The organism is Vibrio sp. 10N.222.49.C12 (genome assembly GCF_041475025.1).
GTDB lineage: Bacteria > Pseudomonadota > Gammaproteobacteria > Enterobacterales > Vibrionaceae > Vibrio > Vibrio crassostreae_C.
Window position 1 is genome coordinate 1 of record NZ_JBFRVF010000060.1, and the last position, 57,671, is coordinate 57,671.

Genomic DNA, 57,671 nt, shown 5'->3' on the forward strand with positions numbered 1-57,671 from the left:
TTCTTCTTACCTCTTTTAAGAGTTAAGAGAACAACCTGATTGATGGGCTTATGGGAAAACATCAATTTAGGCTTACTTTGTGAAAAGTAAGACACACCCTGGAGGGGTTCCCGAGTGGCCAAAGGGAGCAGACTGTAAATCTGCCGGCACTGCCTTCGATGGTTCGAATCCGTCTCCCTCCACCATATTCTTCTTAATTGGAAAATCGAAAAGCCAACTCATTGAGTTGGCTTTTTTCGTTTCTGAGCTTTATCTCTTACTAAACGTGTCTTCTAAAACAACCCTCAACTTCCTAAACACTAACCCGCTCCTACAAATAACTAAGCGATCTAGCCCATTCAAACATCAGTGATCCCATACTTCTGCATGACGCTCACAAGCCAGATAAGCAGCGCAGCCTAAACAATGGGTCGATATATGTTCTTCGCATTCGTTCGCAATTATCTGTTTCTGCTGCAAAGTAACCTCAGGCTCCAATACGGGTTAAAAGAACTTTGTCATTACTCATTACATCCAAATAAAATCAGTTAGTTAGTCTCAGGTTAATCCAATCTTTAACTAAGATACATATCATTAGACGCAAAAAAGCCCCTGCTGATTTCTCAGCAGGGGCTTTCTATTATTTGGTGTTATTCCGAATAACTACATCCTATTGATGTTGAGTTAAATCCTGGAATTAACCTTGAATACCAACAATTAACCATGGTGCATTGTTAGTTGTTAGGTCACGCTCTAGATGCCAGATATCAGTGATATCTTCTTCAACGCCATCCGCTGTGTCACGGTAACGACCGCTAAACTGAAGGCTTAGCTGTGCTTTGCTACCATCGTGGTCTGCGCGAACGATTTCAGCATCAACGTACATTACGTCTGTGTGCTGATCACCGTCTAGCTTATTACGCTCAGCTTTTAGGTCTTCAAATAGGCTTGGAGATACGTATTCTTCAATCGTGTTTAGCTCGTTGTGATTCCATGCACCTTGCAGTGTACGGTAGTGCTCACGAGAACCATTGATGAATGCCGCTTGATCAAAGCCCGGTGGGTAGTTATGTGGAACATCGCTTTGTGCACCAAAACCGAAACCACCAGCAGCGCCTTGTGATTGAGGTTGTGTTTGCTCGAAGTTATGAACATTTGGTTGTTGCTTAGGTTGTTCAAACTTGTTCTGACCCATGCCGCCGAATGCTGGCTGTTGGCCACGTGCATTCTGCTGATTCATTGAGCCCTGCTTCGCGCCCAACATTCCGCGTAGGAATTTAAACGCTAGGAAAGCAATCAGACCCATAATCAGAATATCCATGAACTGGATACCTTCAAATGCGCCACCAAAGAATGCAGCTAAAAGACCACCAGCAAGTAAACCACCTAGCAGACCGCCCATAAGGCCTTTCTTGCTAGAGTTAGCTGCTGTGTTCTTACCTGTTTGATCTTGACGGATCGAATTCGTGTTTTGTTGTTTTGGTGCTGGAGCCGTTTTAAAGCTTTTGCCAAATGACTTACCACCACCAAACTTTTTCGCTTCCGCGATTGGCGTCACCGCGACTGTTACCAACAGGATCGCGACTAGTGAGAAAAATCGTTTCATTATTATCCTTTATAGGTTTTTTATCTTTCGACACCTTAATCATACTCGTTAACAAAGAACAATGAAATATTCACCGTGTTTACACATGTATCATAATATTGCGGCTATTAATTGATTACTAAACTAGCGAAGGGATTGACGGCACTCAAGGGCAGCATTAAAATATTGAACGATGTTCATTTAATAGAAAGTACCCATGGCAAGACGAAACGATCATACTCGCGAACAATTAGTGCAATTAACCTTAAAAACGGTAACCGACTTCTTAGAAGAGCACTCTTATCACGAGCTAAGTCTACGTAAAATCGCCAATATGATTGGTTACGTTCCAAGTACCTTAGTAAATGTATTTGGTAACTACAACCTACTGCTTTTGCATGTGGTCGCTCAAACATTAGATGAACTGGCGTCAGAATCCGCTGCAACTGTTGAACAATCGAGCAACCCTCAACAAGCTCTATTCAACCTTGCCTACTGCTACCACGATTTTGCACAGAGACACCCTCACCGTTGGCAACTTATCTTTGAGCACAACATGAACGGTGAAAACCTTCCTGAATGGCAATCGAACCGCATCGATAGAATGACAGGCATGCTAGAGCAGTTGCTAGTAGCGATTGCTCCTGAACATACGAAAAGCGAAGTCGTTAAAGCCAGCCGTGTATTATGGTCTGGAGTACACGGAATTACTCTACTTAGCGTTGATGATAAATTTTTCGCCTCTGAGCCTATTGATGGTAAAGAGCTGATCAATAACCTAGTCTCAAACTACTTAACCAACTGGTAATCATCCAAGGAAAGACAATGAACAACAGCAGCCAATCTTCGCTGTTAACGCAAAAAAGGTTCCTACCCTACTTTATTACCCAATTTCTAGGAGCCTTTAACGACAACATATTCAAAAATGTCCTGTTACTGTTTGTTGCTTTCGCAAGCGTAGACACGCTGCCTATTTCCACCAATCTATTCATTAATTTGGCCGCTGGCCTTTTTATTCTACCCTTCTTCCTATTCTCTGCTTTAGCCGGTGTACTGGCTGACAAATACGAAAAATCGTGGTTTATCCGTAAAGTTAAGCTCCTCGAAGTAGTGATCATGTCACTGGGTGCGGTCGGTTTTATCTACGAAAGCTACGGAATATTACTTCTGCTCCTGTTCCTTATGGGAACGCAGAGTGCTTTCTTTGGTCCGGTGAAGTATGCCCTGCTTCCACAGCAGTTAGAAACAAAAGAACTGGTATCTGGTAACGCTCTCGTCGAGACAGGTACATTCTTAGCGATCCTGATTGGTACTCTAGGCGCAGGAATCATTGCATCTGAAGAAGGCGCGAAGCTCATTGCTGCGGTGTGTATTGTTTCGTTCGCCGTGCTTGGCTATGTATCAAGCTGCTTTATCCCACAAGCGCCAAGTAATGCACCAGACCTTAAAGTAAAGTGTCAACCTGTAAAACTGACCCGCGCGACACTGGCGATTGCAAAAAAAGACCGCCCGACCTTTCAAGCACTGATGTCTATCAGCTGGTTCTGGTTCCTTGGTGCGGCTTACCTAACTCAGTTTCCCAACTTCACTAAACTGCATCTAAACGGCACTGAAAGCTCCGTCGCCTTTTTACTGGCACTATTCTCGGTAGGCATTGCAATCGGCTCTTTAGCTTGCGATAAGTTATCTAATCACCGAATTGAAATCGGCATCGTGCCAATGGGCAGCTTAGGTATCTCGATCTTCGGTCTTCTGATGGCGATATCCATCCCGGAGTCTTTGCCTGACTTTAGTTCTTTCCATCAATTCGTAACCTACTCAGAGCTGTGGCCACTGTTTGCTTACCTTCTGCTTCTGGGTATCTCTGGCGGTGTCTTTATTGTTCCTCTGTATTCACTGATGCAGTTACGTGCCAAGCCCGACGAGCGTGCCCAAGTGATTGCCGGGCTCAATATCTACAACTCACTGTTCATGGTGGGAAGTGCGGTATTAGGTATTGTTTGCCTTAGTGTTCTAGATCTTTCAATTCCGCAGCTGTTTATCTTGCTCGCAGTGGGCAACACTTTGGTGATGCTGTACCTGTTTTATCAGGTGCCTATCTACGCTTTCCGCTTCTTTACGTGGGTGGTCACTCACACCATGTACAGAGTTAAACATAAGAACTTACATCACCTGCCAGAAAAGGGCGGTGCGTTGATTGTCTGCAACCATGTGAGTTATATGGATGCACTGCTGCTGAGTGCGGTTTGCCCTCGCTTGATCCGTTTTGTGATGGAAGAGGATTACACCAAGTTGCCGCCAATTCGACGCTTCTTGAAAAGAGCTGGGGTGATTCCAATCTCCGCGACCAACCGCAACTCGATTCGAAACGCTTTCAAAGAAGTAGAGCGTGCCCTGCATGAAGGTCACATCGTGTGTATTTTCCCAGAAGGAAAGCTCACCTCTGATGGCGAAATGGCTGAGTTCATGCGTGGTATGGAGCTGATCATCAAACGTTCCCCTGTCCCAGTGATTCCTATGGCTCTTAAAGGATTATGGGGTAGCTACTTTAGTCGTTACAAAGGCCGTGCCTGCAAAGGGTTACCCACTCGCTTCTGGACTAAGCTAGAGATAGAAGCTGGCGAGCCGATTTCACCTAAACAAGCCTCTTGTGAAACGCTTCGACAGTCAGTCTCTGACCTTCGCGGATCATTACGCTAGTTAACCAGCCCTTTATTCATATCAGTTGAACAAGCGTTAAGTTTTCCTTAACGTTTGTTCAATTCATTTAGACTTACTTATCATTTTATTGAACGTATAGTGGTCTCATCACAATAACGCCACAACAAAACAAGACTCTAAATACAATGAACCTAAAAAAGTCCGTTCCATTTTATCTTGCTGCACTGTTTTGCTTAACGCCTTGGGTTAGCTCACCGACAGCCCTGGTTATCGGTTTCCTGCTTGCTAGTTTAGGATTAGTCCCTGAACACTTGGAAGTCGGCAAGCTTACCAAAAAGCTACTGGCCTACTCTATTGTTGGCTTGGGTTTTGGTATTCAGTTTGAAAAAGCATTAGCAGTAACAGGCGATGGTATTGGGCTCATTGTAACGACGATTATCGGTACATTAGTCATTGGTTGGTTCTTGGCGAAACAAATGGGGCTAGACCGCACTACGGGCTATCTTATATCTTCTGGTACCGCGATTTGTGGTGGTAGCGCGATAGCAGCAGTGGCACCCGCGATCAAAGCAGACGATGAACAGATTGGCTTGGCATTAGCCACCGTATTCGTGTTGAACTCGGTTGCTCTATTCTTATTCCCGATGATTGGTCACGCGCTTGAGCTCAGCCAACAAACATTTGGTACTTGGGCAGCGATAGCGATTCACGATACGTCTTCTGTAGTAGGTGCAGCTTCAGCGTATGGCGAAGAAGCACTGACGACAGCGACAACATTGAAGCTCGCTCGCGCACTTTGGATCATCCCAATCGCTTTAATTAGTGCGATGATCTTCAAGAACGATCAAAAGAAGATTACGGTTCCCTACTTCATTTTCTTCTATTGCGCCGCTATCGCGGTGAGTGACTTACTGCCACAATTTGAGATGGTCTATCAAGGAATCTTTGATGTGTCTAAGCGAGCACTGGTCGTGTGTTTGTTCTTAATTGGCTGTGGTATTTCAGTTGAGAAGTTAAAAGCGGCAGGGCCGAAACCACTGATGTTTGGTATTACAATGTGGGTCATGATCTCAACGGGTTCATTGGCGTGGTTAACTCTCGCTTAGCCCGCATAGAAACGCTTTAGATGTTTGTTCGGTGAACTAGACACTCAAGTTAGCGAGCAACAAAACAAAAAGGCAAAGCTCTAATGGGCTTTGCCTTTATCGTTTGTGGTAAGGGTATTCTTTGTTGTAACAATCACGAATCAAACAGGGGCTTATCACTCTTCTTGCTCTCTCTTTTCATTAAAACAAGTACCACAACCAACACAAATGCGGTGAGCTCAGCCAACGAACGAGTCAACCCTGACGAGATGATTGCTTGGCCTATCTGCAGTAAAACCGCAATGATGAGGGCAATTTTCATAATAAGACCTTATTCTATAATCCGTTATTTATATGGCTTATTATGATGGATGGTTATAAAGATAATAAATTCTGTTTTGAACTATCTAATTGCTAAATTAACTAACCTAACGCAACTGCCCTTCTAACCACTTAATAAAGGTTCTTACCTTAGGTCGTTTTTCCGTGCCTAACGGGCAGATTAAGTCATACCCTTGGTCTGTATCCATGCTCGGATAAGGTGTTATCAGCTCGCCAGTCTGAACATACTGCTTAACAAAATGATAGCGTCCCATCGCGACACCGATATTGCTGAGGGCACTTCTTACGCCCATATCCCGGTGGCTCACACAGTAAAATTGCTCAAACAAGTTCACATCTAAGCCGTGGTGTTTAATCCAACGCTGCCATACATCTGACCCTAGTGCATGAATGAAATTAATCCGGTGCAGCGATTCTAAGCCATCATCAAAGATGTCGTGTTCAGCCGCGTAACTCGGTGTACATACCGGAATATACTTTTCACCAAACAGGCGCTGTCGATGCATGTCTTTGAGATTTTCAGCACCATAGTAAATAGCGACATCGAGATGATTTTGATGAAAATCCTGCTCTTCTTGCGAGAAAATATTGAGATTAAACTTTGGGTATCGCTGTTTAAAATCAGCCAACCTCGGCAGTAACCAACTGTTGGCAAATGCAGGACTGGTACCGATATTGATCTGTCCATACAAGTCTGTGTTGCTAATGTCTTCGATCTCACCAAAAATAGAGCTTAACGACTTGGATAACGTTCGTTGAAAGCGCTGGCCTTCTTCCGTTAGTTCCAGTTTACGAGTCCCTCGCACAAACAAGTTAAATCCGAGTTCACCTTCTAACACTTTGATTCGATGGCTAACGGCTCCCTGAGTCAAATGCAACTTTCTAGCCGCTAGCGTAAAGCTCATTTTCTCTGCAGCAACATTAAAAGTATGAAGATTTCTAAGTAAAGATTGATGGTTAGCCATACGAACTCATGCATTAAAAGTTTTAATTCATACTACTACCCGTTTCGTTTGTTTGCATTAAGAAATAAGTTTTTAATAACCGCAGTTACTTAAAATCCTGCCTCGATCAATATTTGACTCCATACGTTGACGAGCAGAAACATTAAAAAAATTAATTACAAACTTAGGGGCACATATGAATATACTCGGGTATATGCAAAAAGTAGGTAAGGCATTGATGGTTCCCGTAGCCACACTGCCAGCTGCAGCAATCCTTATGGGGATCGGCTATTGGTTGGATCCTGTTGGTTGGGGTTCTGAAAGTATCTTAGCCGCATTCTTGATCAAATCTGGTGGCGCGATCATCGACAACATGGCGGTTCTATTCGCGGTGGGTGTCGCATTTGGTTTGAGCCGTGATAAGAATGGTTCTGCGGCACTGTCTGGCTTTGTGATGTTCCTCGTCGTCACCACGCTACTTGCTCCGGGCTCTGTTGCTCAGTTAATGGATGTTGAACTCAGTGAAGTGCCTGCGGCATTTGGCAAAATCAGCAACCAATTCGTAGGTATCATTGTGGGTATCATCTCTGCTGAGATCTACAACCGCTACTCAACGGTTGAACTTCCTCAAGCTCTAGCGTTCTTCAGCGGTAAGCGTTTGGTTCCTATCCTGACCTCAATCGCAGGTATGGCTCTCTCTTTTGCTCTACTTTACATCTGGCCAGCTGTTTACGACGCTCTGATCGTTCTGGGTATTAAACTAGAAAGCATGGGTGCGGTGGGTGCTGGTCTGTTTGGTTTCTTCAACCGTTTGTTCCTATCAGTAGGTATGCACCACGCTCTTTACCCTGTGTTCTGGTTCGACGTTGTTGGTATTAACGACATTCCAAACTTCTTAGGCGGCGCGCAATCTATCGCTAACGGTACGGGTATTCCAGGTAAAACTGGCATGTACCAAGCGGGCTTCTTCCCTATCATGATGTTTGGCCTACCAGCAGCAGCATTGGCGATGTATCACTGTTCTGATGCGAAAAACAAAAACCAAGTATTCGCAATCATGCTTGCGGCAGCTATGGCTTCATTCTTCACGGGTATCACAGAGCCACTAGAATTCAGCTTCATGTTCCTAGCACCCGTGTTGTTCCTACTGCACGCAGTATTAACAGGCCTATCGCTTTACATTGCAGCAAGCATGGAATGGATGGCAGGCTTCGGCTTCTCTGCTGGTTTCGTTGACCTAGTACTATCAAGCCAAAACCCACTCGCGGTTAACTGGTACATGCTACTGGTTCAAGGTGTGGTGTTCTTCGCGCTTTACTACGGTATTTTCCGCTTCGCTATCATCAAGTTCAACCTACGTACTCCAGGTCGTGGTGAAGAGATGGAAGCAGAAAAAGAAACTGAAACGCCAGAAGCATTGGCTAACCTAACCAACAGCTACATTGAAGCGGTTGGCGGTGCAGACAACATTCTAGAAGTCGATAACTGTATTACTCGTCTACGCTTAACTGTGAAAGACTCAGGTGCAGCAGACAGCGAGAAACTGAAGAAACTCGGTGCGGCAGGTGTGGTACCGGTTGGGAAAGGTGGTCTACAAGTTATCATTGGTCTAGGTAAGGTAGATAAAGTCGCTGAACAAATGAAGAAGGCACTCGCTTAACGCCAAATCTTGAATGACACGATAAATAATTAGAATTTGTGACGGCTTCACCACCGTCACACCCCCCTGAAGCGCAATTACGACTAGTCACCGTGTATTGCGCTTCATTTTATTGCTCTTCGCTCTATTTAGAACGGGTCTGCTGTAACCACTGCGCCAATCCAGCGCGCGAAACCTTAATACCATGTTGTTCCTGCTGAGGCATTCGATAATACTCAATAGGAAATTTGAACCGTTCAAGACGACCAGTTAACTGCTCGATAAACCACTCTTTGGTTGGCAACTCAGCACAATCGACAATCGCTGCAGGTCGAAATCCGAACTCATCATCTTCAATGGGAACAATAAAAGCCTGATTAACCTCAGACAATTGATTGAGTACTCGCTCAATTTCTTCGCAATGAATGTTCTCACCACCAGAAATAAACTGGTTGTCGGCACGGCCAATAATCGACACTTGTTCGCCAAGCCACTCACCAAGATCTTTGCTATCAAACCAACCGCTCTTATCAACTAATGGCGTTAAGTTACCTTGATAGTAATACCCGGACGCGAGCGTCTCGCCACCAATAAAGATACGTTGTTCTTCAATTTTTAGCTGGCGATGGTTAAGGACAAAACCGGCGGTGCTGCCGGCATCAACGGGCTTCGCGGTCACGGTTGAAGCCGCTTCAGTCATGCCGTATCCAAGCCATGTTTCGATGCCCATTTGTTGAGCTTCGAGCCCAAGTGCTTCTGGTATATGACTACCACCCAAAAGTACATGCGTTAAAGTAAGTGCTTGCTTACTCTTTAACAATCGATGTAGTTGAGTAGCGACCAATGAAGCATGACTGCATTCTTCTATATCGGTTTCAAGCTGACCTGTGCCTATTTTGATGCAACCACCAGCCGCCAACCAACGATGAACTATCGCCAGCCCCGACACATGGTACATAGGTAAACTCAGTAACCACGTGTCACCTTGTTGATAACGAAACACCTCAAGCAGCCCTGACGCAGAGCATAGGTGCTGCTCAAGTGTATGAGCGACCGCTTTTGGGTTTCCGGTAGAACCTGAAGTGAATACGATGCTCGCTAGATTTTGCGGATTGAAATTGGATTCTTGAGGTGTCGTTATCTGCTCATCATCACCATCAAACTTCAGTTCACTTAGGCAAGGCAAGGTCACCAACTGAGTATTCAAATCGGCAGTCTCTGATTGCTCTATTCCGCTATTGCCCAAGAGCCAAAGGTAGCTCTGTTGATCTGCTTGATATAAGGAATCGAGCTTTTGCTTCAGGCGTAAACTAGGCTGAGGCATCGTAAACGCACAAACCACACCCAAATTGAGTGCGGCAAGATAAACAGGGATCACTTCAGCTTGATTCTTACCAACAATCGTCAGTACATCACCTTCAGATAGGCCTTGATGAGATAGCTGTTGTTGGTACTCACTAACCAACACAAACACTTGCTGCCAAGTATAAGTGCGGTGAGTGGTCACTAACGCTGGTTGAAGTGGGTTTTGCTGCGCCCACTTTACCCAGAGCGGGGGATGATTAGATTGTGGGCGCATCATATGATAACCAAAAATAGATTAAGAACTTGTTAAGCTAACTAAATAGCCATTCAAATAGCTCGGTCTAAGAAGACCAAATCAATTGTTGCTTTTCAAGCGTAGAGACAGGCAACTGACAGCCCGGCCAAGAAACCTCTAGCTGCTGCTTGAACAAGCCAATCGTATCCAACCCCGGCACTTCATTTGGCAAATATTGCTGCGCCAGACGAGCAATCTGAGTCAGACCTAGGCTCGACTCAATGCTTGAGCTCAATACAGGTTTCATTCCAAGCTTCTGTGCTCGCTCAATGATTGCCACGCAACGCTCGACAGAACCAATAAGAGTTGGCTTGATCACGACTGCTTTAACACCAGTAAGGTCGCTAAGATCAAATTCCGGGCTGCGCACCGCTTCTTGCAGTGTCTCGTCCCACGCAATCGCCACACCATGGTCAATGGCAAAGGCCAAACTGTCTTCTGGCTTTTGGCAAGGCTCTTCGATAAAGCTTATACGCTGGCGCATTGACGGCGAAATGTATTTAATGAATTGCTTCGCTTTCTCTGGCTTCCACGCACGGTTGGCATCAAGTCTTAGAATCAAATCAGGGATCGACTCAAGGAATAAGCTAACCAACATGCCATCGCGAATCGCTTCGTAGAGGCCGACTTTCACTTTCGCGACCTTCTCGCCTACCATCTCATTCAATACAGGAATCAGTTCATCTGGATCGCCTGTACACAAAGGCGCCGCTTGGTAGTTACCTTGAGCGTTAAGATCGCCTCGCAATTCCATCATCGCCATTGAAAAGCCAAACGCGACAGAAGGATACAGCTCGTCGAAAGGCGTTTGAGGCTTATTGTGGCTCCAAAGCTCTAATTCGTGTTGAAGCTGAATGCCAGCTTGTTCGGCATCTTCTTGGCTAAAACCGGGCAAAGGCGCAACTTCGCCAAAACCAGTTTTACCATCACACTCAAGTTGGATGATATAGCCAACACGTTCGTTCAACTTATTGTCACGAAGAACCACACCACTATCCATAGGTAATTGATAACGGTAAAGTTTAGCGTGAAGCTGAGAATTCACTGAGTTCATAAAGTTTCCTAAAAAACGGGGAACATCAAAACAAAACGAGCCGCTATTAGCGACTCATTTTGAAGAAGAGAAATACTATGGATTACGCGGGAACTTGTCGAAGTCCGGTCGACGTTTCTCGTTGAATGCGTTGCGGCCTTCTTGGCCTTCCTCTGTCATGTAGAACATCATGGTTGCGTTACCAGCCAACTCTTGTAAGCCTGCTTGACCATCACAGTCAGCGTTCAGTGCCGCTTTCAAGCAACGCAGTGCCATTGGGCTGTGTTGAAGCACTTCACGACACCAACGAACTGTCTCTTTTTCTAGGTCAGCAACAGGAACAACGGTGTTTACAAGGCCCATGTCCAGTGCTTCTTGTGCATCGTAGAAGCGGCACAAGAACCAGATTTCACGTGCTTTCTTTTGACCAACGATACGAGCCATGTAAGAAGCACCCCAACCGCCATCGAAAGAACCCACTTTAGGACCCGTCTGACCGAACTGCGCGTTTTCAGCTGCAATAGTAAGGTCTGCCATCATGTGAAGTACATGACCGCCACCGACTGCCCAACCCGATACCGCTGCGATAACTGGTTTTGGACAAGTACGAATTTGACGTTGGAAATCAAGTACATTCAAGTGGTGCGTACCTGAGTCATCTTGGTAACCGCCGTAGTCACCACGGATACTTTGGTCACCACCAGAACAGAACGCCTTCTCACCAAGACCAGTCAAAATGATTACGCCAACTTTCTCGTCATAACGAGCATCAGCCAGTGCATTGATCATCTCTTTTACGGTTTGTGGACGGAACGCATTGTGCACTTGAGGGCGAGCAATCGTGATTTTCGCAATACCGTCATCAGACTTGTGGTATTGAATATCTTCATATTGACTGCTTTCATCGCGCCAGTTAACGGCTGCGTAAAGTTCTTCTTCTGTGATGCCTACTGTTTTAGCCATGATGATTCCCATTATTCTATTAGAGAGCGCGACTAGCGTAGAGTCGCGACGGTGTTGCTCTGCTTTCTATAGCGCTTGATACGAGAGGTTCGCTCAGTCAGTTCATCAACGACTGGCGATACATTGGATGATCAGATTTGAAAACATCTCTGGTTGCTCAAAATGAACATTATGACCCGCGTAATCCACCTGACTATATTCAAAGCCACTATTCTCAGCTAGCTCCATGAATTTACGATCTTTTTCTCCACATACATAATGCAATAAATGCTCATGAGATTTCAATGTGGCACGTAAATCCGGTTGCTTAGCTAACGAAGTAGATAACAACATATTTGCTACGGATACTCCAAGGTTACCACTACGCTTTATGACCAAAGTTTGTCTTTGCTCATGATTTAGTGAAGAAAAGACGCTTTGTTGATACCAATCGTCTAAAACATCTTCAATCGACTGCTGTGCAAAGCGAACAGCCCATTGCGTATCGTGTACTAACCTTTGTGCTCTTTCTTCATCACATTCCAAGCCAAAGTTGCCACCTTCAATGATGACTTTCTCTAAGTTAAGAGTTTCGAAGCAAGGGCTTGTTACCCCATACATGGCAAGCCTTCCCCCCATAGAATACCCAATCACCACGATAGGATAATCGACAGGAAGATCGTTGAGAGCCAGCTGAGATGTGATGCACTGAACAATTTTCTTACAGCAATGATCAAACCCTACCGGATCGATAAAGCGACTTTGTCCGTGTCCGGGTAAATCTATGCAAAGGAGAGGAAAATCCTCGAGGAATGGATGACATGCACTCCAATCATCCCCGCTTCCGAGTAAACCATGTAAGAAAACAAGCAAAGGTTTGTCAGAAGAATCTTGTACAGCTGGGTAATAATCGGAGTAAAGCATGTAAAGTCCTTAGGCTAATGCCTCGGTGAGCATTGAACTGAATTGTTTCAGCAAAGTAGACGCTTGTTCGGGAGGCGTCTTAACTTCCACGAGCAAGGTACCCTGACCCTGTTCGAAATGTTGTTCGATAATGGTTTGATAGCAATTCAAGGTTTCTGGCGCAGCGTATCCCAACTGGAATTGCGCAGCAGCGTGTTCAAAACTGAAACCATGAGGCATTTGATAAAGTGACTGTTTCTGCTGCTCTGGCACCGGCAATAAATCAAAGATCGCACCACCATCATTGTTGGTCACAACAATAACCATCGGCGTTAAATTATGAGTCAGCAGAGCCAGTGAGTTGAGATCGTAAAGCAAAGAAGTATCGCCAATCAACATCAATAAGGGGTTCTGGTTGGCTTTCACTACACCCGCAGCCGTCGCCACCAAGCCATCAATGCCCGATGCACCACGATTGCTGTAAACCCGATTCGCAGATATTGAAGACAGCATATCCACCAGCCTTACCATCAAGCTGTTTCCCACAAACAACTCTCTGTCTTTAAGTCTAGACGACAAGTCAACTGCAACACTCAACTCTGTCAGTTGGTCATTATTAGATATTTGTGCGAGTGCGAGTTGCTGAACGATATTAGCCACCTCGATTAAAGGCGTCGCCCAACCCGAGTGTTTGCACAACAACGTTGGCAGGTGTTGATCGGTTATCCATGACTCAATATTGGCAACAATATGAGTTTGAGGCAGATGATCTTGATTAATACGATGTGCATCTGGTGAAACAACGATGTACTGCGATGAACAAAATGTGGTAGCTTGTTCTTTTACCCATTGGTTAAGACGCTTAGATACGATGCGCTCACCAAACTGGATAATAAAATCACACTGACTAAGCTGTGCTTTGGCTGCGTCACTTTGCATCCATAAATCATAGTGTTTCCAGTCACTACTGACACCCGATTGAGGGTCACAGAATACTGGCCAGCCCAAAGCTGTCGCAAACTGCTTGGCTTTAATTGCGGCTTCATTCTCGATAGAACCAATAATCACTGCGCCTTTACGAGCGACATAATCACTTGCTGAGACAGGCTGAGCGATTAAATGACTGGGCAAATAAGTGTTCGAGTAAAGGCAGGTTGAAGCTCTCCAAGCTGCCACGCTCTTTGTATAATCCGCATACATCTCGGCGCTATTAGCGGAATAAAGCGGTTCTGGGAACGGACAGTTGATATGAATAGCCCCACCGACGCTGCGCTGTTTCGCCAGTGCGTTATCAACCGACGTCAAAAGCCAATTCAAAGAAACTTGTGTCGTTGGACTTGGAAGGTTTAGTGCCGTTTCAACGTGAGACGAAAAGATACCCTGCTGCTGAATCGCTTGATTGGCACCACAGTCGACTAAATCAATCGGTCGATCGGAGGTCAACAGGATTAGCTTTTCTCGCGTTAATCCAGATTCAGCGGTCGCTGGTAGAAGGTTAGCTACGGCAGTTCCAGAAGTAACAACCACCGCAACGGGTTTGTTGCTCGCTTTAGCTAAACCTAAAGCCAAGAAGCCAAGCCCGCGCTCATCAAAGTGCGTATGTAAGGTTAGCTTAGAGTTAGCTTCGGCTTCGAGTGTTAATGGTGTTGAACGAGAGCCTGGCGCGATGCAAACATGTTCAACACCGCTGCGGGCAAGCTCTTCAAGTAATGTGTTACACCAAACTCTGTTTAATACAGCTTGGTCGTGATTCATGACGCCACACCTAATGGTGGGTGATCAGAAATGAGACTGAGCAGAGTCGACATCTTCTTATTCAGCTCTTGCCACTCATGTTCGGCAACCGATCCCGGCACGATCCCCGCGCCAGCAAACAGTTGTACTTGATCGTTTACAATCAAGGCGCTTCGAATCGCCACGCAGAATTCCGCTCGCTGATGACTGATATAGCCTACAGAGCCTGCATACCAACCTCGTGCAAACGGTTCGTGTTCAAGAATGAAATCCATCGCCTCTTTACGAGGTAAACCCGCCACCGCAGCAGTTGGCTGTAAGGCAGCAAGCAACTGCACACCATTAACGCCATTGTTGAGCTGAGCATGGATATTGCGCTTCAAATGCTGCACCTTACGCAAGCGCACTAGACGCGCATCCTTTTCAACATGGACCGTTTGAGAATGAGGAGTGAGACGCTCAATGATGTCGTCGACCACATACTGGTTCTCATTGAGGTTTTTGCTGTCTTGAGAAAGCCAGTTGGCCAGTTCCATATCCTCAGTAGCGTTCTCTCCGCGACCAATGGTTCCAGCAAGCGCCTCGGTATCAAGCTCCGTACCATGTCGGCTATATAAGCGCTCTGGTGTCGAGCCAATGAAACTGTGTTTAGAATCCAGCACCAACATAAAGTGGAAACTGTGGTGATTTTGCAGATAGCTGGCTTTAAGTAATTGAGCTGCGCAGATAGGCGCATCGAGTTGCAGTGTGGTTTTACGTGCTAAAACGACTTTTTTGTACTCTTCATCGCTAATGCCTTGCAGCACTTTATCGACAAGGTTGCCCCACTGCTCTCTTTCTGGAACGTGATTGATCTGTTCAATATGGGCAGACAAAGGCGCCAATATCGCGGCTTCTACAGAAAGCTTATTCAAAGCATTAATAGAAGAAACGCGATCAGGGGACAAATTAACCGCCAGCGACCAAGTATTGTCAAAGCGGATCAATTCAACCTGAGGAAGGAAGAAAAACGACTCCATGCAGCGACGGTTCTTTGCGGTGTGCCCATCAAACGAGCGTCCACCCCAGATTCGTTGGTCTTCACCAAGAATAGCGTACGCGGGTGCAGGATCTGAAAACGTATGTAACTGTCCGAGCGCAACAACCTCTTCACGAGTGTCGCGTGACTGCCAGTAGAACTTAGGAAAGAGCGGTTGAGCATGAAGCCATTCTATAAATGCAAACGATGGTTTTTGCGTTAGAACTTCAACACAACGAACTTCGCTTGCTTGGGCATTTTGTACTCGCTCAATCAAAGCGGAGATAGTTTGCTGGAAATGTGACAAATCGACCTCGTTCACATCTAAATTATTATTATATTAGTTTGATACTTTATGGGCAGTACCCACTTAGATCAAGAATGTACTATATCTTTTCAACATTCCTGTGATTTTAAGCGATCCCGCCCCTTTATTCATCTTAGCCAATAACCAAGAAAGCGATTAATTAAAATTTAGAAAAGAGTGACAACAAAAAGGCTAAACGTGACACTGAAATGCGACATTCATCAGATTTTTATTCTATCAAACGCCATTTTGCGGTACTTTAATAAAGTATTTAAATTAATTTCAGGAAATCGGCAATGCAAAATATCGGGATGTCGTCAAAACTCAACAGCGTATGCTACGAAATCAGGGGGCCTGTACTCAAACATGCTAAGCGCATGGAAGAAGAAGGGCATAAAATACTGAAGCTTAATATTGGTAACCCCGCCCCATTTGGTTTTGACGCCCCTGATGAAATCCTTGTTGACGTAATCCGTAACCTACCGACATCTCAAGGTTACTGCGACTCAAAAGGCATCTATTCAGCCCGCAAAGCGGTTGTTCAGCACTACCAGAAAAAAGGCCTACGTAACCTTGATGTAGAAGACGTTTACATTGGTAACGGCGCATCAGAGCTTATCGTTATGTCTATGCAAGCGCTACTGGATAATGGTGATGAAATCTTAGTTCCCGCTCCGGATTACCCACTATGGACAGCGTCTGTTGCGCTTTCTGGTGGTACACCGGTTCACTACATGTGTGATGAAGATGCTGATTGGTATCCAGATTTAGACGACATGCGCGCGAAGATCTCACCAAAGACGCGCGGCATCGTTCTTATCAACCCGAACAACCCAACAGGCGCGGTATACAGCCGTGATTTCCTATTACAAGTGGTTGAGATTGCTCGTGAGCACGGTTTGATCATCTTCGCCGATGAAATCTACGACAAAGTACTTTACGACGGTGCGGTACACACTTCAGTGGCAACGCTTGCTGAAGACGTATTAATGGTCACGTTCAACGGCCTATCTAAAGCTTACCGTGTATGTGGTTTCCGTGGTGGTTGGATGTTCTTAACAGGCCCTAAACACCTAGCGAAAGGCTACGTTGAAGGACTAGAAATGCTGGCCTCAATGCGTTTGTGTGCCAACGTTCCGATGCAACACGCTATCCAAACCGCACTCGGTGGCTATCAGAGTATCAATGAGCTGATTCTTCCAGGCGGTCGACTGCTTGAACAGCGTGACCGTGCATGGGAACTGATCAACAAGATCCCTGGCGTTTCTTGTGTGAAACCGAAAGGTGCAATGTACCTGTTCCCTAAAATCGACACCAACATGTACAACATCAAAGACGATCAGAAGTTTGTACTCGACTTCCTTAAGCAAGAGAAGGTGCTATTGGTTCAAGGTACGGGCTTCAATTGGCCGAAACCGGATCACTTCCGTATCGTGACTCTGCCGCACATCGAAGATCTAGAAATCGCAATTGGTCGTTTAGAGCGCTTCTTACAGACTTACAGCCAAGACGACCTCATCGAAGGTTAATGAGCACAAAGAAAGATGGCTACAATTTGCTGTTTTAAAAGACTTTAACTTGTATTCATTCACTTCTATGCTTAAAAGGCTCCTGTTTAGGAGCCTTTTTTGTATCCGCTGTCTCGTATCCCTGTGCAAACACAAGATACGAGTGGAGCATTGTTTAAAAAGGACATTTATGAAACAGAGCCATTTCTTTGCCCATCTCGCACGCATGAAGCTAATTCAACGCTGGCCCCTGATGCGTTCGGTATCAAGCGAGAACATTTCAGAACATAGCCTACAGGTTGCTTTCGTGGCACACGCCTTGGCACTGATCAAAAACAAGAAGTTTGATGGTCAGCTTAACCCCGAGCACATTGCTCTGCTTGGCATGTACCACGACACCAGTGAGGTACTGACGGGTGATTTGCCAACGCCAGTTAAATACTACAACCCGGATATTGCACAAGAGTATAAGAAGATAGAAGCCGCGGCAGAACAAAGACTGCTTTCGATGTTGCCAGAAGAGTTCAGAGACGACTTCGCCCCCTTCTTAATATCTGGTACTGCGAGTAAAGAAGAGCAAAGCATCGTCAAGCAGGCAGATACTATCTGTGCGTACCTGAAATGCTTGGAAGAGCTCAGTGCGGGCAATCATGAATACGAGCAAGCCAAGCGCCGATTGGAAGAGACACTCGAACAACGCAAAAGCCCAGAAATGGACTACTTTCTCACCACATTCGCACCGAGCTTTGAATTATCACTAGACGAGATAAGCTAGCTGGGTATAAGTTGTTTTTAATTAGCTAAATAAAATCAATTTGATAGGTGCTATTTTGAATTCTCAACTCGAACCACCCTTTGTACTCGAACAAGAATGGCAGCATCGAAATGACGATGAACATAAAATAAGACGGGATGACCACCGCAGCCCGTATCAGCGTGACCGTGCGCGCGTGCTTCACTCTGCTGCTTTCCGTCGCTTACAAGCGAAAACCCAGATCCATGGCACCACGGTCAACGACTTTCACCGAACGCGCCTTACCCACTCTCTTGAGGCCGCTCAGCTTGGCACCGGTATCGTCGCTCAACTGAAGAAAAAGCAGCCCGAATTTCGAGACCTATTACCCTCAGACAGTTTGATTGATTCACTGTGTTTGGCTCACGACATCGGTCATCCACCCTATGGACATGGCGGCGAAGTCGCACTCAACTACATGATGCGCGACCACGGCGGCTTTGAGGGCAACGCTCAAACGTTTCGCATAGTCACACAGCTAGAACCTTACACTGAACATCACGGGATGAACCTATCTCGACGCACTTTGTTAGGTCTAATTAAGTACCCTTCTCTGCTGAGTGAGGTTCAAGCTAAATTGCAGTCTGAACCCGTTAAGCATCAACGACAACTCCGAGCTAAAGATTGGATGCCAGCAAAAGGCATCTACGATCATGATGAAGAGTTGTTTAACTGGGTGCTTGAACCGCTTTCAAGCAGCGACCAACAGCTCCTAAAACAGAAAAGAAAAACGCATACCGAGCCACTTGAGCACAACAAGACCAAATATAAGTCACTGGATTGTTCGATCATGGAACTTGCTGACGACATCGCGTATGGCGTGCACGATTTAGAAGATGCGATTGTGCTTGGCTCTGTGACCAAAGCTCAGTGGGTCGAATCGGCTTACCCTCAACTGAAAGAGATGGCCGACCCATGGATTTGTGAACACCTAGATTCAATTACAGAGATGCTTTTCTCTGGTGAACAGTATCGTCGAAAGGATGCGATTGGTGGGATAGTCAACGCACTGTTGACCAGTATCTCGATTAAGCGAGTGGAGGCTAACTTTGAGAATGTACTGTTGGCTTACAATGCGGTGCTCGAGCCGAGCATGGACGGCACACTCGATAAGCTGAAACACTTTGTCAGCGAGTTCGTTATTCAAGTGCCACAGGTTCAGGTCATCGAATACAAAGGTCAACAGATCATCATGGATATGTTTGAAGCATTCAGCGCAGATCCTGAACGCTTGCTGCCACTGCCCATCAAGAAGCAATGGCTACAACATCAAGATGAGTCTCGAAAAATGCGCGTGATAGCCGATTACATTTCATCGATGACTGATGATCTTGCGCAGAAAATGCATCAGCAACTGTTCTCAGCTCATACCGAGTTTTAATTCCTGACTCACTTTACTAAAACGGCTTAATCTAAGTAGTTTTTCTCAAACACGCCCGGCGGCATTTGATTGATTTGAAACTGAATCATTTGGTCAAATGCCGTTAGCAAAGGGCTAAAGTCGCCATCACGCTCTAACAAGCTAAGTAAATGATAGCCAGCTTCAACGGTTGAAAGGCTATTTTCACTGGGTGCTTTGCGAATTCGGTAATTACCCTTGAGATCTTTCGGTAAATGAACCGTGTTCAACGCATGCAAGTTACTCGATACTTGCCACATCTTGAATGCTTTCTTCCACGTGCCATCCAATAAAATCACACGCAGCTTCTTATTGGGAGATGTCGCCGACTCAACTGAAACAGAGTTTTCGCTTGGGTATAAAATCACATGTTGATACTGTTCATCGCACAACAATGCGTTGAGTTGTTCGTTGTCTGAAAAGTCTTCGCCAACAAACGTCACGCTGTTATTAAGAGATAACGAGAGAATACGCGCTGTTCCCATCGGACGATGCTCTTCTGATGGGTGCTGAAGAATGATAAGCTCAACATTCGATTCGAGTGGTGTAACCCACTGACAAATACAAGCTTTCAAAGCCTTGCTGCATTGGGGGCAATAACGAGACATGGATTTAATGTGTACCCTGTTTTAATTTTCATTTCACTTTTATGCGTCTTATTCCAATTTGAGCCAATACAAGCTTGGGTCGTTTGGGATAGCAATGCGATTGCCGATGGGCAATGGTGGCGAATCCTAACAGGAAACTTTTCACATACCAACTACTCGCATCTTCTGATGAATCTAGCAGGCTTGTGGATCATCTGCTACCTGTTTCAACCGAGTAAAAAACAGCTTGTTGTTGCTTTGCTTGTGATCAGTTTAGTGACTGGCGTCGCTCTGTTGTTTTCAAGTATTCAGATCTACGTTGGCCTATCGGGCACTTTGCATGGGTTGTTTGGCTTATTCGCGCTCAGAGAGGCTTTAAACGGCAGGAAGTCTAGTTGGCTGTTAGTATTCGGATTAGTCGCTAAAATCGCTTGGGAGCAGCTTATTGGCCCTTCTAGCACGACTGGTGAACTGATTAATGCTCGTATCGCGATTGAAGCCCACCTAGCAGGTGCATTGGCCGGAGGCTTCATATCTATCGCTTCATTTCTAACAAGTAGAAAAACGGGTCAAAGTTGAATTCTTTCGCGGTTCTTTTCAACCGTCGCTTCACCTATCCCTTTGACACTCACCAAATCATCAGCAGTAGTAAATGCCCCGTTCTGATCTCTGTAATCGACGATTTCTTTGGCTTTCTTGTCACCCACGCCAACCAATAGTGCTGAAAGTTCTTCTGCCGTCGCGGTATTGATGTTGACCGTAATCTCAATGCCTTCGTAAAGCTCAGCCTTGGTTGGGCTGTCTGCAAACACGGCAGGGCTTAAGAGCATCAGAAATGAAAGAATTAGTGTTGAATATATCGTGCGCATAAATAGTTCCTTTGTTCAAAAAACGTAACTTATGCATTTGCCGCGCTAGATAACACAATCACCAGATAAAAATAAAGCGGATCACCTAAGTGACCCGCTTCGTTATACATCTTATTTTCATCAGCTTGTTTGTTGGCTCACAAATCTGAATTAAAGCCTAACAATCACGTGTTGATTTCAGTAGTAAGCTCTAACTTGAGCTTGCTACTGAGGTAATCAAACGCTTACTGACCTTGACCCACTACGTAGTATTCAACGTCTGCGTTTTTACGAAGTACGTTTAATACGTTAGTCAGGTCTTGCTGGTTACCAACTCGCTCCAACTGTGCACCAATTTGAGTGCTGTAGGCTGGGTTGATCTCAGCCGTTACTTTAGAAAGCTCAACAACAACGATATTACCGTCTTGGTCTTTAGATTGACCGAACACAGCTTGACCTGCTTCTGGTTTCGCTAGAGCGAATACAGATGCCGCTAATGGCGAGTTACGGTCAATCGTTTCAAGTTCAGTGAACTCAAGGTTGTTGTCCGCTAGTACTGCTTCATTGCCTTGCTCAAGTTCGTTCACTAGAGAAACACCTAGCTCAACCGCTTGCTGCTCTGCTTGTACAGCAGACAGTGCAGCGACAACTTGATCTTTCACTTCAGCTAGAGGAAGAACTGTCTCATCACGAGTCTCTTCTACACGAACAACAATTACGTGCTCAGGTGCAACTTCGATAACTTCCGAGTTTAGACCGTCTTCTTTCACTTCAGGGCTCAAGATAGCTTGCATAACTGCAGGCGTCATCAGAACTTCTGGAGCGTCAACTTGAGAGATGAAATCTGTCGTTGTGATCTTCGCGTTGATAGCTTCTGCAGAATCATCTAGAGAATCTGGGAATTCAAACGCTACTTTTTCTAGCTCAGTTTGTTGCTCGTAGAACTGATCAACTGCGTGTTGGTCTAGAAGCTCTGTCTTAATCTCTGCCGCTACTTCAGTGTAAGGCTGAGCTTGAGACGCTTTTAGTTCGTCTAGCTTGATGATGTGGTAGCCGAAATCAGATTTAACTAGGCCAGTAGTATCGCCAATATTCTCAAGAGCGAAAGCCGCGTCTTCGAATGCAGGGTCCATAACATCGCGCTCAATCCAACCTAGGTCACCGCCAACGTCTGCACTACCGAAGTCGTCAGATTTCTCTTCCGCTAGCGTAGCAAAATCAGCGCCTGCATTTAGCTCGTCTAGGATTGCCTGAGCTTTCGCTTCGTCATCGCCTTGAACTAGGATGTGGCTAACTTTACGTTGCTCTTCCGTTGAGTACTTGTCTAGGTGCTCTTGGTAGTATTTCTGTGCTTCTTCATCGCTTACTTCAAGCTGAGACTTAAGCGCTTCAGCAGAAAGCTCAATGTAAGATACCTTAGCTTGCTCTGGACGAGTGTAAGCTGCTGGGTTCTCTTGGTAGTACTGTTCGATTTGCTCGTCAGTTAACTCGATGTCTTTTGCAAGGTCAGCAACAGACAGTGTCACTGTGCGAATGTCACGAGTTTGTGCGATAAGCTTGCTCTGAGTATCGATTTCGCCCTGAAGAACGAATTCACTGCCTTGAAGTGCAGTCACAAGCTGGTTGCGCATAAGGTCACGACGCATGTATTCAGCGAAGCTCTCTGCGCTGAAACCTGCACGACGTAGTGCCGATTGGTAAACTTCTTGGTCGAATTGACCCGCCGTTTGGAACTGAGGCATTTCTAGAATCATGGTACGGATTTGAGAATCACTGATTCGTAGGCCTAGAGACTCAGCTTGCTGCTCAAGCAGTACGTCATTGATCATGCGATCAAGTACTGATTTACGGAAAGACTCTACGTAAGCAGGGTCTGCAAGCATTTGCGCGAAGTAATCGCCAAGTTGAGACTGCATACGATTACGTTCGTTTTGGTAAGCCTGTTCGAACTCACCACGAGCAATTTCTGTGTTGCCAACTTTAGCTGCTGCGTTGTTACCGCCACCGGTGATGTAGCTGCCTACACCTGCGAATACGAATGACAGGATAATCAACCCAAGGATAATTTTTACCGCGATGCTATTCACGCCTTCGCGTAATCGATCCATCATAATTTAAGTGCTCTCCGGATATGAAGCATTGGCTTCAAAATAAAAATCTATTCACGCGATATTATCAGAAAAAGAAATGCGCATCAGTAGGATGCGCATAATTTAAATAAGTTCAATGTGCTTTGTACACATACTGTTTAAGAATGAAACATCATTTTTCAAACAGTAAACGCATTTTACTGCCTTCCCCTCTTAAATGGAGGTTTCAGCAGTGAAAATTAGTTACATGCGTCTTTAAGTGCTTTACCCGCTTTGAAGCCAGGTACTTTAGCTTCTGCGATTTGGATCTCTTCACCAGTTTTTGGGTTACGACCTGTACGAGCAGCACGAGTACGAACACTGAAAGTACCAAAGCCAACAAGTGCAACTTGGTCACCAGATTGTAGCGTTGTGCCAACTGCTTCGATGAATGCGTCTAGAGCGCGGCCAGCTGAAGCTTTAGAGATGTCTGCGTTTTCTGCGATTGATTCTACTAGTTGTGTTTTATTCACTGTTTTTCCCCTATGTGTCATCTGTGACTACTTCTGATGACTGTACGTTCCATTTTGGTTTTAATTTAGCCGCAAGCCTTATTGCAAAAGGGCTGCCGCTTTGATCAATAACTTAGCGTCCAAAAAAAACGCTGACAAGCCTTTTCGGGCCTATCAGCGTAATTCTTTACTTATTTTTGCTATGCATCACTATTTTTTCACGTCAAACTCGACCCCTGACGGATCTCGTTCTAGCGCGACTTTGAGTACTTCATCAATCCACTGAACCGGGATCACCTTCAAGTCAGCGATTACGTTGTCTGGAATCTCTTCCAAATCACGCTCATTGTCTTTAGGGATCAGTACAGTTTTGATGCCGCCACGGTGTGCAGCAAGCAGTTTTTCTTTCAAGCCACCGATAGGTAAAACTTCACCACGAAGGGTAATTTCACCTGTCATACCGACCTCTGCTTTAACCGGGTTACCCGTCAAGCTAGAGACAAGTGCAGTACACATTGCGATACCCGCACTCGGGCCATCTTTCGGTGTAGCACCTTCTGGTACGTGAACGTGAATGTCACGTTTTTCGTAGAAATCTGAGTTGATACCCAGTTTTTCAGCACGAGAACGAACCACTGTCATTGCCGCTTGAATCGACTCTTTCATCACGTCGCCAAGTGAGCCAGTTTGCGTTAGCTTACCTTTGCCCGGCATTGCTTCGGTCTCGATAGTCAGTAGATCACCACCCACTTGAGTCCACGCTAGGCCTGTTACTTGACCGATACGGTTGCTTTCATCCGCTTTACCGAAGTCGTGGCGTTGAACACCTAAGTACTCTTTCAGGTTATCAATGTTAACCGTTACAGACTTAAGATCGCTGTCTAGCAAGATGTTCTTCACTGCTTTACGACAGATCTTTGAGATTTCACGCTCTAGGCTACGTACACCCGCTTCACGCGTGTAGTAACGAATGATCCCGATGATTGCAGAGTCTTCAATCTCAATTTCATGAGGCTTAAGACCGTTGCGTTGAACTTGCTTGTCCAGTAAATGGCTCTTAGCAATGTTCAGCTTCTCATCTTCTGTGTAACCAGATAGACGAATCACTTCCATACGGTCCAGTAGAGGCCCAGGAATGTCCATCGAGTTCGATGTTGCCACGAACATAACATCTGACAGATCGTAATCTACTTCTAGGTAGTGATCGTTAAATGCGTTGTTTTGTTCTGGATCTAGAACTTCTAGAAGTGCTGAAGATGGGTCGCCACGCATATCAGAAGACATCTTATCGATCTCATCTAATAGGAACAGTGGGTTCTTAACACCAACTTTAGACATCTTCTGGATCAGTTTACCCGGAAGTGAACCGATGTACGTACGACGGTGACCACGAATCTCAGCTTCATCACGAACGCCACCAAGTGCCATACGCGTGTACTTACGACCCGTTGCCGCAGCAATCGAACGACCTAGCGAGGTTTTACCTACACCAGGAGGACCAACAAGACAAAGGATTGGGCCTTTTAGCTTGTTGATACGGTTTTGTACTGCCAAGTATTCAAGAATACGTTCTTTAACACGCTCTAAGCCGTAGTGGTCTTCGTTTAAGATCTCTTCCGCTTTCGCTAGATTCTTTTTCACTTTTGAACGCTTAGCCCAAGGAACGCCCACCATCCAATCAATGTAGCTACGTACTACTGTTGCTTCAGCAGACATTGGCGACATCATTTTCAGTTTTTGCAGTTCTTGCTCGGTTTTTTCACGAGCTTCTTGAGGCATCTTAGAGTCTTCGATCTTCTTCTTCAGAGTCTCGAATTCATCAGGAGCGTCGTCCATCTCGCCAAGTTCTTTCTGAATCGCTTTCATTTGCTCATTCAGGTAGTACTCACGCTGAGATTTTTCCATTTGCTTCTTAACGCGGCCACGAATGCGTTTTTCAACTTGCAAGATGTCAATTTCTGACTCCATTTGGCCCATCAAGAATTCCAGACGTTCAGTCACATCTAAGATTTCTAGAACGTGCTGCTTGTCTACCAGTTTAAGTGGCATGTGTGCAGCAATCGTATCAGCAAGGCGAGCTGCCTCATCAATACCGTTCAGAGATGTTAGAACTTCTGGTGGAATCTTTTTGTTCAGCTTAATAAAGCCTTCGAATTGATTGATCGCGCTGCGAACAACCACTTCTTGTTCTTTTTCGTCAAGTTCTGAGGTTACAACGTATTCTGCGTCCGCTAAGAAAAACTCACTTTCTTTGAATTGGTGAATTTTTGCACGCTGCTGACCTTCGACAAGCACTTTAACAGTACCATCAGGGAGCTTTAGTAACTGAAGAATGGTAGCGACAGTTCCTACTTTAAATAGGTCGTCAATTGAAGGCTCATCAGTGTCCGCTTCTTTCTGCGCTACAAGTAGTACTTGTTTGTTAGCTTCCATTGCCGATTCAAGGCAAGTAATCGATTTTTCACGACCAACAAACAATGGAATAACCATGTGTGGGTAAACCACTACATCACGTAGAGGTAGCACGGGGATTTCGATACGCTCGGAACGTTCCAAGTTCATATATTTCTCTCTTCCGCTTTAACTTATAAAGCAGTATATGGGGCTTAAACGACTGGATTCAATGGAAGAATAAAAAAAAGGAGGTAATTGCTTACCTCCTTTTTCAATTTGAGTGACTTGTCTAAAAAAGACCTACTCTGCAACAGCTGCTTGGTTATCTGAGTTGCTGTAAATTAATAGTGGTTCTGACTCACCATTAATTACCGACTCATCAATCACAACCTTGCTTACATCAGTTGAAGATGGCAGTTCGTACATAGTTTCTAGTAGAACACCCTCCAAGATAGAACGTAGACCACGAGCACCTGTTTTACGGTTCATTGCTTTCTTAGCAATGGCACGTAAAGCATCTTCACGGAATTCTAACTCTGTATCCTCAAGCTCAAATAATGCTGCGTACTGTTTTGTAAGTGCATTCTTTGGCTCACATAGGATTTGGATTAGCGCTTCTTCATCAAGCTCTGTCAGTGTTGTTGTCACAGGTAGACGACCAATGAATTCAGGAATTAGACCATACTTCACTAGATCTTCAGGTTCTACTTGAGTGAACAATTCACCGATAGTTTTGGTTTCATCTTTTGAACGCACTTCTGCGCCAAAGCCGATACCTGAACCTGTTTCTACACGCTGTTCAATCACTTTATCTAGGCCTGCAAACGCACCACCACAGATAAATAAGATCTTAGACGTGTCCACTTGCAAGAACTCTTGCTGTGGATGCTTACGACCACCTTGAGGTGGAACTGAAGCTACTGTACCTTCAACAAGTTTTAGTAGAGCTTGCTGTACACCTTCACCAGACACGTCACGCGTGATTGATGGGTTTTCAGCTTTACGAGAAATCTTGTCGATTTCATCGATGTAAACAATGCCGCGTTCCGCTTTCGCTACGTCGTAATCACATTTCTGAAGCAACTTCTGGATGATGTTTTCAACATCTTCGCCCACGTAACCCGCTTCGGTTAGTGTTGTTGCGTCTGCCATTGTGAAAGGAACGTCTAGGAAACGAGCCAATGTTTCAGCCAGTAGTGTTTTACCACTACCAGTAGGACCGATAAGAAGAATGTTACTCTTACCTAGCTCTACGCCTTCAGCTGTCGTATCACCATTACGTAAACGCTTGTAGTGGTTATAAACTGCAACTGCTAGCACTTTCTTCGCGTATTCTTGACCGATTACATAGTCGTCAAGATGCTCACGAATCTCACGCGGCGTTGGCAGCGATTCCGATTCTTTCTTAGGAAGAACATCTTTAATTTCTTCACGAATAATGTCGTTACAAAGATCGACACATTCATCACAAATGTAAACAGAAGGACCTGCGATTAACTTGCGAACTTCGTGTTGGCTTTTGCCACAGAAAGAGCAGTAAAGCAGTTTACCGCTACCACCCTCTTTGCTTTTATCTGTCATTCGCTAACCTCTTAGCCTTAACTCTCTATGCTTGAGTGTATATCAATTTGAATCACTTTGCGTTAAACAATTGCCCTGCAATTATTGACCGCGGTGATTAAGAACTGAATCCACCAAGCCGTATTCTACTGCTTGATCAGCAGACATGAAGTTATCACGATCTGTATCGCGCTCAACAACTTCTAGAGGCTGACCTGTGTGCTCTGCCAATAGTTTGTTTAGCTTTTGTTTGATCGTTAGGATCTCTTGCGCGTGAATTTGAATATCAGACGCTTGGCCTTGGAAACCGCCAAGTGGCTGGTGAATCATTACACGTGAGTTTGGAAGCACGTGACGCTTACCAGGAGTACCACCCGCTAGTAAGAATGCACCCATAGAGCAAGCTTGACCCATACATACTGTGCTCACGTTTGGCTTGATGAACTGCATTGTGTCGTAGATAGACATGCCTGCTGTTACGCTACCGCCAGGTGAGTTGATGTAAAGATAGATATCTTTGTCTGGGTTTTCTGATTCCAAGAAAAGCAGTTGAGCCACGACAAGATTTGCCATGTGGTCTTCCACTTGACCTGTTAAGAAAATGATACGTTCTTTTAATAGACGAGAATAAATATCGTAAGAACGTTCACCACGGGAAGTCTGTTCAACCACCATAGGAACTAGTGCGTCCATAATCGATGGCATTGTATTTTTTTCTTGGTAGCTCATATTCTTATGTCCCTAAAATAAATGGCCCGAATGATTAAATCATACGGACCATTGTTAGCAGAATTGTTGACCGTACGTCAACCTTCTACGTCAGATATTACTATATTAAGCAGGTTGCTGATTCATTAGCTCGTTGAAGCTAACTTCTTTATCAGAAACTTGAGCTTTAGCGATGATTGCATCAATAGCTTGCTCTTCTAGAGCAACGTTGCGCATGTTGTTCATCATTTGCTCGTTTTGCTCGTAGTAAGCAATAACTTCTGTTGGATCTTCGTATGCTGTAGCCATCTCTTCGATGATAGCTTTAACTTTCTCGTCGTCAGCTTTTAGCTCTTCAGTCTTGATTACTTCACCAAGTAGAAGACCTACAACTACGCGACGTTTAGCTTGCTCTTCGAACAGCTCACGTGGAAGTTGGTCAGCAGCTTCAGTGTTGCCACCGAAACGTTGAGCAGCTTGTTGACGTAGAACACCGATCTCTTGATCGATTAGAGCAGAAGGTACGTCGATGTTGTTTTCGTTAACTAGACCGTCGATAGCTTGCTCTTTGATGCGGTTCTTAACAGCTTGCTTAAGCTCACGCTCCATGTTCTTACGAACTTCAGCTTTAAGACCTTCAACGCCGTCAGTTGCGCCGAACTTAGCAACGAATTCTTCGTTTAGTTCTGGAAGTTCACGAGCTTCAACTTTGTTTACTTTGATTGCAAACTTAGCTGCTTTACCTTTTAGGTTTTCAGCGTGGTAATCTTCTGGGAAGTTTACGTCGATTTCGAATTCCATACCTGCTGTTTTACCAACGATACCGTCTTCGAAGCCAGGGATCATGCGACCAGCGCCCATCTCTAGTGGGAAGTTCTCAGCTTTGCCGCCTTCAAACTCTTCACCGTCGATAGAACCAACGAAGTCGATAGTTGCACGAGAACCAGCGTCAGCAGCAGCTTCAACTTCAGTCCAAGTTGCTTGTTGCTTACGTAGAGTTTCGATCATCTCTTCAACGTCAGCTTCTTTAACTTCTACTGCTGGTTTCTCAACAGTGATGTTTTCTAGACCTTTCAGCTCAACTTCTGGGTAAACTTCAAAAGTTGCGTTGAATACTAGGTCAGCGCCTTCGTTGTTTTCAACTGGTGCGAAAGTAGGTGCGCCAGCTGGGTTGATTTTCTCTTTAACGATCGCTTCGATGAAGTGACGTTGCATTACTTCGCCCATCACGTCTTGACGTACTGCTTTGCCGTACATTTTAGCAACCATCTTCATTGGCACTTTGCCTTTACGGAAACCATCGAAACGACGGTTTTTCGCGATGTTGCGTAGTTCAGCTGTAACTGCATCTTCGATGTTAGCAGCAGGAACAGTAATATTAAGACGGCGCTCTAGGCCTTCTAGCGTTTCAACAGTAACTTGCATTATATAAACCTCAAAACTGGCTCAGTAATCTGAGCATATGAGCCGTAACTTAGCTTTAATTCAAAAGCAGACGTTGTTGGCTGCATCCTTGTGTAGTGCTCTATCCGAACACCTAATTTAAAATCGAGCATTGATGTCTGAATTGATTATTCAACCAAACACCAGACTAATCAGCGATATCTTCGTTCTTCACACGTCGATTAAAACGCAATAAAGCTTGTTTTCAGAAACAAGAAAGGTATCTCCGATTAGCCTCAGGACAGAAATTTTAGACGCGACATTCTAGCGATCTGTTTAATCTCTGTCGAGCCGTTCACCTCTGCATGATGATGAATGCTCTAAATTCGTCCAACTAAGTGATACAAAAACGATCAAATCATCACTTAGCACAACAGAAATGGGGACAATAGCGACTTTTTCAAGGGAATCGAGGGCTTTTTTTGCTAAAAACCTTAAAAAGAGATCTTGCTCTTGTTTTACCCCTCAGAGTCGATAACTTTTTCAACAATCCCCGTTACAAACCCTTAACCTACATCCATCTGTTCACTCTCTGCTTTCAGCAAAAACTACCGCTATTTGCTACCATAAACGAGAGAAGACAGGCTTGATTGTTTACCAAAGAAATCAGCGGAGAGCCTTCATGTTTCAAGCTTTTAAAATCCCAATACTGTTAATGGTCACATACAGTTTACTGATGGTGTTTGGCGGTCATTGGGTGTGGAGCACGAGCCATGAAAGTTTGTTAAATGATCATCAATCTAAGCTGGACCGCTTTTCTGTTCATATTTCAAGCCAATTGGATAAGTTCGCGCACATTCCCGAGCTGCTTTCAAAAGACAAAGAGCTGGTCGATGCCCTGCACTCTCCAAGTAACTCTGCGCAAATCGAACTCACTAATCGTTATCTAGAGCACGTAAACTCGGTGATTCAAGCATCCGACACCTACCTACTAGACAGTATCGGCACCACCATTGCAGCCAGTAACTGGAATCAACCGCGTTCTTTTATTCGTCGTAACTTTGCTTTCCGCCCCTACTTTCAAGAAGCGATTATTGGCAATGAAAATCAATATTTTGCGCTAGGTTCAACCTCTGGAAAGCGAGGCTATTATTATTCTTACCCCGTCTCCTATGCCGCCGAGATTATTGGCGTCATTGTCGTAAAGATGGATTTATCGCTGATTGAAGCAAGTTGGAAAGGCAAACAGAGTTTTTTTGTTGCTGACGATAAAGATCAAATTGTATTTATGTCGAGTAACCCTGAGTGGCTGTTCAAAAGCCTTCAGCCGCTAAGCGAAGTACAACACACTCGAATTCAAGAAAGCAGGCAGTATCTCGATACAAAAATAGAAAGCCTGCACTTCTCCGGCGATTTAGACAGTGCCACCAGTCGTATTGAGTCGCCACACAAACTCGTCCAAGAGCAGTTCTTTAGTTCTTCGCGTTTCCTAGCCGAACCAAGACTCACCATACGGGTATTTTCTCCAACCCACTTAGTTTGGTGGGACTTGGTTGCTTACCTTGTTGTTTTGAGCCTAATCTTTGCGATTATTTATCTAACAATGCAGCTCAACCACCATAGACAACAAAGACGAGCACAGATAGACAGGCTGCAATCCGAAGCCAAGCAAAAACTCGAATTTCAAGTGCTTGAACGTACATCGGAGTTACATGTTGAGATCAAACACCGTATCGAAACCGAGCATGTTCTGAGGCAAACCCAAGACGAGCTCATCCAAGCCGCCAAACTAGCAGTGCTAGGGCAGATGTCAGCGAGCATCAGTCACGAACTGAATAACCCGCTTGCCGCGATTCGCAGTTATGCCGACAACGGCCGATTGTTTCTTGCCAAAGAAAAAACCGATCGTGTCGATGACAATCTATCGCGAATCTCGGCACTCACTGATCGTATGGCGAAAATCAGCCACCAGCTTCGCTCGTTCGCCAAAAAATCTACTGCGGAAGAGCTACACACCTTACAAATACTCCCAGTTTTAAATTCATCGAAAGAGCTGATGAAGCCACAACTCAAGAGCGAGCGAGTTAAGGTCAACGAACTCCCTGAGACCTTTGATGCTTGCGTGCTCGCCAACGCCATTCAACTGGAACAGGTGATCATTAACCTGCTGACCAACGCGATTCAGGCGGTGGAACAACAAGATGACAAACAATTAGCTATTCTATTAGAGATTAGAGAGTCCGACCATCAACAAGCCAATACCTTGCTAATTCATGTCGATGATAACGGCCCCGGCTTCACCTCCCCTTCTAGCGGAAACTTTTTTGAACCCTTCCATACCACCAAGAAAAACGGACTTGGACTTGGGCTATCGATTTCTCAACAAATAATCAACGGAATAAATGGCAAGCTCGTTACCGGTAGTAGCCCTCAAGGCGGTGCTCGAATCAGCATAGAGTTGCCCCTTGTTGGACATGAACAGCAAACAAAAACTCAGCAATAACCAGAATACAAAGAAGTAAAGGAATCACTATGTGTCACGTCTATTTCATTGATGATGAATCCGATCTAAGAATGGCGATTGAACAGAGCTTCGAGCTCGCCGACATTGATGCCGAATTCTTTCCCGATGCGGAGTCAGCTCTGCTCGCGATTCAAGAAAACGGCTTACCTCACGTGATCATCACTGATATCTGTTTACCGGGTCTGTCTGGGCATGATCTGCTCAACACCGTGATGCACAAAGACAAAGAGATCCCCGTAATTATGATTACTGGTCACGGCGATATTTCGATGGCCGTTCAAGCAATCCAATACGGCGCCTATGACTTCATCGAAAAACCGTTCGCCAATGAGCGCCTAATCGAAACCACCAAGCGAGCGATAGAAAAACGTCAACTAACCCTCGAGAACCTTGAGTTAAAACGTTCACTCAAGGCCAGCCAAGCGCTTGGCCCAAGGATCATTGGTGACACACAATCAATGACAGAACTGCGGTCTATCATCACTCACGTTGCCGACACCAACGCCGATATTTTGTTATTTGGCGAAACTGGCACAGGCAAAGAATTAGTTGCACGTTCTCTACATGAACAAAGCAGCCGTCGAGAACAAAACTTCGTCGCGGTCAACTGCGGCGCGGTCCCTGAAAACCTGATTGAGAGTGAACTGTACGGCCATGAAAAAGGCGCATTCACTGGCGCAGAAAGCAAGCGAGTGGGTAAATTTGAATTTGCTCAAGGCGGAACTCTATTCTTGGATGAAATTGAGTCCATGCCGATGCAAGCACAAATTCGCCTGTTGCGCGTCTTGCAAGAGCGAGTCATCGAAAGGGTTGGATCTAATGGTTTAGTCCCTCTGGACATTCGAGTGATTGCGGCCACTAAAGTCGACTTAAAGAAAGCCGCTGAAGAAGGCACTTTCCGCCAAGATCTCTATTATCGACTTAACGTTGTGACCTTAGACTTGCCGCCGTTAAGAAGCAGACAAGAAGACATCCCAGCCCTGTTCCATCACTTCTTACTGGTTGCTGCGGCGCGTTATGGCAAGACAGCCCCAGCCCTTCCACAAAAGGAACTGCACGCACTTTTGGCTCATGATTGGCCGGGAAATGTTCGAGAATTACGTAATACTGCAGAGCGTTTTGTACTTTTAGGTAAGCTTTCTCACTTATCAGACAGCGCCACTGAAACTACTCAAGAACTGTCTTTGGCAGAATTGGTATCTGACTTTGAAAAAAACACGTTGAAGCAGGCACTTATTGAATGCAATGGCAGTATAAAAGAGACCATGGAGAGGCTGCAATTACCGAGGAAAACCCTCTACGATAAGATGCAAAAGCACCAGCTAACGAAAGAATCTTATAAGGTAGAACCAAACTAAATTAGATTTGGGAGCAAGATCACCTATACTTATTTCGACAACAGGATGTTATGCAATAAATATAATAAGGAAGTGGTTATGGGTGAGAAAACAAAAGTGCCATCGATTACAGATACTTTCGAGATAGATGGTATTTTTTATGCTGACAATCATGTCGATCTACACACGCCAGAATTAGAGGCAAAACGCGCTTTGTATGAGCAGATAAAGCCTCATTCAAATCGTGGCAGAAATATAGATGAGGAGGTCTAGCGACCTCCTCATTTTTTATGGATTAAATTCCATGTCAGTGAATGACTCAAATAGCTACTTGGTTATGATCTCTGGTCCCATCAAGGTGGTTGGTAACCATGTTGATACCCAAGGTACGTAAGTGACGATAATCAGGAATAAGAACATCACCCCAACCCACGGCAATGCGGCTTTTACCACGTTCATCATCGACATCTTCGCGACACCTGCGGTCACAAACAAATTGAGCCCGACAGGCGGCGTTATCATCCCTATCTCCATGTTCACCACCATCATGATACCTAGGTGAATTGGGTCGATACCGAGCGCAATTGCAATTGGGAATACCAAAGGAGCAACAATGATCAGCAAGCCTGATGGCTCCATGAACTGCCCACCAATCAAGAGTAAAACGTTTACTACAATCAAAAAGGTGATCGGACCCAAGCCCGCAGATAGCATAGACTCAGTGATCATTTGAGGAATGCGTTCTTCGGTCAGTACATGCTTAAGAATCAGAGCATTGGCAATGATAAACAGCAGCATGATCGTCAGCTTGCCTGCATCGTAAAGTGTGTCTTTGGTGTCTTTATGGAAAAACGTTTGGAACACCTTAACCAAAGCAGGCTTTGTATTGTTCTTGTCAGCGAAAGGTCCCATATCTTTATAGATAAAGTTAGCAATAAAGAATGCGTAAACCGCTGCAACAGCCGCCGCTTCTGTTGGTGTAAAAATACCGCCGTAGATACCACCCAGAATGATGACAATCAGCAGCAAGCCCCAGCTCGCATCTTTCGCAGCTGCGAACATCTCGCCCCAGCCCACAAATGGCTGTGCCGGAATCTTCTTAATACGTGCTGCGATGTAGATAGCAATCATCAACATCACACCCGCCAGCAAACCAGGAATAACGCCACCTAAGAACATACGACCTACCGATACATCGGTCGCCGCCGCGTATACCACCATCACGATGGACGGTGGAATCAAGATCCCCAACGTACCTGCGTTACAGATAACCCCTGCCGCGAACTCTTTTGAGTAGCCGTTTTTGATCATACCTGCGATAACGATACTACCGATCGCCACTACCGTTGCAGGAGATGAACCAGAAAGGGCTGCGAACATCATACATGCCACAACCGACGCCATCGCCAAGCCGCCGCGGAACCAACCCACCATCGCGATAGCAAAACGGATAATACGTTTCGCCACGCCACCAGTAGACATGAAGCTAGAGGCCAAAATAAAGAAAGGAATCGCTAAGAGTGTGTAGTGGCCTGCAAATGCATTAAACAGCGTTTGTGCGACTGAAGCTAATGACGCATCTGAGTGCATCAATAAGAATATTACGCTCGATAAACCGAGGGAAATTGCAATTGGTACACCGACCAACATGAAAGCAATTACCATTAAAAATAGAAATAACATTGCCATGATTAGTCTTCCTTACCGTTAGATTTTGTACTCGACTCATTCGCTTTGTTCTGCGGAGTCGAATTCAATACCGCTGTTGCATCTTCGTCAGGGCCCGCTAGCACGTCTGCTTTCAACGCATCCAGCTCTTCTTCGGCTTCGTGTCCTGCAATCATGCGGTCAAGCTTGCCTGTGACGACTTGGTAAGCAACTTGAGCAAAACGGAACGTTAGCATTGCCATACCAATCGGCAGCGCCATATAAGGAATAAAACGTGGCAGTTTCTCGTATCGCTCGCCTTCATTCAGCCAGTCAGCAAGAAACTGAAGCATCTCTGGCATTGGAATATCGTCGGTCTCGTACCATGCGCGATCGGTCGCGAATGGGTACCAATAATTCCAAGAACCGATAAGAAGTAAGATTGAAAATGCTAGGCAGCTTGTCACGGCGATGAGCGCATACACTTTGCGTAGCTTTTCTGGGGCAAGGTTGATGATCACATCAACACCAATGTGGAAGTGTTTTTTAACGCCATAAGATGCGCCCACTAACACCATCCAAGCAAACATGAACACGGTCAGTTCCAGTGCCCATAAGATGTTGTCATTGAATGCGTATCGAAATACCACGTTGGCAAAAGTAAGTAGCGTCATTGCGCCAAGGAAAAATGCGATTAGTGACTCTTCAATCACATCCGTAACTCTTCCGACTTTGGAAAAAAGAGAGGTTTCCAGTGCTGATTCGCTAGAATTTGGTTGTTCCATTTGAGGCTTTTCCATAATTGACTCCGCTTATAATTGTTTTAATAAGGAGTGACGAATACTCGCCACTCCCTTAGCGGTGTTATTGGTTTGAAGCTAACGCTGCATCGATAAGGTCTGAACCGATGTCTTTTTCAAACTTCTTCCATACTGGTTGAAGTGCAGCTACCCATGCTTCACGCTGTTCAGGCGTAAGTGTACGAACCTCACCACCCGCTTCGATGATGTTGTTTTTGTTCGCTAGGTTAACTTTTGAAGATTCTGCGTTACGCGTCTCAGACACTTCTTGAACGATAGTGCCAAGCTGTGTGCGTACATCTTCAGGTAGGTCTTTCCAGAAGTCGTTCGACGTTACTACCAGGTAATCAAGGATACCGTGGTTAGTTTCTGTCACGCCGTCTTGTACTTCAAAGAACTTCTTACCGTAGATGTTTGACCATGTGTTCTCTTGGCCATCGATAACCTTAGTTTGTAGGCCACCGTATACTTCTTTGAAAGACATCTTCTGTGGGTTAGCGCCTAGTTGTTCAAACTGAGCCACCAATACATCCGATGCTTGAACACGGAATTTCAAACCTTTTGCATCTTCAGGGCTGATAAGAGGTTTGTTCGCCGACATCTGTTTCATGCCATTGTGCCAAAACGCAAGACCTTGCAGGCCACGACGCTTCATCGCGTTCTTCAGCTTTTCACCAGATTCTGAGTTTTGGAAACGGTCAACGGCTTCTACGTCTTCAAATAGGAAAGGAAGGTCAAAAATGCGGTATTTCTTAGTGAACTTCTCAAATTTTGACAGCGATGGCGCCGCCATTTGAACATCACCATTTAACAGGGCTTCCAGTACCTTATTATCATCGTAAAGTGTTGAGTTAGGGAAAACTTGCATACAAGCTTTTCCATTCATTTCCCTGTTTACTCGCTCTTCCAGTAAAGAAGCGGCAATGCCTTTCGGGTGCTTATCGGTATTGGTTACATGACTGAATTTAATCACGATTTCACCTGGGTCACAGTTTGCAGCAGCATTAAAACTTGTGAGCGCCAGAGCAGATACAGACAGCAGGGTAAGAGGCTTAAACATTATTATTCTCCTTAGTAAACAAAGCAGCCCTTCAATGGGAACTGCGTGCTTTCACTAAGGCAATTAGCGCGCCATATTGACACAATTCATTAACAGGCCCTTAACCGCAAGGCTTCATCAGATCTGCCTGCAGTTGTCGCTAACTCGCTACAAAAATTAATGGGTGGAAAATGACACATAGAATATTTGTAAATGGGTGGGAGTTGACCAAAGCATCAGTGATAAATGAGGTCTGACCAAAAGCCCCTTTCACGATGATGCCTTGAAGTAATTTCAACCTATCCTGTAGAGTGCTGCACAACTTAGTCAGATTTACTGATCCACTACTTACCAAGAGTTGCTACCCATGAGTCAGATCTACCATCACCCAGTACAGATTTACTACGAAGATACCGATCACTCAGGTGTGGTTTATCACCCTAACTTTCTTAAATACTTTGAGCGTGCGCGCGAGCATGTGTTGGGCAGCGATAAACTGGCAGAGTTGTGGAATGAACATGGACTGGGGTTTGCGGTGTATAAAGCCAATATGACCTTTCAAGACGGCGTTGAGTTCGCAGAGATCTGCGATATCCGAACCTCTTTTGAGCTCGATGGCAAATACAAAACCTTATGGCGACAAGAGGTATGGCGTAAAGATGCAACCAAACCTGCCGTGATTGGTGATATCGAGATGGTTTGCCTAGATAAAGACAAACAACTTCAGCCTGTACCCGCTGAAGTATTACAAGCGATGCTTGGAGAGTCGAGCTAACTTTATTTTATCCACATAGACGTAAAGAGATGAGACGACGAAAAGGTTCTCATCTCTATCTGCATGGGGAGCAAATTCCCGCCAAGCGTCACCGCAAAGCGATACTGTTCATCCAGCCGCCCTAAGCAACACTGCCAATCTGTGGAACTATCGTCTTGTTGAGCAGAATCCAAATTCAACCCAATCCCGCTATGTAGCCTGATTTCGCGATACAAGCCTGATTGAAAGCCTGACGAACTGAGTTCCACTACTTGCTTGGTCAAAAATGTTCGCTTGGTCAAATTAGAGAAATCGAACGAGAAGCTTCGCAACGATGTGGCTAGCCCCTTGCCTGTCGCTTTGATATACGACTCCTTCAGCGCCCAAAGATCGAAAAAACGCTCTCTCTGCAGACTTTTCTTTGGACGTTCTTATCTAAACTAGATAGACGATCAAGACTTCTGCATACGCTTTTTCAAGCGCGCTAAATCAATTGCACTTGAGCGTACAGTAAGCTTGATGCATTCGTAGTCGTATTCTTCCTTCACCACACTCATGTTTGAGCGAATCTCACCGATAATGCCTTGTCCAGAATAAGGAATCGTGATCTCTTCTTCGATCATGCCTTGTTCAGCCACACCCACAATGTACTTGTGTAGTTTAGTGATATCGAGCGGGTCACGAGTCGAGGTCAGCATTGCATCTGGGAATTCTTCAATCAGCTCTAACTGTTCTTCTTCGCTCAATCTATCGCACTTGTTCAGTACCAATAGTTTTTCGCTGCCTTCAACGCCCACTTGCGCTAATACTTCGTGTACCACATCAAGCTGTGCGCGGAATGAAACATCAGAAGCATCAACCACATAAAGCAGTAATGAAGCATCATGCGCTTCTGCTAGTGTTGAGTGGAATGAAGCAACCAGATCGTGTGGCAGTTTCTTGATGAAACCCACCGTATCTGACACTAAGATACGCGGCTGAGTGATCGGCTGAAGTGCACGAACCGTGGTATCTAAGGTCGCGAATAGCTTATCTTCACCGCTCACTTCGGTTGCGGTCATAGCGCGCATCATCGAAGATTTACCCGCGTTGGTGTAGCCAACCAGAGCAACAGTGAAAAGCTCCGAACGCTGAGTGCGTCGGTTCTTCATTTCGTCTTGTACGCTAACCAGCTCACGCTTAAGTGCAGCAATTTGGTCACGTACTTTACGGCGGTCTAGCTCTAGTGAAGTTTCACCTGCACCCTGACCCATTTGACGCTCTTTATCACCGTCGGCCGTCTCACGCAGTCGAGGCACTAGGTAGTTTAGGCGAGCGATTTCAACTTGCAGACGTGCGGTACGAGTACGAGCATGACGGCTGAAGATCTCAATGATGATACCAGTACGGTCAAACACCTCGACACCCAAGTGAGCTTCTACATTACGCAGTTGAGATGGGCTCAAATCACAGTCGAATACCACTACGTCAGCAGTACCAAACTCCACGTCTTCAGATGGAAGATCATCAAAATCTAACTCATCGATACCAGCACGAAAATCAAAAGACTCATCGATAAAATCTTCATCTTCGGCTTCTTCAATCGAACCTTGGTAACCGGTTAAGTGTGCAATTTCTGCAAGCTTACCTGCGCCCAACACGTTTTGTCGTTGTGTTGAACTGTGGTGCTGTGATTGTGTACCGACCACTTTAAACCCTAGGGTTGTTACTAAGCGAGCAAGTTCGGCAAGAGACTCTTTTGCTTCGTCACCTTTGAAGTCCGGTGTCGTAATAGAAATAAGTAAAGCGTTACTAGCTGAGGGTTTTGCTGTTAGTTTCATGTATTCTTCTGTTTATGCACTAATGTGCAACCTAGTATTTGGTCTAAAGTAGCGCGATCCTACGCTGTTCTCGGTCAGCTTTATAGAGCTAACGGAGGCTAATTAGCGATATTATTGCAGTTAATCCATTTATCTCGTTTATCCCTCTGTTTTCGTGAGGAAATAAAACAGGCTAAAACAACAAAAAAGACAGCATCACGTTACTTATTAGTAATTAGTGATACTGCCTTTGCTAAAGCTTAGACTCTCATTGAGCTACTGTCTCAAAAACTAAAAATCAATTCTCGCTTCAGTCTGAGCATCAAAGAATACCGCCTTTGATAAGTCAAAATGCAGCGGCGCCATTTGCCCAACTGACACTTCAAATTCTGGCGACAAGCGACATGCCACTTCTTGGTCGTTCACTTTCACCATCGCAATCGTATCTGGCCCTGTTGGTTCTAGCACTTCTAACTGCAAGTCTAGCTTGGTCGTTGCCGACACATCTTCACTTTCCTGCTCGGTAATATGTTCAGGGCGCAGGCCAATCACCACTTCTTTGCCATCTTGCTCACGCATGCTTTGTGGTAATCGAATGTGGTGCTCTTGCTCAGCTGTACCCGTTACTTTGATGATCGGATTCTGCTCATCATCCAAATCCACCATGGTCTTAATGAAGTTCATAGATGGTGAACCCATAAAGCCCGCCACGAACATGTTATTTGGCTTGGTGTAGATCTCTTGCGGCGTACCGAGTTGCTGCAGTTCACCATCTTTCATCACCGCAATACGGTCAGCCAAGGTCATCGCCTCGATTTGGTCATGGGTCACGTAGACAATGGTGGTGTTCAGCTTTTGGTGCAGACGTTTGATCTGGTGTCGCATCTCGACACGTAGCTTGGCATCCAAGTTAGAAAGCGGCTCATCGAACAGATACAGCTTAGGACGACGCGCCAAAGCGCGCCCCATAGCGACACGTTGACGCTGACCACCAGATAGCTGCGATGGTTTACGATCAAGCAGTTGTTCGATTTGTAGCATTTCAGCGACGCGATTCACTTCTGCGTCGATTTCGTCTTGTGGCATCTTGCGGATCTTCAAGCCGAAGGCGATATTGCCGCGTACCGTCATGTTTGGGTAAAGTGCGTACGACTGGAATACCATCGCGATGTCGCGGTCTTTAGGTTCAACCTGGGCCACGTCAACACCATCAATCACGATTTCACCCGAGCTAATATTTTCTAGCCCAGCAATGGTGTTCATTAGGGTGGATTTTCCACACCCCGAAGGGCCGACAAGTATCAAGAACTCCCCCGAATCGATACTGATGTCGATGCCCTTTAACGTTTCGTTGTCCGCGTTGCGATAGGTTTTACGGATCTGTTTTAAATCTAATGTTGCCATGGGTAATTATCCTTTTACTGATCCTGCCGTTAGGCCACGAACAAAATATTTTCCTGCGAAGACATACACCAACAGCGTTGGCAGCGCGGCGATGATCGCGGCAGCCATATCAACGTTGTATTCTTTAACGCCCGTGCTGGTGTTGACTAAGTTATTTAATGCTACGGTGATTGGCTGAGTCTCTGAGCCGGAATACACCACCCCGAACAAGAAATCGTTCCAGATTGCGGTGAACTGCCAGATCACCGTCACCATGATGATAGGCGTAGAGATCGGTAATAAGATCTTGAAGAAAATGGTAAAGAAGCCTGCACCATCCAGTTTTGCTGCTTTGATCAATTCATCCGGAATCGAGATGTAGAAGTTACGGAAAAACAGAGTTGTAAACGCCATACCGTAGATAACGTGCACAATCACCAAGCCGATGGTTGTGTTCGCTAGCCCCATCTTGCCGAGCATGGTTGCCATTGGTAGTAGCACCACTTGGAACGGAATGAAGCAACCAAACAACAGTAAGCTGAAGAACAGATTCGAGCCTCGGAATTGCCATTTCGTCACTACATAACCATTGAATGCTCCGAGCAATGTTGAGATTGCGACCGCAGGAATCACCATTTGGAATGAGTTCCAAAAGTAACCTTTGATGCCTTCACATTTTACGCCCGTACAAGCGGTATCCCACGCTTTATACCAAGCATCAAACACCCACTCTTTCGGCAAACTCATCAAGTTACCCGCCTTAATGTCTGGCAAAGTTTTGAATGAGGTCAGCGCCATGACAAACAATGGCATTAGATACACCAAGCAGAAGAAAAGCAGTGTTGAATAAATAAAGATTCGAGCAAAATTGATGTTATTCATCATGACTTTTTCTCCCTAAGTTCAGAGTAAAGATAAGGCACGAGAATCGCTAAGATACCAGCAAGCATCATCATGGCACTGGCAGCACCAAGGCCGATTTGTCCACGCGTAAATGAGTGTGCGTACATGAATAGCGCAGGAAGATCCGATGAATAACCTGGGCCACCCGCTGTCATCGCGGTCACAAGGTCGAAACTCTTAATCGCAATGTGTGAGGTGATGATCACCGCGCTGAAAACCACAGGGCGCAAGCAAGGTAGAATGATTTTCAGATAAATAGTGGGTAAGCTTGCCCCATCAATTTGAGCGGCTTTGATGATTGAAGAATCAATGCCACGAAGGCCGGCTAAGAACATCGCCATCACGAAGCCTGACGACTGCCAAAGTGCTGCGATAACCAAGGTATAGACCGACATTTCAGAGTCGACTAACCAATCGAATTTGAAGTCGGTAAAGCCCCAATCTTGCATCAGTTTTTCAATGCCAAGACCCGGATTGAGAATCCATTTCCAAGCGGTACCCGTCACGATGAATGACAAGGCCATTGGGTATAAATAAATGGTACGAATCGCGCCTTCTTGACGGATGTTCTGGTCAAGCAATACCGCCAAACCCACACCCAACAAGATAGCAATCGCCATGAACAGAAAACCAAACACACCGAGGTTGGTGATTGAGGTGATCCAGCGATCGTTGTCCATCAGCTTTTCATATTGAGCTAAACCAACAAAGTTGAAGCTCGGTAAAAATCGAGAATTCGTAAACGACAGCGCCGCCGTCCAGAATATATAGCCGTAGATACACACCACGGTCACTAACGCGGTCGGCGCCAGTACAATCTTGGGTAACCAATGTTGCAACCTGTCAGCAAAGCTAGGCTTGGGCGCAGGCTGGCTCCTTGTGGGTTTTGGAGTCGACTCAGTCAAAACATGCTCCATAACTTATCCTTGTTGCACAATCGAGCCAATGGCTTACCTTTCGGCACCACATCAGCATCACGCATATCAGAATTGGGAGTGAAGAGTAGATAGGCTCCCTACGAGCCTACCCACCCTGGGGGTTTGGTAAAGCAACACAACCCGTCACTCACGTGCGTTGTGTGTCGCTTATCAAGTTATATTAGATAGCCGCTTTCACAGCTTTCGCTAACTTAGCCGCCGCTTGTTTTGGATCGGCATCTTTTTCGTTGAAGAAGTTGGTTACCACGTCGTAAATCGCGCCTTGAGCGTAGCTTGTTGTCGCTAGGCCGTGAGCCATACTCGGAACAAGATCGCCAGATTTCGCACTCGCTTTGAAGGTTGCCATTGAATCCAACGCACATTGGTCGAACTTAGACATGTCCATATCTAGACGTACAGGGATAGAACCCTTGTTAAGGTTGAAGACTTCTTGGAAATCTTTGGTAAGAATGGTTTTCGCTAGGTCTTGCTGCGCTTTTTGGTTCTCTTTGTCACTCAGCTCAAAGAACGCAAAGCTATCGATGTTGAAAGTGAATTGGCCATCAGTGCCCGGTGCTGGTGCACAGATGTAATCTTTACCCGGTACTTTGCCTGCCGCAGTAAATTCACCTTTCGCCCAGTCACCCATGATCTGCATTGCCGCTTCGCCATTGATAACCATCGAAGTTGCTACGTTCCAATCACGACCCGGAGAGTTGCTGTCGATGTAATCACGCATCTTTTTGAACTTGGTGAATACTTCCACCATTTTGTCACCAGACAACACGTCCATATCCAGGTCAACGAACGCTTTGTTGTAGTCTTCACTGCCTAGCACATCAAGTGCCACCGCTTCGAATACCGTCGCGTCTTGCCAAGGTTGACCACCGTGAGCCAGTGGAATGAAGCCAGCCGCTTTAATCTTGTCTGCAGCAACGAAGAACTCATCTAACGTAGTTGGAACCGTCACGCCTGATTTTTCTAAAACAACAGGGTTCGCCCATAGCCAGTTAACACGGTGAACGTTGACAGGAACCGCCACATATTCGCCGTCCCACTTCATGACTTTGGTTACCACCTCTGGCAGTAACTCATCCCATTGTTCTTGTTTAGCAGTCGCATCGAGAGACGTTAGAAAACCTAAACCACCCCACTCTTGAATATCATGACCTTTAATCTGTGCCGCAGATGGAGGATTGCCCGATACTGCTCGAGTTTTCAAAACAGTCATCGCACTTTCACCGCCGCCACCAGCAACAGCAAAATCTTTCCAAGTATGGCCTTGATCTTCAATCATCTCTTTCAGTACCGCTGCGGATTTCGCTTCGCCACCGGCAGTCCACCAGTGAAGCACTTCCACTTCACCAGCTTGAGAAAATGTTGAGGCAGCAAGAAGAGATAGAGTAAGTAGGGTTTTATTGATTTTCATTATTATCTTCCATGTTTTAGCGGACTCGACGTCCGGTTCAATACAGAGTCTACTTATTCTGATTTGTAAGATTGAAACAAAAGGTAAGCTCAATGTAACACAATTGTTACATTAAACTTCTAGGCCGCGTGGAATATAGACTTTAGCTTCTAAGCCGCCTTGAGGGGAGTTACGAATAATGAGATCTCCGCCGTGTCCGTGTAGGATGTTTCGACAGATTCCAAGCCCTAAACCGTGTCCTTGGTCGTCAGTGGCGAGCCTGAAGTAAGGTTCAAAAACTAACTCTAGCTTGTCTTCTGGAATACCGAGACCACGGTCTTGAATGGTCACGACCACCCAAAGATCATCACCGCTGATTTCAACAACTGCTGAGGAACCATACTTAACCGCGTTGTCGATTAAGTTGGTGAGTACACGCTTTATCGCCAGTGGTTTAGCGACCAATGGCTCAATGACGACCGGCTCGAACTCAACCTTTGTCTGATACTGGTTATGAGATTCAATCACTGCAAGTACCATTTCGTTGAGGTCAATAATGGCATTATTCTCGTGTAGATCGGTGTCTCTTACCGCTTGCAAAGCACCTTTAACCATCATCTCAAGCTCATCGAGATCTTTGTTGAATTTGTCTTTCTTTACTTCACTCTCCAACAACTCTGCACGCAATCTAAGCCGTGTTATTGGTGTCTTTAAATCATGTGAGATTGCAGAGAAAAGGTGCTCACGGTCGGCAACATAGCGACGAATCCGTTGCTGCATTCGATTAAACGCTCGGGTCGCCGTCACCAGCTCAGTAGCCCCCTCTTCGTTAAGTGGCGGCTGCTGAATATCCATACTCATCTCATTGGCCGCTCTTGCTAATTTTTTAAGAGGGCGTACTTGCCGACGAATCATCAAGTAAGTCAAAACCAAAAGAATGAGGGTCGAGGAAACTAAGAAGATCACCTGTTCTCTGCCGAGAATCGTATCGTCGAGTTTGACGTAAGGCGCAGGCAACAACGCGGCGATATACACCCATTCATGACTGGCTAATTCTATCTGAACAACCAGAATAGGAGGGTTAAGAGGTTCTAAGGTTAAAGTATGATGTGCCCACGATCGTGGGAGATCGCTCAAGTAGATGTCATTTTTAAGCAAACGAAGATGTTCAGGGCGAGAGAAATCAACCCGCACTGATTCGACTTTATTGAGCTTGCTACTCAAAACACTTTCTATCGCTTCAATCGAGGCGGTTTTTAAACGGGTATCAGGGATCGGTTCGACAATCAACGCCTCTTTATTGAAAGAAACGAAGAAGCGCGTACCGCCCATATTACGGATTTGATCCAACACGATATGGCGATATTTAACGGGCAGAGACTGGAAGAAAGTCACCGTCGAGGCAAACATATTGGCCATGCTTGAAGAGGCAGAACGAATCCCCTCCAGTTCTTTGTGTTTGGATTCGCTATACCAAATAGACGTTGCGATACCTTGAGCTATCACCACAGCTAACAAGGTCAGTAACAATGTTCTGGCAACCAAAGAGTTTGGCTTTAACCGACTCAACCCGTTCATAGGAAATACTTCATTGCCGAGGTGCTCATTAACATCACTTGATTATCAGTGTTCATACTGAACAGGCACAGCGAGGATATAGCCATTACCGCGCATGGTTTTGATGTAGTGAGGATACTTGCCACTGTCGCCCAATCGGCTTCTCAGACGACTAAGCTGCACATCAATGCCTCGCTCAAAAGGCAACGCTTCACGGCCTCTGGTCGCGAATGAGATAGTGTCACGGTCGAGAACTTCGTTAGGGCGAGTTAAGAACAACATCAACAGAGAAAAATCACTGCCCGACAAATCCATCTCTTCCGAGTTTTCATTGTGGGAAATTCGATGCGCTAACGTATCAAGCGTCCAATCACCAAAAACAATCTGTTTTGGCAATGCATCACTTGTCTTGTCATCCACCACTTGAACGCGGCGCAACAACGCTTTGATACGCGCCATTAACTGACGAGGGCTAAACGGCTTGGCAATGTAATCATCAGCACCAATTTCTAAGCCGATAATTTGGTCGGTTTCATCCGATACGGCAGTCAGCATGATGATAGGCACATTCGATTGCTTACGGACGCGTTGACACAAGGTAAAACCATCGTCACCGGGTAGCATCACATCAAGCAGAATCAGATCTGGATAACCTTGGTTTTGCAGATGAGCTTCTAGTTCAACACCATCTCCCACAGAAGAAACATCGAAACCAGATTTTGTGAGGTACTCTTCCAGCAGCTCGCGGATTTCTTGATCATCATCCACCACGAGAATTCGAGTATTTGTTGGCATCGCCCAAACCTATTAAATTTACAACTTATTCACATAGTGTATAGGCTGGCCGATTGTTTGATTATTGACATGTTTGTAAAGTTAGAAGAACAAACAGATAAAGATCACAACTTAGTGACCTCTATCTGAATCTTTAGGGCTTAATCCGCTATTGGTTGGTTATGAAGAGCAGCTGATCTCCATGGCTTTACCCCACTCAGGAGGTAGAGCCGCAAGGTATTCATAATCCGGGTGTTCCGCATAAGGGTCTGCCAGCACCACCATTAGTGCATCAATATCGCTGCTATCACCGCGCTCAGCTTTATCTATCGCCAGTTGAGCAAGGTAATTTCTGAGGATGTATTTCGGGTTTACTTGTCTCATCTTTTCACAGCGCTCGGCCACTGAGCTATCTTCCAATTCGCAGCGTTGTAAGTAGTTATCTACCCACAGTTTTGCTGCCTCTCGATCAATTATCAGATCAATCACTTCTTGTGGCGACAAGGTGTCTAGGTTCGATAGCGTTCTAAAGAACCTTGGGTAGTCGACTTTGTTTTGCGACATCAGCTCGAACATAGATTCAAACAAACGACTGTCGCCTTCTTGTTTCGAAAGTAGCCCCAACTTACGACGCATCATCTGACTAAAGTAACCGTTCATTTGCGGTTCGTACTGCTCTAAAGCCGCCTCTAAGTCGGCCTTATCCACCAGCGGAGAAAGTGAGTGAGCCAGTGCCGACAGGTTCCAAAGCCCTATTCTTGGCTGCTGGTTAAAAGCATAACGACCTTGGTAATCCGAGTGATTACAGATCAATCTTGGGTCATATTCATCAAGAAACGCGAACGGGCCATAATCGAAAGTTTGCCCGATGATCGACATGTTATCGGTGTTCATCACGCCATGAGCAAAACCATTCGCTTGCCACAACGCAATCATCTCCGCGGTACGGTCAACAATCTGATTAAACATAGCAGCGTAGGGTTTCTCTTCATCGAGACACTCAGGGAAGTGCCATTCAATGACTTTATCGGCCAGCAACTTATGCTCAGCCAACTGATTGGTATAAAACAGATGTTCAAAGTGACCGAAACGGATGTGTGATTCGGCAGCACGCACCAACAATGCGCCCCACTCTTGCTTCTCTCGATATACCGGTGTGTCGCTGGTCATCATAGCCAACGCGCGAGTGGTTGGGATATTGAGCCCTGCCATCGCTTCGCTACATAAGTACTCACGAACGGTTGATCGAATAACAGCGCGTCCATCGCCCATACGTGAATAGGGCGTTTTACCGGCACCTTTAAGGTGTAAATCGAACGTTTCGCCACTTTTCGCGACAATTTGAGCTAATAACAGCCCTCTTCCATCACCTAAATCCGGGTTATAAGAACCAAACTGGTGGCCTGCGTATTTCATTGCTACAGGCGAAAACTGCTCTGGTTCCACATTGCCAGACAAGGTATCTAGCAATTCTTCTGAAGCGCTCTCAAATGACGGAAAGCCAAGGTCAGTTGCAAGGGTTTGATTCCAGGCGAGCCATTGGACATTGCTTAACGGAGTTGGTTGGATTGGGGTATAGAACAGTCGAGGTAATGCAGTAAATCGATTGTTAAATGAAATAGAATCCCAGACAGACATGAGAGATACACTGTAGATAAAAGATAACTTAAGATTATCACAGTTTCGTAACAACTTCAGAAGTGCGATGGCGCTTGTTTATAGAGGTAAGGTGATAAACCATTCCACAGGAAGAAAGTGGTGACTAGGAGTAAATTACTGGGGGATGCTTGCTAGAAGAAGATGACTAAGAAAAAGTTAAGTGGCTAGCCTGATGAGAAAAGCCACATTTATAAGAGAAAGAGTTCTGACTTTGAAGACTTTTTAACAAGTGATTTCATAATAAAAACTAAAACTATAGAGCCATGAAGCTGACTACATTAGAGCAAGAATACCCACTAGAGAAAGGGTAGAGAAAATCCAAGTACGACTGATTACGCCAAAGTTACTGTGTTGAATCATTTCTTGATGCTGCATATGTCTCTCCTTGAGAACGTGATGGTGTAACTACAATATATCGGCTTTTCGCCAAAAGCAGCAAGCACATTAATGTTAACCTTTTATGACAGCATCAAGAATATTCTGTAACCATTCACCTCTCTGATAAAACAGAAAGTTATGCTCGACTGGTCGTCGAAAGCAGTGCGCCAGCCCCAATAAAGACACCTCCAGTGACACGATTAAAGACCTTGGCTCGACCTTTCGCAAACAACCAATTTGACGACTTCGCCCCCAAGTAGGCATACACCAATAACCAAGACAATTCCATCACTGCGAAGGTAAAAGCAAACACGGTAAACTGTGGTAATAGCGCAATTGAGGGATCAATAAACTGTGGGAAAAGTGCAGTAAAAAACAAGATAGCTTTGGGGTTACTCGCGCCAACAATAAAGCCACTTAAGTAATGCTGCGCAGCGCTTTCTTTGACAGATTGAGCACCGCCTTGTTGATCCGATAACTTGTCATAATCTTGTTGGCTAGAGCGCAGAGACTTCCAACCGAGGAAGATCAGATAAGCTGCACCAGTCCATTTTATGACATTAAATACCACTTCAGACGAAGCAATAATTACCCCTAGCCCGGTAAACGATAAAGTTAAAATACCAGTAATCGCAGTTAAGCTCCCCAAGGCAGTAAATATCGATAATTTAAAGCCAGATTGCACACCTTTGGTCATGCACAATAAAGAACTTGGGCCTGGTGATGCCGTTAAAATTAGCACCGCTAATAAATAATAAATCCATGTATCAAAGCTCATCGTGAATCCTCCTTAACTCACTAAAACGACTAAATATTAAACACCAATATGTAATAAGCCCTCATATTAATCAACTAAATATTGCGCTTAACGTCTTCGATATAAATGCAAACATCTTTAATCTAGGCAATAAAAAACGCCATGCATTGCTGCATGGCGTTTAAATAAAAACGTTTCAAATCGAACGTCTTACTAGATGTCAGGTTCTAAGCTTACAGCCCTAAGATAGGGGCACTAACCTAATAATTGAAACCTAGTCTTTGTAGATAGAGAACTCATCAGCGCAAGCAACAAGCTGCTCACGAGTGATCATGAATACGCCATGACCACCGTTAGAGAATTCAATCCAAGTGAATGGAATCTCTGGGTACTGATCCATCATATGAACCATTGAGTTACCAACTTCACAGATAAGAATACCGTCGTCAGTTAGGTAGTCTGGTGCATTAGCTAAGATGCGACGAACCAATTTCAGACCGTCTGTACCCGCTGCTAGGCCAAGTTCTGGCTCGTGAGTAAACTCATCTGGCAGGCTGTTCATATCTTCTTCGTCCACGTAAGGTGGGTTCGATACGATCAGGTTGTATTTCTCTTTTGGCAAATCACGGAAAAGATCTGAACGGATTGGGAACACTTGCTGCTCCATGCCGTGATCTTGAACGTTCTGCTCTGCAACTTGCAATGCGTCAGTAGAGATATCAATCGCATCTACTTCAGCGTCTGGGAATGCGTGAGCACAAGCAATAGCGATACAACCACTACCCGTACACATATCCATGATGCGAGTTGGCTCTTCAGTTAACCAAGGTTGGAATTGAGCTTCGATCAGCTCACCAATTGGAGAACGAGGCACAAGAACGCGCTCATCAACGAAGAACTCAAGACCACAGAACCAAGCTTTGTTGGTTAGGTAAGCCGTTGGTGTACGATCATTAATACGCTTGATTACGCGCTCAACAATACGTAGACGTTCGCTACTCGTTAGACGAGAGCTCATCACATGCGAAGGAACATCAATCGGCAGATAAAGAGTAGGTAAGATAAGTTGTACTGCCTCATCCCACGCGTTATCAGTGCCGTGACCATAAAATAGGCCCGCTGCGTTAAAGCGGCTAACAGTCCAACGAATCACATCTTGAAGCGTGTGTAGTTCTGATACCGCTTCTTCTACAAAAATCTTATCCAAAATTGTCTCCGAAAAGCGCTACAATACTGCTAATTACGTTTCTAATTAGAATTCATAACCTGATGAGCAAAAAAGACACCGACTTCGATGACGATTTCGCCCTGTTCAACGATGCAGTAAAGGGCGTTAAAAAGTTGCAACAGGATACCATAGTCCAGCAGCCAAAAAGAAATGCCAAGCAAAAAGAAATTACTCGAACGGCAAGACAAGCCAGTGATAGCGAGTTTTATTTCTCGGATGAGTTCATTCCGCATCTTAGCGAAGACGGTCCGACGCGTTATGCGCGTGATGATGTCTCTAAATATGAGGTCAAGCGCCTCCGTCGTGGTGTCTACGTGCCTGACGTGTATCTCGATATGCATGGTATGACTCAACAAGAAGCCAAACGTGAGCTTGGCGCGATGATTGCGCACTGCGTGAAAGAGAGCGTGGCGTGTGCCTGTGTTCAACACGGTATCGGTAAACACATCCTTAAACAGAAGGTGCCTTTGTGGTTAGCACAGCACCCAGACGTGATGGCTTTCCACCAAGCGCCGTTAGAGTTTGGCGGCAATGGCGCGCTGTTAGTCTTGCTTTCGGTTCCTGAGAAGTAATTCTGGTTAACAAACTCTCTCTCACCAAAAAACAACAAAGGGCATCCCAATCATATTGAGATGCCCTTTCTAATTGTCTGCAACTTTGTCATCAAACAGAGCTCAACGAGCTTATGGATTGATGTTCCAAAGCAACTCACCTTTTTGTGTCTCAAGGTTGAAGTCGATACACGCTAGGCCCGAAGTGGGAAACATAGGCGGCGCCATGCCTGTTGCAAACTCTGCAGTTAGGTAGCCCACTAGAGGTAAATGAGAAACAAATAAAATGGTCTCTAGTTTTTCTACTTCAGCCATTGCTAAGGTCAAATCAAACACATCGTCGGACATTCCATAAGGCGTAATATCATCACAGGTTTCTACTTTCTTTCCAGAAAACGCCTGAGAGATCTCTAACCACGTTTCTTGTGCCCTTAAATATGGGCTCACCAGCACTTTATCGAATTGACTAATCCCCTGCTCATTTGCAGCTTGTGCCACGGCAAGAGAAGCCATTTTCCCGCGCTTGGTCAACGCTCTTTCTGCATCCGAGTTGGCAAAATGTTCTGCTTCACCGTGGCGCATAATGAATATTTTCATGTTCAATCCTGTCTTCGTAACATGTCGAAAGTCGATATATCCCATATATCAGCGAAACGCTACTTAGGTTTGGCTCTCAATCCAGAGAAACCGCAGTCAATATAAATAATTATATCAAGTCACTTGCCAAAGAGTTCGACTTTCTTAACAATCTTGTTAAAAGAAAATAAATTACTGATAAAAATCGATAAAAGTGATTTAGAAATCGCCAAAAAGCACTTCATATCCCAAAATATGATCACAAGGTTTGCACGCCGAATCATCGGGTACATAATTTAAAAACCACCTTCTCTGGAGATGCTCCTGTGCACTTAAGCCCAAATGATGAACATCAATACCGCTACATAACCTTAAATAACGGGTTACGTGTACTGTTAGTTCAGGATCAAAATGCTCAAAAAGCAGCAGCCGCATTAGCCGTCAATGTGGGGCATTTTGATGACCCTACAGACCGAGAGGGTTTAGCACACTACTTAGAGCATATGCTATTTTTGGGAACTGAAAAGTATCCAAAGGTCGGAGAGTTCCAAAGTTTTATCAGCCAGCATGGCGGTAGCAACAACGCTTGGACAGGAACAGAGCACACCTGCTTCTTTTTTGATGTTGAATTGAATGCCTTTGAAACCGCACTCGATCGCTTCAGCCAATTTTTTACCGCTCCCCTTTTCAACGAAGAAGCGTTAGACAAAGAACGCCAAGCCGTTGACTCCGAATACAAGATGAAACTCAACGACGACTCACGACGCTTGTACCAAGTTACCAAAGAACTGGTGAATCACAATCACCCATTCTCGAAGTTTTCTGTCGGTAATATCGATACGTTGGGTGACAGAAACGGCGAGACGATTCGACAAGAGATCTTGGCTTTCCACCAGCAACAATACTCTGCTGACTTGATGACACTGACACTGTCTGGCAATCAGTCGTTAGATGAGATGCAAAGCTGGGTTGAGGATCGCTTTAGCTCAATCACCAATCACAACCTACAAGGCAAAAAGGTTGAAGTTCCGATTGTCGGCGAGTTAAGTACGGGTGTACAAGTCCGCGTTGAGCCGATTAAAGAAGTGCGCAAACTGATCTTAACCTTCCCGATGCCAAGCATGGACGAACACTACGGCGTTAAGCCTTTGTCGTTCTTTGCCCACCTTTTAGGTTACGAAGGTGAAGGCAGTTTGATGATGCAACTCAAAGAGAAAGGCTGGATAACATCTCTCTCTGCAGGTGGTGGCGCGAGTGGCAGTAACTACCGTGATTTCACAGTCAGTTGCTCATTGACCATAGAAGGTTTAACCAAAACCGATAACATCATCCAAGCGATATTTCAGTACATCAAGTTAGTCGAACAACAAGGCATAGAAGAGTGGCGCTACCTAGAAAAACGCGCCGTTTTAGAGTCTGCTTTCCGCTTTCAAGAGCCAGCAAGACCGCTTGATGTGGTCAGCCACCTTGTTATCAACATGCAGCACTACCAAGAGCAAGATGTGGTTTATGGCGATTACAAAATGTCGCATTTCGATGACGAATTACAGCGTGCTTTGCTGCCTTACTTAACCGTCGACAACATGCGGGCAACCATTGTTGCTCAGGGATTCGAGTATGACAGGGAAGCGAAGTGGTACTTTACGCCCTACTCGGTCACACCTTTTAGCGCTGAACAAGTTCAATGCTTTACGTGCATTAACCCCGGTTGGCAGTTTGAACTCCCAAGCAAAAACCCGTTTATTTGCTACGATCTAGACCCGACTGAACTCGAAGGTGACGCTAAGTTCCCACAACTGTTAGAAGAGCTCGACGGCTTTAAGCTGTGGCACCTGCAAGACCATCAATTTCGAGTTCCTAAAGGTGTGGTGTATGTCGCTATCGATAGCCCGCACTCAGTTGCTAGCCCAAGAAATATCGTTAAAACACGCTTGTGTGTAGAAATGTTCTTAGACTCGCTAGAAAAAGATACGTATCAGGCTGAAATCGCCGGAATGGGCTACAACATGTACACCCATCAGGGCGGTGTAACGCTCACTCTGTCTGGGTTTAGCGAGAAGCAGCCACAACTGCTCAATATGATTCTTGAACGTTTCCAAGCACGCGACTTTAGTCCAACACGCTTCGAAACCATCAAGCATCAATTGCTGAGAAACTGGAACAACGCGTCGCAAGATCGCCCTATTTCGCAGTTGTTTAATGCAATGACTGGGATACTTCAACCAAATAACCCGCCTTATTCCGTGTTAATTGAAGCCCTAGAAACGATAGAGGTCGATGAGCTCTCCTCTTTTGTTCAAGCAATCTTGGCGGAACTTCATGTTGAGATGTTTGTGTATGGCGACTGGAAAAAAGCCGATGCACACAAGATGGCTGAAACGCTAAAAGATGCACTGCGTGTTCAAGATCAGGCTTACGAAGAATCACTGCGTCCGCTCATCATGCTCGGTGAAAACGGCAGCTTCCAACGTGAAGTGGTGTGTAACCAAGATGATTCAGCAATTGTGGTTTATTACCAATGCCCTGATATTTCACCTAAAAATATCGCGCTGTATTCATTGGCAAACCATTTGATGTCGGCCACTTTCTTCCATGAGATACGAACCAAGCAGCAGCTAGGTTACATGGTCGGTACTGGCAATATGCCGCTCAACCGACACCCTGGTATTGTGTTGTATGTGCAATCACCGAATGCCGCCCCTGCTGACTTGTTAGCTTCAATAGATGAGTTCCTCAATGCCTTTTACATGGTGCTGTTGGAGCTTAACGACTATCAATGGCACAGCAGTAAGCGCGGTCTCTGGAATCAGATTTCGGCACCAGATACGACTTTGCGAGGGCGAGCTCAGCGCTTATGGGTTGCGATAGGCAATAAGGATGTTGAGTTCAACCAGAGAGAGCGCGTATTGGAAGACCTTAAGGGGTTAACTCGCTCAGACATGATGCGTTTTGTGGTTAGCCAGCTAAAACCACGCACGGCAAATCGCCTGATTATGCATGCTCACGGTAATGCTCATAATGAGGAAGAGAAGCTGTCAGCAGGTGTTGAAATTGGCTCTATTGATGAGTTTCAGTTACGCCCGAAAGATACTGAGCTAGGCTGATAAAGCTGGAATGAAAATCATAAGGTTGATGTGAAAGCATCAACCTTTTTTATTGGATGCAGTCCAAAAGCAGATCTCCTATTACGCTCCTTCGTCGCTTTAGGAGATGACGGTAGTTTTGATTGACGTGTGTTTGACCACCTTTCTAATCAAGGCAATAACTTACTTTTTATCTCTCAATCATCATTCCCGAGAATGAGGAACGACTGAGTCGGGAATCTCATTCCTTTCACACTCGTTCATAAAACAGAAAAGCCCGCATCAATTACTTGATACAGGCTTCTTAATCAATGAGTTAGAGAGTTACTTGTAGAAAGACTCACCCAATTCAGCACGTGTCAGTAGGCCATCACATGGCGCGAAACGATCACCGTACTTCTTAGCGAAATCGTTCATCATCTCAACCAGTGACTTAATGCCGATTTGATCCATATAACGGAACGGACCACCTAGGAATGGCGGGAAACCGATACCGAAAATCGCACCGATATCGCCATCACGAGGGCTGCGGATAATGCCGTCGTCTAGACAACGAACCGCTTCGTTTAGCATAGGTAACACACAGCGCATCGCGATATCGTTATCGCTCAACTTAGGATCTGGTTGCAGCTTAAGCAGCTTGTAAACTGACTTATCCACTTCCTTCTTCTTGCCTTTGTAAGTGTAGAAACCTTTACCACTCTTGCGGCCTTTACGATTGTCATTCAAAAGAATATCGAACACATCAGGACCTTGGAAACGATCGCCAAGCTCATTCACTAAAATCGGAATGATCTTCGCACCGATATCAACACCCACCTCATCTAATAAAGTGATAGGACCAACCGGGAAACCGAAGTCCAATAACGTGCTGTCGAGCTTTTCAATCGGCTCGTTCGCTAGCAGTAAATGCGCTGCTTCGTTCATGTACGGAGCAAGAATACGGTTCACATAAAAACCAGCCGTGTCTTTCACAACAATCGGCGTTTTACCTTGCTTCTTCGCTAATGCAACAACCGTAGAAATCGTCTCTTCTGACGTAGTTTCATGAGGGATAACTTCTACTAGCGGCATTTTTTCGGCTGGGCTGAAGTAGTGAAGACCGACCACGTTTTCTGGTCGCTGCGCCTTCTCCGCAATCTTATGGATCGGCAATGAAGACGTATTCGTCGCGAAAATAGTCTCTGGCTTGGCATTGGCTTCGATGTCCGCAACCATTGACTGCTTAAGGTCGAGGTCTTCAAATACCGCTTCAATCACCACATCGGTGTGATTAAAGCTCGTAAAGTCGATACCACCAGACAGTTGAAGCATCTTACTTTCAAGGCCCGCTCGGCTCAGAATGCGACGCTTACGCTGCTTATCGAACAACTTGAAGTTGTAGTTAAGCGCGTTCAGTACACCTTCATTTGATACGTCTTTAATGCGTACAGGCACTTTCGCCTTAGCAACACTGACATGGCTGATGCCTGCGCCCATAAGACCACCGCCTAGCACACCAACACGCTTAACCGCTTTGGGTTCTGCGTCTGCGCCGTGTTCTTTTTTCATTTCCGTGGTTGCAAAGAAAATCGAACGAAGGGCTTTAGACTCTGAAGTCATAACCAGTTCTGAGAAACGCTTCGCTTCATACTGAAGACCTTTATCAAAGCCGTTCTCAAGGCCATAACGAATCACGTCTAAAATCGCATCCGCTGCTGGGTAATTGCCGCGTGTTTTCTGATTGGTCTTCTTAGAAGCTTGTTCAAAAATCACTTTACGACCAAGGCCGTTACGTGAAATCAGCTTTTCTTTGGTCGACGCTTGGCTTTTCGACGCAAGGCGCTTACCTTTTTTACTGCCCGTATTCTTTTCAACAAAGCTTTTAGCGACTTCAAGCAGGATAGTTTCAGGCACACAAGCATCGACAACACCGAGCGATTTCGCTTTCTTAGCGCGCAGTTGTTTCCCCGTAAGAATAAGGTCGAGAGATGACAACAAACCGATAAGGCGAGGCAGACGCTGTGTACCACCAGAGCCCGGCAATAAGCCTAACTGTACTTCTGGCAGACCAAGACGAGTCTTATCTGAATCGGTACATACACGGTAATCACACGCCAGTGCAAGCTCTAAACCACCACCTAAACATGGGCCGTGAATCGCTGCGACTACTGGGTACGGTAGTTCAGAAAGCGTTTGGAACATCTCCTGCCCTTGGCGAGCCAGAGACTGTGCTTCGTCAGCCGTTTTACACGCGTCAAGCATTCGAACATCAGCGCCAGCGATAAAGTTATCTGGCTTAAGAGAGTGAACAATTAGCCCTTTAACACGGCTTTGTTTCTCTTTTAACTGCTCAAAGATCGCTTTCATCTCTTCAGCAAAAGCGGCTTGGAGCGTGTTCATTTTCTCGTTTGGTACATCAATCGCTAGCCAAGCAATGTCTTGGTCGTCGATGTTAAGAGAGAATGCGGTCGCTTTCTTTTTCGGTGCTTCAGTCACTGGAGTTGACTCCGCGTTAGTGACTGCTTCTTTTTCTGTTGTTGCATCAAGAGTCGTAGACATTATTCTACCTCCAAGATCATTGCTGCACCTAAACCACCAGCCGCACAAGCTGTGTTCAATGCCAAGCCGCCACCGCGACGTTTCAGTTCACGTAATGTTTGAGTCATCATGCGCGCGCCAGTCGCTGCAAACGGATGTCCGTAAGCAATCGAGCTACCCAGCACGTTGAACTTCTCCATATCAATCTCACCGATCGCTTTGTCGCGGCCAAGATTCTTCTGTGCAAACTCATCGCTCGCGAACATTTTAACGTTAGCCAAAACTTGGGCAGCGAATGCTTCATGCATCTCGATCAGTGTAAGGTCTGACAACTCTAAACCGGTGTTCTTTAATACTTGTGAGGTCGCGTAAGTCGGGCCCATCAACATATCTGTTTCAACACCAATCGCTGAGAACGCATAACCACGAATATAACCAAGCACTTCTAAGCCTAGTTCTTTCGCTCTACCTTCGCGCATCAACATCACTGCTGCACCGCCATCAGTCAGTGGCGTAGCATTGGCTGCCGTTACACTGCCGTACT

47 protein-coding genes, 1 tRNA gene and 2 pseudogenes (1 of these 50 running past the window's edge) are annotated in these 57,671 nt (G+C 45.4%); 15 read left to right on the forward strand and 35 right to left on the reverse strand.

Translation table 11 applies throughout. The features are described from left to right. The first annotated feature begins 100 nt into the window (after positions 1-100). A tRNA-Tyr gene (locus AB4583_RS16880) sits at positions 101-185 on the forward strand. A 491-nt stretch (positions 186-676) separates the two neighbouring features. On the opposite strand, the gene AB4583_RS16885 is transcribed toward AB4583_RS16880, so the two are convergent. Further along, the gene (locus AB4583_RS16885) at positions 677-1,585 is read right to left on the reverse strand and encodes a Tim44 domain-containing protein (RefSeq protein ID WP_017068945.1); all 909 of its coding nucleotides are present in this window, start codon (positions 1,583-1,585) and stop codon (positions 677-679) included. Between the two features lie 196 nt (positions 1,586-1,781). Between AB4583_RS16885 and AB4583_RS16890 the strand changes: the two genes are divergently transcribed. From AB4583_RS16890 to AB4583_RS16900, 3 genes are all read left to right on the forward strand, one after another. Beyond that, positions 1,782-2,372 (forward strand): TetR/AcrR family transcriptional regulator, encoded by a 591-nt coding sequence (locus tag AB4583_RS16890; RefSeq protein WP_048613073.1) that lies wholly within the window; start codon positions 1,782-1,784, stop codon positions 2,370-2,372. A gap of 17 nt (positions 2,373-2,389) precedes the next feature. Next, the gene (locus AB4583_RS16895) at positions 2,390-4,264 is read left to right on the forward strand and encodes an MFS transporter (RefSeq protein ID WP_372102835.1); all 1,875 of its coding nucleotides are present in this window, start codon (positions 2,390-2,392) and stop codon (positions 4,262-4,264) included. Positions 4,265-4,410: 146 nt separating this feature from the next. After that, positions 4,411-5,331, forward strand: a complete 921-nt coding sequence (locus tag AB4583_RS16900) for a YeiH family protein (protein ID WP_017060176.1) — start codon at positions 4,411-4,413, stop codon at positions 5,329-5,331. A gap of 133 nt (positions 5,332-5,464) precedes the next feature. Here AB4583_RS16900 and AB4583_RS16905 read toward each other — a convergent pair whose 3' ends face one another. Beyond that, positions 5,465-5,632: a hypothetical protein gene (locus tag AB4583_RS16905; protein ID WP_017068947.1), complete on the reverse strand. Its 168-nt coding sequence runs from the start codon at positions 5,630-5,632 to the stop codon at positions 5,465-5,467. Positions 5,633-5,738: 106 nt separating this feature from the next. Next, positions 5,739-6,617: a LysR substrate-binding domain-containing protein gene (locus AB4583_RS16910; protein ID WP_017068948.1), complete on the reverse strand. Its 879-nt coding sequence runs from the start codon at positions 6,615-6,617 to the stop codon at positions 5,739-5,741. A 193-nt stretch (positions 6,618-6,810) separates the two neighbouring features. Between AB4583_RS16910 and nagE the strand changes: the two genes are divergently transcribed. Then, a complete protein-coding gene (gene nagE, locus AB4583_RS16915) occupies positions 6,811-8,256 on the forward strand; it encodes an N-acetylglucosamine-specific PTS transporter subunit IIBC (RefSeq protein WP_017064077.1) in 1,446 nt (481 codons plus the stop codon). Between the two features lie 124 nt (positions 8,257-8,380). Here the strand turns inward: nagE and menE are convergent, their stop codons facing one another. The 6 genes from menE to AB4583_RS16945 form a co-directional block, all read right to left on the reverse strand. Beyond that, positions 8,381-9,817: an o-succinylbenzoate--CoA ligase gene (gene menE, locus AB4583_RS16920; RefSeq protein ID WP_017060172.1), complete on the reverse strand. Its 1,437-nt coding sequence runs from the start codon at positions 9,815-9,817 to the stop codon at positions 8,381-8,383. Between the two features lie 64 nt (positions 9,818-9,881). Then, positions 9,882-10,889 (reverse strand): o-succinylbenzoate synthase, encoded by a 1,008-nt coding sequence (gene menC, locus AB4583_RS16925; RefSeq protein WP_017068949.1) that lies wholly within the window; start codon positions 10,887-10,889, stop codon positions 9,882-9,884. 75 nt (positions 10,890-10,964) lie between these two features. Continuing rightward, entirely contained in the window at positions 10,965-11,831 is an 867-nt protein-coding gene (gene menB / locus AB4583_RS16930; RefSeq protein WP_017064079.1) for a 1,4-dihydroxy-2-naphthoyl-CoA synthase, read from the reverse strand. A gap of 105 nt (positions 11,832-11,936) precedes the next feature. After that, the gene (menH, locus tag AB4583_RS16935) at positions 11,937-12,734 is read right to left on the reverse strand and encodes a 2-succinyl-6-hydroxy-2,4-cyclohexadiene-1-carboxylate synthase (protein ID WP_017071715.1); all 798 of its coding nucleotides are present in this window, start codon (positions 12,732-12,734) and stop codon (positions 11,937-11,939) included. 9 nt (positions 12,735-12,743) lie between these two features. Further along, positions 12,744-14,468 (reverse strand): 2-succinyl-5-enolpyruvyl-6-hydroxy-3-cyclohexene-1-carboxylic-acid synthase, encoded by a 1,725-nt coding sequence (gene menD / locus AB4583_RS16940; RefSeq protein WP_372118456.1) that lies wholly within the window; start codon positions 14,466-14,468, stop codon positions 12,744-12,746. Beyond that, the gene (locus tag AB4583_RS16945) at positions 14,465-15,772 is read right to left on the reverse strand and encodes an isochorismate synthase MenF (RefSeq protein WP_065583685.1); all 1,308 of its coding nucleotides are present in this window, start codon (positions 15,770-15,772) and stop codon (positions 14,465-14,467) included. Before AB4583_RS16945 ends, menD begins: the two co-directional genes overlap by 4 nt. 296 nt (positions 15,773-16,068) lie before the next feature. Here AB4583_RS16945 and AB4583_RS16950 point away from each other — a divergent pair, with 296 nt between their 5' ends. The 3 genes from AB4583_RS16950 (at position 16,069) to AB4583_RS16960 (ending at position 19,454) form a co-directional block, all read left to right on the forward strand. Continuing rightward, positions 16,069-17,301: a pyridoxal phosphate-dependent aminotransferase gene (locus AB4583_RS16950; RefSeq protein WP_017060166.1), complete on the forward strand. Its 1,233-nt coding sequence runs from the start codon at positions 16,069-16,071 to the stop codon at positions 17,299-17,301. Between the two features lie 169 nt (positions 17,302-17,470). Then, positions 17,471-18,055 (forward strand): 5'-deoxynucleotidase, encoded by a 585-nt coding sequence (gene yfbR / locus AB4583_RS16955; RefSeq protein ID WP_017060613.1) that lies wholly within the window; start codon positions 17,471-17,473, stop codon positions 18,053-18,055. Positions 18,056-18,110: 55 nt separating this feature from the next. Next, the gene (locus tag AB4583_RS16960) at positions 18,111-19,454 is read left to right on the forward strand and encodes an anti-phage deoxyguanosine triphosphatase (RefSeq protein WP_017060614.1); all 1,344 of its coding nucleotides are present in this window, start codon (positions 18,111-18,113) and stop codon (positions 19,452-19,454) included. 26 nt (positions 19,455-19,480) lie between these two features. Here AB4583_RS16960 and AB4583_RS16965 read toward each other — a convergent pair whose 3' ends face one another. Next, positions 19,481-20,080: a tRNA-uridine aminocarboxypropyltransferase gene (locus AB4583_RS16965; protein WP_017060615.1), complete on the reverse strand. Its 600-nt coding sequence runs from the start codon at positions 20,078-20,080 to the stop codon at positions 19,481-19,483. A gap of 9 nt (positions 20,081-20,089) precedes the next feature. Between AB4583_RS16965 and rrtA the strand changes: the two genes are divergently transcribed. Beyond that, a complete protein-coding gene (rrtA, locus tag AB4583_RS16970; protein ID WP_372118460.1) occupies positions 20,090-20,638 on the forward strand; it encodes a rhombosortase in 549 nt (182 codons plus the stop codon). On the opposite strand, the gene AB4583_RS16975 is transcribed toward rrtA, so the two are convergent. The 8 genes and pseudogenes from AB4583_RS16975 to AB4583_RS17010 all read right to left on the reverse strand — a co-directional run. Further along, on the reverse strand, positions 20,629-20,928 hold the full coding sequence (locus AB4583_RS16975) for a helix-hairpin-helix domain-containing protein (RefSeq protein ID WP_017060617.1): 300 nt from the start codon (positions 20,926-20,928) through the stop codon (positions 20,629-20,631). The two genes, rrtA and AB4583_RS16975, sit on opposite strands and share 10 nt — an antisense overlap. A gap of 224 nt (positions 20,929-21,152) precedes the next feature. Then, a complete protein-coding gene (ppiD, locus tag AB4583_RS16980) occupies positions 21,153-23,018 on the reverse strand; it encodes a peptidylprolyl isomerase (protein WP_017060618.1) in 1,866 nt (621 codons plus the stop codon). Between the two features lie 218 nt (positions 23,019-23,236). Then, a complete protein-coding gene (locus AB4583_RS16985; RefSeq protein WP_012604504.1) occupies positions 23,237-23,530 on the reverse strand; it encodes an HU family DNA-binding protein in 294 nt (97 codons plus the stop codon). 168 nt (positions 23,531-23,698) lie between these two features. Next, positions 23,699-26,050, reverse strand: a complete 2,352-nt coding sequence (gene lon / locus AB4583_RS16990) for an endopeptidase La (RefSeq protein ID WP_017060619.1) — start codon at positions 26,048-26,050, stop codon at positions 23,699-23,701. Positions 26,051-26,182: 132 nt separating this feature from the next. Next, positions 26,183-27,463, reverse strand: a complete 1,281-nt coding sequence (gene clpX, locus AB4583_RS16995) for an ATP-dependent protease ATP-binding subunit ClpX (protein WP_009847283.1) — start codon at positions 27,461-27,463, stop codon at positions 26,183-26,185. Between the two features lie 81 nt (positions 27,464-27,544). After that, a complete protein-coding gene (clpP, locus tag AB4583_RS17000; RefSeq protein WP_004736080.1) occupies positions 27,545-28,171 on the reverse strand; it encodes an ATP-dependent Clp endopeptidase proteolytic subunit ClpP in 627 nt (208 codons plus the stop codon). Positions 28,172-28,276: 105 nt separating this feature from the next. Continuing rightward, positions 28,277-29,575 (reverse strand): trigger factor, encoded by a 1,299-nt coding sequence (gene tig, locus AB4583_RS17005; RefSeq protein ID WP_017060621.1) that lies wholly within the window; start codon positions 29,573-29,575, stop codon positions 28,277-28,279. Between the two features lie 294 nt (positions 29,576-29,869). After that, positions 29,870-30,052, reverse strand: a pseudogene (locus AB4583_RS17010) (hypothetical protein); the annotation flags it as partial. Between the two features lie 163 nt (positions 30,053-30,215). On the opposite strand from AB4583_RS17010, the gene AB4583_RS17015 reads away from it, so the two are divergent. From AB4583_RS17015 to AB4583_RS17025, 3 genes are all read left to right on the forward strand, one after another. Next, the gene (locus AB4583_RS17015; RefSeq protein ID WP_372118465.1) at positions 30,216-32,036 is read left to right on the forward strand and encodes an ATP-binding protein; all 1,821 of its coding nucleotides are present in this window, start codon (positions 30,216-30,218) and stop codon (positions 32,034-32,036) included. A 29-nt stretch (positions 32,037-32,065) separates the two neighbouring features. Beyond that, complete coding sequence (locus tag AB4583_RS17020; RefSeq protein WP_019824789.1) at positions 32,066-33,415, forward strand: sigma-54 dependent transcriptional regulator; 1,350 nt, start codon at positions 32,066-32,068, stop codon at positions 33,413-33,415. Between the two features lie 78 nt (positions 33,416-33,493). After that, positions 33,494-33,667 (forward strand): hypothetical protein, encoded by a 174-nt coding sequence (locus AB4583_RS17025; protein ID WP_017060624.1) that lies wholly within the window; start codon positions 33,494-33,496, stop codon positions 33,665-33,667. A 54-nt stretch (positions 33,668-33,721) separates the two neighbouring features. On the opposite strand, the gene AB4583_RS17030 is transcribed toward AB4583_RS17025, so the two are convergent. The 3 genes from AB4583_RS17030 to AB4583_RS17040 all read right to left on the reverse strand — a co-directional run bounded on the left by AB4583_RS17030 (position 33,722) and on the right by AB4583_RS17040 (position 36,901). Next, complete coding sequence (locus tag AB4583_RS17030) at positions 33,722-35,083, reverse strand: TRAP transporter large permease (RefSeq protein ID WP_017060625.1); 1,362 nt, start codon at positions 35,081-35,083, stop codon at positions 33,722-33,724. A gap of 2 nt (positions 35,084-35,085) precedes the next feature. After that, positions 35,086-35,841, reverse strand: a complete 756-nt coding sequence (locus AB4583_RS17035) for a TRAP transporter small permease (RefSeq protein WP_029235189.1) — start codon at positions 35,839-35,841, stop codon at positions 35,086-35,088. A gap of 64 nt (positions 35,842-35,905) precedes the next feature. Continuing rightward, entirely contained in the window at positions 35,906-36,901 is a 996-nt protein-coding gene (locus AB4583_RS17040) for a TRAP transporter substrate-binding protein (RefSeq protein ID WP_372118470.1), read from the reverse strand. A 346-nt stretch (positions 36,902-37,247) separates the two neighbouring features. Between AB4583_RS17040 and AB4583_RS17045 the strand changes: the two genes are divergently transcribed. Continuing rightward, on the forward strand, positions 37,248-37,655 hold the full coding sequence (locus AB4583_RS17045; RefSeq protein WP_136979270.1) for a thioesterase family protein: 408 nt from the start codon (positions 37,248-37,250) through the stop codon (positions 37,653-37,655). Between the two features lie 2 nt (positions 37,656-37,657). Here the strand turns inward: AB4583_RS17045 and AB4583_RS17050 are convergent. The 11 genes and pseudogenes from AB4583_RS17050 to prmB form a co-directional block, all read right to left on the reverse strand. Then, positions 37,658-38,053 (reverse strand): annotated as a pseudogene (locus AB4583_RS17050) (4'-phosphopantetheinyl transferase superfamily protein); the annotation flags it as partial. A gap of 33 nt (positions 38,054-38,086) precedes the next feature. Further along, positions 38,087-39,454 carry a GTPase HflX gene (gene hflX / locus AB4583_RS17055; protein ID WP_017071725.1) on the reverse strand — a complete coding sequence of 456 codons (1,368 nt, stop codon included), beginning with the start codon at positions 39,452-39,454 and terminating at the stop codon, positions 38,087-38,089. 270 nt (positions 39,455-39,724) lie between these two features. Continuing rightward, the gene (locus AB4583_RS17060; RefSeq protein ID WP_017066148.1) at positions 39,725-40,837 is read right to left on the reverse strand and encodes an ABC transporter ATP-binding protein; all 1,113 of its coding nucleotides are present in this window, start codon (positions 40,835-40,837) and stop codon (positions 39,725-39,727) included. Positions 40,838-40,843: 6 nt separating this feature from the next. After that, on the reverse strand, positions 40,844-41,701 hold the full coding sequence (locus AB4583_RS17065) for a carbohydrate ABC transporter permease (protein WP_371963563.1): 858 nt from the start codon (positions 41,699-41,701) through the stop codon (positions 40,844-40,846). After that, entirely contained in the window at positions 41,698-42,636 is a 939-nt protein-coding gene (locus tag AB4583_RS17070; RefSeq protein ID WP_017060634.1) for a carbohydrate ABC transporter permease, read from the reverse strand. The genes AB4583_RS17065 and AB4583_RS17070 overlap by 4 nt, the downstream gene beginning before the upstream one ends. Positions 42,637-42,817: 181 nt before the next feature. Then, complete coding sequence (locus AB4583_RS17075; protein ID WP_372118477.1) at positions 42,818-44,065, reverse strand: ABC transporter substrate-binding protein; 1,248 nt, start codon at positions 44,063-44,065, stop codon at positions 42,818-42,820. Positions 44,066-44,176: 111 nt separating this feature from the next. Continuing rightward, positions 44,177-45,622, reverse strand: coding sequence for an ATP-binding protein (locus AB4583_RS17080; RefSeq protein ID WP_017068960.1), 1,446 nt, complete (start codon positions 45,620-45,622; stop codon positions 44,177-44,179). Between the two features lie 45 nt (positions 45,623-45,667). Further along, a complete protein-coding gene (locus AB4583_RS17085) occupies positions 45,668-46,396 on the reverse strand; it encodes a response regulator (RefSeq protein ID WP_017060637.1) in 729 nt (242 codons plus the stop codon). A gap of 159 nt (positions 46,397-46,555) precedes the next feature. After that, entirely contained in the window at positions 46,556-48,013 is a 1,458-nt protein-coding gene (locus tag AB4583_RS17090) for a protein adenylyltransferase SelO (protein ID WP_372118482.1), read from the reverse strand. Between the two features lie 535 nt (positions 48,014-48,548). Then, a complete protein-coding gene (locus AB4583_RS17095) occupies positions 48,549-49,190 on the reverse strand; it encodes a LysE family translocator (RefSeq protein ID WP_017060639.1) in 642 nt (213 codons plus the stop codon). Positions 49,191-49,443: 253 nt separating this feature from the next. Further along, on the reverse strand, positions 49,444-50,376 hold the full coding sequence (prmB, locus tag AB4583_RS17100; protein WP_372118485.1) for a 50S ribosomal protein L3 N(5)-glutamine methyltransferase: 933 nt from the start codon (positions 50,374-50,376) through the stop codon (positions 49,444-49,446). Between the two features lie 62 nt (positions 50,377-50,438). Here prmB and smrB point away from each other — a divergent pair, with 62 nt between their 5' ends. Then, entirely contained in the window at positions 50,439-50,969 is a 531-nt protein-coding gene (gene smrB, locus AB4583_RS17105; RefSeq protein WP_017064096.1) for an endonuclease SmrB, read from the forward strand. A gap of 111 nt (positions 50,970-51,080) precedes the next feature. On the opposite strand, the gene sixA is transcribed toward smrB, so the two are convergent. Continuing rightward, the gene (gene sixA, locus AB4583_RS17110) at positions 51,081-51,545 is read right to left on the reverse strand and encodes a phosphohistidine phosphatase SixA (protein ID WP_017064097.1); all 465 of its coding nucleotides are present in this window, start codon (positions 51,543-51,545) and stop codon (positions 51,081-51,083) included. 305 nt (positions 51,546-51,850) lie between these two features. On the opposite strand from sixA, the gene AB4583_RS17115 reads away from it, so the two are divergent. After that, entirely contained in the window at positions 51,851-54,628 is a 2,778-nt protein-coding gene (locus AB4583_RS17115) for an insulinase family protein (RefSeq protein WP_229647699.1), read from the forward strand. A 303-nt stretch (positions 54,629-54,931) separates the two neighbouring features. Here the strand turns inward: AB4583_RS17115 and fadJ are convergent, their stop codons facing one another. Both fadJ and fadI read right to left on the reverse strand, forming a co-directional pair. After that, entirely contained in the window at positions 54,932-57,148 is a 2,217-nt protein-coding gene (fadJ, locus tag AB4583_RS17120) for a fatty acid oxidation complex subunit alpha FadJ (RefSeq protein ID WP_372118489.1), read from the reverse strand. Next, on the reverse strand, positions 57,148-57,671 hold the 3' portion of the coding sequence (gene fadI, locus AB4583_RS17125) for an acetyl-CoA C-acyltransferase FadI (RefSeq protein ID WP_372118491.1). Its footprint extends 784 nt past the window's final position; only the last 524 of its 1,308 coding nucleotides appear in the window; its start codon lies off the right edge, out of view; it ends in the stop codon at positions 57,148-57,150. The genes fadJ and fadI overlap by 1 nt, the downstream gene beginning before the upstream one ends.

Excerpts from the sequence above, each read along its gene's own strand:
- AB4583_RS17065 (WP_371963563.1), bottom strand. The coding sequence starts at position 41,701 with ATGATGAATAACATCAATTTTGCTCGAATCTTTATTTATTCAACACTG.
- AB4583_RS17030 (WP_017060625.1), bottom strand. The coding sequence starts at position 35,083 with ATGGCAATGTTATTTCTATTTTTAATGGTAATTGCTTTCATGTTGGTC.
- AB4583_RS17025 (WP_017060624.1), top strand. The coding sequence starts at position 33,494 with ATGGGTGAGAAAACAAAAGTGCCATCGATTACAGATACTTTCGAGATA.
- clpX (WP_009847283.1), bottom strand. The coding sequence starts at position 27,463 with ATGACAGATAAAAGCAAAGAGGGTGGTAGCGGTAAACTGCTTTACTGC.
- hflX (WP_017071725.1), bottom strand. The coding sequence starts at position 39,454 with ATGAAACTAACAGCAAAACCCTCAGCTAGTAACGCTTTACTTATTTCT.
- AB4583_RS16905 (WP_017068947.1), bottom strand. The coding sequence starts at position 5,632 with ATGAAAATTGCCCTCATCATTGCGGTTTTACTGCAGATAGGCCAAGCA.
- AB4583_RS16975 (WP_017060617.1), bottom strand. The coding sequence starts at position 20,928 with ATGCGCACGATATATTCAACACTAATTCTTTCATTTCTGATGCTCTTA.
- AB4583_RS17070 (WP_017060634.1), bottom strand. The coding sequence starts at position 42,636 with ATGGAGCATGTTTTGACTGAGTCGACTCCAAAACCCACAAGGAGCCAG.
- clpP (WP_004736080.1), bottom strand. The coding sequence starts at position 28,171 with ATGAGCTACCAAGAAAAAAATACAATGCCATCGATTATGGACGCACTA.
- AB4583_RS17035 (WP_029235189.1), bottom strand. The coding sequence starts at position 35,841 with ATGGAAAAGCCTCAAATGGAACAACCAAATTCTAGCGAATCAGCACTG.
- menH (WP_017071715.1), bottom strand. The coding sequence starts at position 12,734 with ATGCTTTACTCCGATTATTACCCAGCTGTACAAGATTCTTCTGACAAA.
- AB4583_RS16950 (WP_017060166.1), top strand. The coding sequence starts at position 16,069 with ATGCAAAATATCGGGATGTCGTCAAAACTCAACAGCGTATGCTACGAA.
- yfbR (WP_017060613.1), top strand. The coding sequence starts at position 17,471 with ATGAAACAGAGCCATTTCTTTGCCCATCTCGCACGCATGAAGCTAATT.
- menC (WP_017068949.1), bottom strand. The coding sequence starts at position 10,889 with ATGAACTCAGTGAATTCTCAGCTTCACGCTAAACTTTACCGTTATCAA.
- AB4583_RS17040 (WP_372118470.1), bottom strand. The coding sequence starts at position 36,901 with ATGTTTAAGCCTCTTACCCTGCTGTCTGTATCTGCTCTGGCGCTCACA.
- AB4583_RS17060 (WP_017066148.1), bottom strand. The coding sequence starts at position 40,837 with ATGGCAACATTAGATTTAAAACAGATCCGTAAAACCTATCGCAACGCG.
- menD (WP_372118456.1), bottom strand. The coding sequence starts at position 14,468 with ATGAATCACGACCAAGCTGTATTAAACAGAGTTTGGTGTAACACATTA.
- sixA (WP_017064097.1), bottom strand. The coding sequence starts at position 51,545 with ATGAAAATATTCATTATGCGCCACGGTGAAGCAGAACATTTTGCCAAC.
- AB4583_RS17045 (WP_136979270.1), top strand. The coding sequence starts at position 37,248 with ATGAGTCAGATCTACCATCACCCAGTACAGATTTACTACGAAGATACC.
- AB4583_RS16965 (WP_017060615.1), bottom strand. The coding sequence starts at position 20,080 with ATGTCTCGTTATTGCCCCCAATGCAGCAAGGCTTTGAAAGCTTGTATT.
- smrB (WP_017064096.1), top strand. The coding sequence starts at position 50,439 with ATGAGCAAAAAAGACACCGACTTCGATGACGATTTCGCCCTGTTCAAC.
- AB4583_RS16900 (WP_017060176.1), top strand. The coding sequence starts at position 4,411 with ATGAACCTAAAAAAGTCCGTTCCATTTTATCTTGCTGCACTGTTTTGC.
- nagE (WP_017064077.1), top strand. The coding sequence starts at position 6,811 with ATGCAAAAAGTAGGTAAGGCATTGATGGTTCCCGTAGCCACACTGCCA.
- tig (WP_017060621.1), bottom strand. The coding sequence starts at position 29,575 with ATGCAAGTTACTGTTGAAACGCTAGAAGGCCTAGAGCGCCGTCTTAAT.
- AB4583_RS17020 (WP_019824789.1), top strand. The coding sequence starts at position 32,066 with ATGTGTCACGTCTATTTCATTGATGATGAATCCGATCTAAGAATGGCG.
- AB4583_RS17095 (WP_017060639.1), bottom strand. The coding sequence starts at position 49,190 with ATGAGCTTTGATACATGGATTTATTATTTATTAGCGGTGCTAATTTTA.
- AB4583_RS17075 (WP_372118477.1), bottom strand. The coding sequence starts at position 44,065 with ATGAAAATCAATAAAACCCTACTTACTCTATCTCTTCTTGCTGCCTCA.
- AB4583_RS17085 (WP_017060637.1), bottom strand. The coding sequence starts at position 46,396 with ATGCCAACAAATACTCGAATTCTCGTGGTGGATGATGATCAAGAAATC.
- menB (WP_017064079.1), bottom strand. The coding sequence starts at position 11,831 with ATGGCTAAAACAGTAGGCATCACAGAAGAAGAACTTTACGCAGCCGTT.
- AB4583_RS16895 (WP_372102835.1), top strand. The coding sequence starts at position 2,390 with ATGAACAACAGCAGCCAATCTTCGCTGTTAACGCAAAAAAGGTTCCTA.
- AB4583_RS16885 (WP_017068945.1), bottom strand. The coding sequence starts at position 1,585 with ATGAAACGATTTTTCTCACTAGTCGCGATCCTGTTGGTAACAGTCGCG.
- lon (WP_017060619.1), bottom strand. The coding sequence starts at position 26,050 with ATGAACTTGGAACGTTCCGAGCGTATCGAAATCCCCGTGCTACCTCTA.
- ppiD (WP_017060618.1), bottom strand. The coding sequence starts at position 23,018 with ATGATGGATCGATTACGCGAAGGCGTGAATAGCATCGCGGTAAAAATT.
- AB4583_RS16890 (WP_048613073.1), top strand. The coding sequence starts at position 1,782 with ATGGCAAGACGAAACGATCATACTCGCGAACAATTAGTGCAATTAACC.
- menE (WP_017060172.1), bottom strand. The coding sequence starts at position 9,817 with ATGATGCGCCCACAATCTAATCATCCCCCGCTCTGGGTAAAGTGGGCG.
- AB4583_RS17090 (WP_372118482.1), bottom strand. The coding sequence starts at position 48,013 with ATGTCTGTCTGGGATTCTATTTCATTTAACAATCGATTTACTGCATTA.
- AB4583_RS16910 (WP_017068948.1), bottom strand. The coding sequence starts at position 6,617 with ATGGCTAACCATCAATCTTTACTTAGAAATCTTCATACTTTTAATGTT.
- AB4583_RS17080 (WP_017068960.1), bottom strand. The coding sequence starts at position 45,622 with ATGAACGGGTTGAGTCGGTTAAAGCCAAACTCTTTGGTTGCCAGAACA.
- fadJ (WP_372118489.1), bottom strand. The coding sequence starts at position 57,148 with ATGTCTACGACTCTTGATGCAACAACAGAAAAAGAAGCAGTCACTAAC.
- AB4583_RS17015 (WP_372118465.1), top strand. The coding sequence starts at position 30,216 with ATGTTTCAAGCTTTTAAAATCCCAATACTGTTAATGGTCACATACAGT.
- AB4583_RS16985 (WP_012604504.1), bottom strand. The coding sequence starts at position 23,530 with ATGACACATAGGGGAAAAACAGTGAATAAAACACAACTAGTAGAATCA.